The organism is Arthrobacter sp. 2762, from assembly GCF_040548745.1.
Classification (GTDB): domain Bacteria; phylum Actinomycetota; class Actinomycetes; order Actinomycetales; family Micrococcaceae; genus Arthrobacter.
The window spans coordinates 230,687-287,435 of record NZ_JBEPSI010000004.1 but is presented as its reverse complement, the minus strand read 5'-3'; the positions used below and the strand labels follow the sequence as shown (position 1 = coordinate 287,435).

At 61.6% G+C, this 56,749-nt stretch carries 56 protein-coding genes (2 of these 56 cut by a window edge); 11 read left to right on the top strand and 45 right to left on the bottom strand.

Annotated elements, in window-relative coordinates:
- A protein-coding gene (locus tag ABIE18_RS09875; RefSeq protein ID WP_499722511.1) for an IclR family transcriptional regulator crosses the window boundary here: on the top strand, positions 1–325 show its end. Its footprint begins 422 nt before the window's first position; the window shows 325 of its 747 coding nt (coding positions 423–747); its start codon lies off the left edge, out of view; its stop codon occupies positions 323–325.
- Positions 326–477: 152 nt separating this feature from the next.
- Here ABIE18_RS09875 and ABIE18_RS09870 read toward each other — a convergent pair whose 3' ends face one another.
- Positions 478–1,953 (bottom strand): APC family permease, encoded by a 1,476-nt coding sequence (locus ABIE18_RS09870; protein ID WP_499722509.1) that lies wholly within the window; start codon positions 1,951–1,953, stop codon positions 478–480.
- Positions 1,954–2,189: 236 nt separating this feature from the next.
- On the opposite strand from ABIE18_RS09870, the gene ABIE18_RS09865 reads away from it, so the two are divergent.
- The gene (locus ABIE18_RS09865; RefSeq protein ID WP_499722507.1) at positions 2,190–3,158 is read left to right on the top strand and encodes an AraC-like ligand-binding domain-containing protein; all 969 of its coding nucleotides are present in this window, start codon (positions 2,190–2,192) and stop codon (positions 3,156–3,158) included.
- A 76-nt stretch (positions 3,159–3,234) separates the two neighbouring features.
- Here ABIE18_RS09865 and ABIE18_RS09860 read toward each other — a convergent pair whose 3' ends face one another.
- The 6 genes from ABIE18_RS09860 to ABIE18_RS09835 are packed head-to-tail and all read right to left on the bottom strand — an operon-like array spanning position 3,235 to position 10,030.
- The gene (locus ABIE18_RS09860) at positions 3,235–4,845 is read right to left on the bottom strand and encodes a sulfatase-like hydrolase/transferase (RefSeq protein ID WP_499722506.1); all 1,611 of its coding nucleotides are present in this window, start codon (positions 4,843–4,845) and stop codon (positions 3,235–3,237) included.
- Positions 4,842–5,696 carry an ABC transporter ATP-binding protein gene (locus ABIE18_RS09855; RefSeq protein ID WP_498700179.1) on the bottom strand — a complete coding sequence of 285 codons (855 nt, stop codon included), beginning with the start codon at positions 5,694–5,696 and terminating at the stop codon, positions 4,842–4,844. Before ABIE18_RS09855 ends, ABIE18_RS09860 begins: the two co-directional genes overlap by 4 nt.
- A complete protein-coding gene (locus ABIE18_RS09850) occupies positions 5,693–6,472 on the bottom strand; it encodes an ABC transporter permease (protein ID WP_499722504.1) in 780 nt (259 codons plus the stop codon). Before ABIE18_RS09850 ends, ABIE18_RS09855 begins: the two co-directional genes overlap by 4 nt.
- Positions 6,472–7,245, bottom strand: a complete 774-nt coding sequence (locus tag ABIE18_RS09845; protein ID WP_499722503.1) for an ABC transporter permease — start codon at positions 7,243–7,245, stop codon at positions 6,472–6,474. Before ABIE18_RS09845 ends, ABIE18_RS09850 begins: the two co-directional genes overlap by 1 nt.
- Positions 7,246–7,273: 28 nt before the next feature.
- Positions 7,274–8,266, bottom strand: coding sequence for an ABC transporter substrate-binding protein (locus ABIE18_RS09840; RefSeq protein ID WP_499722502.1), 993 nt, complete (start codon positions 8,264–8,266; stop codon positions 7,274–7,276).
- A 48-nt stretch (positions 8,267–8,314) separates the two neighbouring features.
- The gene (locus ABIE18_RS09835; RefSeq protein WP_499722501.1) at positions 8,315–10,030 is read right to left on the bottom strand and encodes an amidohydrolase; all 1,716 of its coding nucleotides are present in this window, start codon (positions 10,028–10,030) and stop codon (positions 8,315–8,317) included.
- Positions 10,031–10,262: 232 nt separating this feature from the next.
- Here ABIE18_RS09835 and ABIE18_RS09830 point away from each other — a divergent pair, with 232 nt between their 5' ends.
- On the top strand, positions 10,263–10,874 hold the full coding sequence (locus ABIE18_RS09830; protein WP_499722500.1) for a TetR/AcrR family transcriptional regulator: 612 nt from the start codon (positions 10,263–10,265) through the stop codon (positions 10,872–10,874).
- On the opposite strand, the gene ABIE18_RS09825 is transcribed toward ABIE18_RS09830, so the two are convergent.
- From ABIE18_RS09825 to ABIE18_RS09800, 6 genes are all read right to left on the bottom strand, one after another.
- A complete protein-coding gene (locus tag ABIE18_RS09825; RefSeq protein ID WP_499722498.1) occupies positions 10,865–12,286 on the bottom strand; it encodes an MFS transporter in 1,422 nt (473 codons plus the stop codon). The genes ABIE18_RS09830 and ABIE18_RS09825 overlap by 10 nt on opposite strands.
- An 87-nt stretch (positions 12,287–12,373) precedes the next feature.
- Positions 12,374–15,382: an AAA family ATPase gene (locus ABIE18_RS09820; RefSeq protein ID WP_499722496.1), complete on the bottom strand. Its 3,009-nt coding sequence runs from the start codon at positions 15,380–15,382 to the stop codon at positions 12,374–12,376.
- Positions 15,379–16,554 carry an exonuclease SbcCD subunit D gene (locus tag ABIE18_RS09815; RefSeq protein WP_499722495.1) on the bottom strand — a complete coding sequence of 392 codons (1,176 nt, stop codon included), beginning with the start codon at positions 16,552–16,554 and terminating at the stop codon, positions 15,379–15,381. Before ABIE18_RS09815 ends, ABIE18_RS09820 begins: the two co-directional genes overlap by 4 nt.
- Before the next feature lie 71 nt (positions 16,555–16,625).
- Positions 16,626–17,543 carry an MIP/aquaporin family protein gene (locus ABIE18_RS09810; RefSeq protein ID WP_499722494.1) on the bottom strand — a complete coding sequence of 306 codons (918 nt, stop codon included), beginning with the start codon at positions 17,541–17,543 and terminating at the stop codon, positions 16,626–16,628.
- Positions 17,544–17,740: 197 nt separating this feature from the next.
- On the bottom strand, positions 17,741–18,085 hold the full coding sequence (locus ABIE18_RS09805; protein WP_431120257.1) for a DUF202 domain-containing protein: 345 nt from the start codon (positions 18,083–18,085) through the stop codon (positions 17,741–17,743).
- A 36-nt stretch (positions 18,086–18,121) separates the two neighbouring features.
- A complete protein-coding gene (locus ABIE18_RS09800; RefSeq protein ID WP_308169301.1) occupies positions 18,122–18,478 on the bottom strand; it encodes a YidH family protein in 357 nt (118 codons plus the stop codon).
- Positions 18,479–18,623: 145 nt separating this feature from the next.
- Here ABIE18_RS09800 and ABIE18_RS09795 point away from each other — a divergent pair, with 145 nt between their 5' ends.
- Positions 18,624–19,694, top strand: coding sequence for an ADP-ribosylglycohydrolase family protein (locus ABIE18_RS09795; RefSeq protein ID WP_499722493.1), 1,071 nt, complete (start codon positions 18,624–18,626; stop codon positions 19,692–19,694).
- Positions 19,695–19,706: 12 nt separating this feature from the next.
- On the opposite strand, the gene ABIE18_RS09790 is transcribed toward ABIE18_RS09795, so the two are convergent.
- A complete protein-coding gene (locus ABIE18_RS09790) occupies positions 19,707–20,255 on the bottom strand; it encodes a DUF4395 domain-containing protein (RefSeq protein WP_499722492.1) in 549 nt (182 codons plus the stop codon).
- 89 nt (positions 20,256–20,344) lie between these two features.
- Positions 20,345–21,391: a 3'-5' exonuclease gene (locus tag ABIE18_RS09785; protein ID WP_499722491.1), complete on the bottom strand. Its 1,047-nt coding sequence runs from the start codon at positions 21,389–21,391 to the stop codon at positions 20,345–20,347.
- Positions 21,392–21,597: 206 nt separating this feature from the next.
- Between ABIE18_RS09785 and ABIE18_RS09780 the strand changes: the two genes are divergently transcribed.
- Positions 21,598–22,362, top strand: a complete 765-nt coding sequence (locus ABIE18_RS09780; protein ID WP_431115611.1) for a VTT domain-containing protein — start codon at positions 21,598–21,600, stop codon at positions 22,360–22,362.
- 134 nt (positions 22,363–22,496) lie between these two features.
- On the opposite strand, the gene rdgB is transcribed toward ABIE18_RS09780, so the two are convergent.
- The 6 genes from rdgB to clpS form a co-directional block, all read right to left on the bottom strand.
- Positions 22,497–23,219, bottom strand: coding sequence for an RdgB/HAM1 family non-canonical purine NTP pyrophosphatase (gene rdgB, locus ABIE18_RS09775; protein WP_499722490.1), 723 nt, complete (start codon positions 23,217–23,219; stop codon positions 22,497–22,499).
- Complete coding sequence (gene rph / locus ABIE18_RS09770) at positions 23,216–23,974, bottom strand: ribonuclease PH (RefSeq protein ID WP_499722489.1); 759 nt, start codon at positions 23,972–23,974, stop codon at positions 23,216–23,218. Before rph ends, rdgB begins: the two co-directional genes overlap by 4 nt.
- 94 nt (positions 23,975–24,068) lie before the next feature.
- Positions 24,069–24,866 carry an MBL fold metallo-hydrolase gene (locus tag ABIE18_RS09765; protein ID WP_431115612.1) on the bottom strand — a complete coding sequence of 266 codons (798 nt, stop codon included), beginning with the start codon at positions 24,864–24,866 and terminating at the stop codon, positions 24,069–24,071.
- A complete protein-coding gene (murI, locus tag ABIE18_RS09760; RefSeq protein WP_499722488.1) occupies positions 24,863–25,942 on the bottom strand; it encodes a glutamate racemase in 1,080 nt (359 codons plus the stop codon). Before murI ends, ABIE18_RS09765 begins: the two co-directional genes overlap by 4 nt.
- Before the next feature lie 103 nt (positions 25,943–26,045).
- On the bottom strand, positions 26,046–26,612 hold the full coding sequence (locus ABIE18_RS09755) for a DUF2017 domain-containing protein (RefSeq protein WP_442003869.1): 567 nt from the start codon (positions 26,610–26,612) through the stop codon (positions 26,046–26,048).
- Positions 26,605–26,967: an ATP-dependent Clp protease adapter ClpS gene (gene clpS / locus ABIE18_RS09750; protein WP_216923934.1), complete on the bottom strand. Its 363-nt coding sequence runs from the start codon at positions 26,965–26,967 to the stop codon at positions 26,605–26,607. The genes ABIE18_RS09755 and clpS overlap by 8 nt, the downstream gene beginning before the upstream one ends.
- Positions 26,968–27,004: 37 nt before the next feature.
- On the opposite strand from clpS, the gene ABIE18_RS09745 reads away from it, so the two are divergent.
- Complete coding sequence (locus ABIE18_RS09745) at positions 27,005–28,333, top strand: nicotinate phosphoribosyltransferase (RefSeq protein WP_431115616.1); 1,329 nt, start codon at positions 27,005–27,007, stop codon at positions 28,331–28,333.
- Complete coding sequence (locus ABIE18_RS09740; protein ID WP_499722487.1) at positions 28,333–28,959, top strand: isochorismatase family protein; 627 nt, start codon at positions 28,333–28,335, stop codon at positions 28,957–28,959. The genes ABIE18_RS09745 and ABIE18_RS09740 overlap by 1 nt, the downstream gene beginning before the upstream one ends.
- 6 nt (positions 28,960–28,965) lie before the next feature.
- On the opposite strand, the gene ABIE18_RS09735 is transcribed toward ABIE18_RS09740, so the two are convergent.
- From ABIE18_RS09735 to ABIE18_RS09700, 8 genes are all read right to left on the bottom strand, one after another.
- Positions 28,966–30,741, bottom strand: coding sequence for a DEAD/DEAH box helicase (locus ABIE18_RS09735; RefSeq protein ID WP_499722486.1), 1,776 nt, complete (start codon positions 30,739–30,741; stop codon positions 28,966–28,968).
- A gap of 112 nt (positions 30,742–30,853) precedes the next feature.
- On the bottom strand, positions 30,854–31,189 hold the full coding sequence (locus tag ABIE18_RS09730) for a DUF3039 domain-containing protein (protein WP_431120260.1): 336 nt from the start codon (positions 31,187–31,189) through the stop codon (positions 30,854–30,856).
- Between the two features lie 8 nt (positions 31,190–31,197).
- On the bottom strand, positions 31,198–31,980 hold the full coding sequence (nagB, locus tag ABIE18_RS09725; RefSeq protein WP_216923939.1) for a glucosamine-6-phosphate deaminase: 783 nt from the start codon (positions 31,978–31,980) through the stop codon (positions 31,198–31,200).
- 86 nt (positions 31,981–32,066) lie between these two features.
- A complete protein-coding gene (locus ABIE18_RS09720) occupies positions 32,067–33,638 on the bottom strand; it encodes a transporter (protein WP_499722485.1) in 1,572 nt (523 codons plus the stop codon).
- Positions 33,620–34,486, bottom strand: a complete 867-nt coding sequence (locus ABIE18_RS09715) for an ABC transporter ATP-binding protein (RefSeq protein ID WP_499722484.1) — start codon at positions 34,484–34,486, stop codon at positions 33,620–33,622. The genes ABIE18_RS09720 and ABIE18_RS09715 overlap by 19 nt, the downstream gene beginning before the upstream one ends.
- 41 nt (positions 34,487–34,527) lie before the next feature.
- A complete protein-coding gene (locus ABIE18_RS09710) occupies positions 34,528–35,628 on the bottom strand; it encodes an NADH:flavin oxidoreductase/NADH oxidase (RefSeq protein WP_499722483.1) in 1,101 nt (366 codons plus the stop codon).
- Complete coding sequence (locus tag ABIE18_RS09705) at positions 35,628–36,629, bottom strand: co-chaperone YbbN (RefSeq protein WP_499722482.1); 1,002 nt, start codon at positions 36,627–36,629, stop codon at positions 35,628–35,630. The genes ABIE18_RS09710 and ABIE18_RS09705 overlap by 1 nt, the downstream gene beginning before the upstream one ends.
- A gap of 38 nt (positions 36,630–36,667) precedes the next feature.
- On the bottom strand, positions 36,668–38,446 hold the full coding sequence (locus ABIE18_RS09700; RefSeq protein WP_499722481.1) for a DUF8094 domain-containing protein: 1,779 nt from the start codon (positions 38,444–38,446) through the stop codon (positions 36,668–36,670).
- 239 nt (positions 38,447–38,685) lie between these two features.
- Between ABIE18_RS09700 and ABIE18_RS09695 the strand changes: the two genes are divergently transcribed.
- Positions 38,686–39,978 (top strand): AI-2E family transporter, encoded by a 1,293-nt coding sequence (locus ABIE18_RS09695; protein ID WP_499722480.1) that lies wholly within the window; start codon positions 38,686–38,688, stop codon positions 39,976–39,978.
- 14 nt (positions 39,979–39,992) lie between these two features.
- Here ABIE18_RS09695 and ABIE18_RS09690 read toward each other — a convergent pair whose 3' ends face one another.
- Both ABIE18_RS09690 and ABIE18_RS09685 read right to left on the bottom strand, forming a co-directional pair.
- Positions 39,993–40,790, bottom strand: coding sequence for an alpha/beta hydrolase (locus ABIE18_RS09690; RefSeq protein WP_499722479.1), 798 nt, complete (start codon positions 40,788–40,790; stop codon positions 39,993–39,995).
- Between the two features lie 32 nt (positions 40,791–40,822).
- The gene (locus ABIE18_RS09685; protein ID WP_224090942.1) at positions 40,823–41,167 is read right to left on the bottom strand and encodes an Rv1322 family protein; all 345 of its coding nucleotides are present in this window, start codon (positions 41,165–41,167) and stop codon (positions 40,823–40,825) included.
- Between the two features lie 49 nt (positions 41,168–41,216).
- On the opposite strand from ABIE18_RS09685, the gene nucS reads away from it, so the two are divergent.
- From nucS to ABIE18_RS09670, 3 genes are all read left to right on the top strand, one after another.
- On the top strand, positions 41,217–41,912 hold the full coding sequence (gene nucS / locus ABIE18_RS09680) for an endonuclease NucS (protein ID WP_216923947.1): 696 nt from the start codon (positions 41,217–41,219) through the stop codon (positions 41,910–41,912).
- Positions 41,913–41,971: 59 nt separating this feature from the next.
- A complete protein-coding gene (locus ABIE18_RS09675) occupies positions 41,972–43,219 on the top strand; it encodes an N-acetylglucosamine-6-phosphate deacetylase (protein ID WP_499722478.1) in 1,248 nt (415 codons plus the stop codon).
- A gap of 279 nt (positions 43,220–43,498) precedes the next feature.
- On the top strand, positions 43,499–43,702 hold the full coding sequence (locus ABIE18_RS09670; protein ID WP_018776337.1) for a cold-shock protein: 204 nt from the start codon (positions 43,499–43,501) through the stop codon (positions 43,700–43,702).
- Between the two features lie 176 nt (positions 43,703–43,878).
- On the opposite strand, the gene ABIE18_RS09665 is transcribed toward ABIE18_RS09670, so the two are convergent.
- The 14 genes from ABIE18_RS09665 to ABIE18_RS09600 form a co-directional block, all read right to left on the bottom strand.
- Positions 43,879–46,392, bottom strand: a complete 2,514-nt coding sequence (locus ABIE18_RS09665; RefSeq protein WP_499722477.1) for a phosphatidylglycerol lysyltransferase domain-containing protein — start codon at positions 46,390–46,392, stop codon at positions 43,879–43,881.
- The gene (locus ABIE18_RS09660) at positions 46,374–47,672 is read right to left on the bottom strand and encodes an alpha/beta hydrolase (protein WP_499722476.1); all 1,299 of its coding nucleotides are present in this window, start codon (positions 47,670–47,672) and stop codon (positions 46,374–46,376) included. The genes ABIE18_RS09665 and ABIE18_RS09660 overlap by 19 nt, the downstream gene beginning before the upstream one ends.
- A 5-nt stretch (positions 47,673–47,677) precedes the next feature.
- Complete coding sequence (locus ABIE18_RS09655; RefSeq protein WP_224091077.1) at positions 47,678–48,109, bottom strand: DUF2550 domain-containing protein; 432 nt, start codon at positions 48,107–48,109, stop codon at positions 47,678–47,680.
- A gap of 10 nt (positions 48,110–48,119) precedes the next feature.
- Positions 48,120–48,404, bottom strand: coding sequence for a F0F1 ATP synthase subunit epsilon (locus ABIE18_RS09650; RefSeq protein WP_216923952.1), 285 nt, complete (start codon positions 48,402–48,404; stop codon positions 48,120–48,122).
- A gap of 1 nt (position 48,405) precedes the next feature.
- Entirely contained in the window at positions 48,406–49,857 is a 1,452-nt protein-coding gene (gene atpD, locus ABIE18_RS09645) for a F0F1 ATP synthase subunit beta (RefSeq protein WP_431115631.1), read from the bottom strand.
- Between the two features lie 83 nt (positions 49,858–49,940).
- Complete coding sequence (locus tag ABIE18_RS09640; RefSeq protein WP_499722474.1) at positions 49,941–50,831, bottom strand: F0F1 ATP synthase subunit gamma; 891 nt, start codon at positions 50,829–50,831, stop codon at positions 49,941–49,943.
- A gap of 76 nt (positions 50,832–50,907) precedes the next feature.
- Positions 50,908–52,545 (bottom strand): F0F1 ATP synthase subunit alpha, encoded by a 1,638-nt coding sequence (gene atpA / locus ABIE18_RS09635; RefSeq protein ID WP_442003985.1) that lies wholly within the window; start codon positions 52,543–52,545, stop codon positions 50,908–50,910.
- An 85-nt stretch (positions 52,546–52,630) separates the two neighbouring features.
- Positions 52,631–53,458 (bottom strand): F0F1 ATP synthase subunit delta, encoded by an 828-nt coding sequence (locus tag ABIE18_RS09630; protein ID WP_431115633.1) that lies wholly within the window; start codon positions 53,456–53,458, stop codon positions 52,631–52,633.
- Entirely contained in the window at positions 53,458–54,015 is a 558-nt protein-coding gene (locus ABIE18_RS09625) for a F0F1 ATP synthase subunit B (RefSeq protein WP_216923955.1), read from the bottom strand. The genes ABIE18_RS09630 and ABIE18_RS09625 overlap by 1 nt, the downstream gene beginning before the upstream one ends.
- Before the next feature lie 56 nt (positions 54,016–54,071).
- Positions 54,072–54,275: an ATP synthase F0 subunit C gene (gene atpE, locus ABIE18_RS09620; RefSeq protein ID WP_009356484.1), complete on the bottom strand. Its 204-nt coding sequence runs from the start codon at positions 54,273–54,275 to the stop codon at positions 54,072–54,074.
- 77 nt (positions 54,276–54,352) lie between these two features.
- Positions 54,353–55,153, bottom strand: coding sequence for a F0F1 ATP synthase subunit A (gene atpB / locus ABIE18_RS09615; RefSeq protein ID WP_216923956.1), 801 nt, complete (start codon positions 55,151–55,153; stop codon positions 54,353–54,355).
- Between the two features lie 81 nt (positions 55,154–55,234).
- On the bottom strand, positions 55,235–55,570 hold the full coding sequence (locus tag ABIE18_RS09610; protein WP_216923957.1) for a hypothetical protein: 336 nt from the start codon (positions 55,568–55,570) through the stop codon (positions 55,235–55,237).
- Positions 55,557–56,048 carry a Cg1360 family ATP-synthase-associated protein gene (locus tag ABIE18_RS09605; RefSeq protein WP_499722473.1) on the bottom strand — a complete coding sequence of 164 codons (492 nt, stop codon included), beginning with the start codon at positions 56,046–56,048 and terminating at the stop codon, positions 55,557–55,559. The genes ABIE18_RS09610 and ABIE18_RS09605 overlap by 14 nt, the downstream gene beginning before the upstream one ends.
- Before the next feature lie 113 nt (positions 56,049–56,161).
- Positions 56,162–56,749: the 3' portion of an MraY family glycosyltransferase gene (locus ABIE18_RS09600; RefSeq protein WP_499722472.1), read on the bottom strand. Its footprint extends 531 nt past the window's final position; 588 of the gene's 1,119 nt are visible here — the last part of the coding sequence; its start codon lies off the right edge, out of view; its stop codon occupies positions 56,162–56,164.

Sequence of the window (56,749 nt, the reverse complement as noted above, 5' to 3'; positions counted from 1 at the left end):
CGCTCAGCATCCGGGGAGCCGCCATCCCATCGGTGTTGGCGCACCCGGTATCGCCATCCAGTCGACCATGACCGAGGACCGTTGGCGCCAAGTAGGTGCAGGTATCCCGTACCGCCCCGAAGCGCACGAGGCCCGACGCACCGGCTTCGCCACCAGCCACGACGAAGTCATCGCCGGATTGTCATCGATCGCCGCTCCCATCCACGTCCCGGGCGGACGGCCGGCCGCAATCGCCGTCGTCTATATCCGCCTCGACCAGGACGCCGACGCCGTAGGTAAGGAGTTGGCTGCCAGCTCCATGCGGATCGAGAGCCAGTTGGCCTGAACCATTCCTTGCTGGCCAAGCATTCCTTCTGGGGCAGGCGCCCTGCCCCAGAAGGCCCGCAGGCACGGGAACCCAATACTCAACACACAAGAAAGCCCCGGCACCCGCCGGGGCTTTCTTGTGTGTTCAGTGCTTCAGTGCTGGAGGCGGCTTCAGTCTTCCGAGCCGTGGCCGATCCGGGCATAGAGCCCGGGCTGCGAGCGCCGCAAGCGCAGCCCCCACACGATTCCCACCAGACCCGGCAGCAGCACCACCAGCGGCAGGACAAACGTTGCCGCCGTCGATTCCGTCTGACCGAGCAGGACGTTGAAGTTGGCAAGGATGAGCACAAACACTATCGCCAGGAGAACAAAGCCAAGGCCAGGCGCAACAACCCGCACCCAGAGGCTGGCACCATGCCGCTTCCGGCGGAAGAAGCCAATGACGGCCACGGACACGACGGTCATGAGCAGGACCAGCCCCATGGCGCCGCTGTTGGTGAGCCAGGTAAACATGGTCAGCACTGGATACAGTTCACCTAGTTCAGAACCCGATCCCCCGATGGCGAAGGCAACAGTCACGACGACGGCGATCACCGTTTGCGCCAGCGACCCCCCGAAGGGTGCTCCGCTCCCTTCACGGACAGCTGCGAAGAACGGCGGGATGACGCGCTCCCTGCCAAGTGAGAAGAAGTATCGTGCGACGGCGTTGTGGAAGCTGACCAGCGAAGCGAACAGGCTGGTCACGAACAGGATCTGCGCCATATCGCTCAAGAGCACGCCTCCGTTGGTACCCAGGAAGGCGAAGATCATGTCCGGGCCATTGTTGGTGGCTGTTTCAATGACTGCGGATGGGCCTGCGCCTACGGTCATCGCCCAGGCTGAGGCGGCATAGAAGAGGGCGATGATGGCAACCGCTGCGAAGGTGGCACGGGCAACAGTGCGCTTGGGATCTTTTGACTCTTCGCCATAGATAGCTGCGGATTCAAAGCCCATGAAGGCGGCGATTCCGAAGGAAAGGACTGCGCCGACGCCCGGGACGAAGAGGCTTTCAGGGCTGAATGAGGCTGCAGAGACTCCTTCGGGGGCCACGGCAAGGCTGATGAGGTCATAGGCGATGACCACCAGGAATTCCAGGGCCACCAGGACACCCAGCACCTTTGCCGAGAGATCCACCCGGTTAACGCCCAACCAGCCGACGATTGCGATGCAGATCAGCACCGGGATCCACCAGGGAACGCTGATGCCCAGCCTTGCCGAGAGCAGCGAGGAAACTGTGAAGCCGAAGAGCCCATAGATGCCTACCTGCATGAGGTTGTAGGCCATCAACGCGACCAGCGAGGCTCCCACACCGGCCGGCCTGGAAATGCCTTGGGCAATGTAGGCGTAGAAGGCGCCGGCGTTGGTGACGTAACGGCTCATGGCCGCGTACCCGACCGCGAAGAGTGCCAGGATCCCGCCGAGAATCAAGAACGAAAGCGGGACACCTGTTACCCCGGTGACAGCGAAAGTGGTGGTCACGCCGCCCGCAAGGACGGTCAGCGGCGCGGAGGCCGCAATAATCATAAAGGTCACGGCCGGGACGCCCAGACGCCTCTTGGTGTCTGCGGGCCCAGCGATCTTGCCCTTGACGGGGTTATCCACGCTCATAGTGTGCTCCTGCCTCGGTGCCGGACGGAGATTGCGCGGCACGGTGTCGGTCATTCCGCAATCTTCCTCCGACAAGGCAGCGCGTGACTTGTCTCACACGGCAAGGTGCTTGTCGGTGCACGCAAGCACAGCCCGCGTAAAGTCCCCCGGTGTAGAATCGTGGGCAAGCTCACGTCCGCGCTGGTGGCATTCTGTACCCGCGCCATCAGGTACGGCGGGCATTGAAAGGGAATTTGATGACCGTCGCGGCTGATACCGGCCCCGCAACCGTGCACACAGTGGTGGCGGATTCCTTCCAGGAATGGAGCCGGGCCATCTCAGCATCCTTCGTGCCGTTGCTGGCCAAAGCCCCTAAAGGCGCCAAAGACGCCAGCTTCCACGGGACCATGCGGGCGCGGGTCCTGGGTCAGATTTCCGTGGTCGAAATAACGGCTGGTCCCCATACGGCCCTGCGAACGCCTGAGCTGATCGCCAAGTCCACCGGACGCTTCTTCAAGCTCAGCATCCAGCTCTCCGGCTCCGGGCGCCTGGTTCAGGACGAACGCGAAGCGGTGCTCGGCCCCGGGGACCTCTCCATCTACGACACCTCCCGCCCTTACCAACTAACGTTCGACGACGACTTCCGCACGTTGGTGCTGATGTTCCCGCACGTCCTCCTGGACTTGCCGGCCGAAGCCATGGGCCACGTAACGGCCCTCCGGATTCCCGGGGACGAAGGCCTCGGCGAGCTCATCAGCCCCTTCCTGGTAAGGCTGGCCGATAACCTCGAAGCACTTTCAGGAGCGAATGGCCTCCGTCTGGTCCATAATGCACTGGACCTGGTCACTACCCTGTTCAACGGGGAACTGGACCAGCTCATCGAGACAGGCCGCGATCCCCACCTCCTCCTGCTGGGCCGTATCCATGACTACATCGAGGCCAATCTGGGTGACCCCGAGCTTTCCCCGGGAACCATAGCCGCCGCCCACTACATCTCCACCCGGCACTTGCACGATCTTTTCCAGGAGATCGGCACCACCGTGGCCGCGTCCATCCGGCAGCGCAGGCTCGAACGCTGCAGGCGCGACCTCCTGGATCCGGTCCTGGCAGACCGGCCCGTCACGACCATTGCGGCGCGGTGGGGATTCACTGACGCAGCCCACTTCAGCCGGATCTTCCGGGCTGCCTTCGGCAACTCCCCCACCGGCTACCGCAACAGCCACTAACGGAAACCTTCCCGGCAACCGAAGGGCCGACGTCCCGCCACCTGGAGAACAGGCAGGCGGAACGCCAGGCAAATGACTAGGCTGCCGCCGTCGGGGCTGTCCCTTCATCCGCCACGGCAGCCATCTCGTTCAGCATCGCCCGCAGCAGGCGCCCTTCCAACTCAGCGAAGGCAGGATCACCCGCTCGGTTGAGCAGTTCGCCGGGGTCTGTGCGGTGATCGTACAGTTCGGCGACGTCGGTACCGAAGTACCGTGTCAGCCTGCCTTCTGCAGTGATGATCGTCCGCATCCTCACCGGCCCGGGAAGTCCGTCGAGCCCGAACGGCTGCTCTTCCTCCACCAGCAAAGCATCCCGGTGCCCCTCCGCAGATCCCTGCAGCAGAGGAACCAGAGAGCGGCCCTGGATACCCCGGTACGGCATCGAACCAGTGAGCTCGAGCAAGGTTGGCGCCAAGTCGGCACTGGAAACCAGCGCCCGGGTGCGGCCCGTCGAGGTGCCGGGAACGTGCAAGACCAAGGGAACATTCGTCACCGCCCGGTAGTGGACAAAGTGCTTGAGCATGAGCCCGTGGTCCCCAAACAAGTCTCCGTGGTCACTCGTGAAAACGATGATGGTGTCCTCGGCCAGGCCTTGGCGATCGAGCTCGTCCAGGATTCGGCCGATGTGCTCGTCCATCATGGTGATCAGCCCGTACTGTGCGGCCGCCGCATGCCGGTATTGTTCCTCCGTTGCTGACCAGGTCATGGTGGGGTCCGGGTTCGGATGGCCCCGGTGTTCCATCATTGCCTGGATATGCGCCGGCGACGCCGAATGGTCCTGGTCGAAACCCAGCGGCAGGGGCAACGCCCCGGGATCGTAGAGGTCCGAGTAGCCTGCCGGAGGTGAAAAGGGGTGGTGGGGATCAGGGAATGAGACAAACATGAAGAAGGGCTGGTCCTGGCCCGCCGCATCCTTCAGATGCTCGATTGCCTTCTCGCTCACATAGCTGGTGGGATGCACTTCGGCGGGAATGGCTGTCTGGTACACCTGATCCCATCCGCCGTAGCGGCTGGCGGAGTTGCCTGCACCACCCAATGTTTCGGGGTCGACGCCACGCTCCCTGGCCCAATGCACATAATGGCCTCCGGGCCGATCCCCATGACCAATGACGAGGTCCACGTGTTGATAGCCGTAGTAGTCAGCAGGGAGCCCGATGAAGCGCTCATCATGCGCCTCGCGGTTCTCCCACTGATCCCAACCCGGGGCGTAGCCTCGCCGGTGGGCGTCGCCCACAGTTGGATCCAGGAGCATCGGATCGGTGCTGCGGATCTCCTTGACCTGGTCCGGCTCAAACTCCCATCCCATGTTTTGGTGGTGGAGTTTTCCTACTCCAACAGTGCGGTAACCGCCCGCTGCCAAGGATCCGGGAACGGTCTGCGTCAACGGATCCAGCGTGATTCCGTTGCAGCGCGTCCCGTGCGCCGAGGGCCACCTGCCAGTCATCAAGCTGGCCCTGTTGGGCATACAGGTAGGGTTCGCCACAGTCGCGTTCTCGAAAACCACGCTCCGGGCCGCGAGCGCATCAAGGTTGGGCGTCCGGACGACCTGATTGCCACCGAAGCCCATGTGGTCTGCCCGTAATTGGTCTGCGATGAAGAACAGGACATTGGGTCGGCCCTTGGCGCTAGTGCGGCGCTCCCCCGTCATGCTGGCCTCTTGATGAGGGACAGCACTTCGGTCCGCTGGCGTGCGAACTCCGGAAGCGAGCGCGTGGTGATCTGGTCCCGCGGAGCCGGCAGGTCGACGTCGACGATCTTCAGGACGCGGGCCGGTTTGGAGCCCAGGACCACAACGCGGTCTGCCAGGTAGACGGCCTCGTCGATGTCATGGGTCACCACCAGAATGGTCATGTTGAAGTCGTTCCTGATCTTCAGGCACAGGTCTTCGAGGTCGAAGCGTGTCTGTGCGTCCACGGAAGCGAAGGGCTCGTCCATGATAAGGATCTCCGGTCGGTATGCGAGCGCACGGGCAATCGCCACACGCTGCTGCATACCGCCGGACAACTGCCAGGGGTATTGGTTATCGGCGTGGGAAAGCCCGACGGCGGCCAGTGCACTGTCGCAACGTTCCTTCAGTTCTGCAGCGGGCAACCTTAGGTGCCGTAAGGGAAGAACGAGATTCTTGCGCACCGTGAGCCATGGCATGAGCGAACGGTTGTAGTCCTGGAACACCAGCGCCATTTCCGGCGGTGGGCCGCTGATGGTCCGGCCATCGATGGCTGCCCGTCCGCTGCTGGCCGGATGAAGCCCGGCCAGGCATTTCAGGAGGGTCGTCTTGCCGACGCCGGAGGGACCGACGATGCAGACAACCTCGCCGGCATCCACGGTAAAAGTGAGGTCTTCGATGACTGCATGGGATTTTTCCCCACTCCCGTAGCTTTTGGCCAGGTGAGCCACGTCCAAACGTGGGGTGGTCGCGTTTATGCGGGTTTCTGGTTGCTGTGCCATGGCGGACTTTCTGTTTCGGGTGGAAACGCTTGGGGCCTGTCGGAGGCTCATGCTGCACGCGCCATGCGCCGGGAGCCGATGTACCAGGACAGGACCTTGCGCTTGAGCAGGCTGAAGAGGACATTGACCAGGAATCCGATCACGCCCAGGAGCAGGATCCCGGCCCACATGTCCGCTGTCATGAAGCTCTGCTGCGCGAGCAGCGTCATGGCTCCAATGCCCTGGGAACTGCCCAGCATCTCGCTGGCGATCATCACGATGAAGGCAACTTGCAGGCTCACCTGCAAGCCGGAGAAGATCTGCGGCGCGGCCGCGGGAAGGAGGACATTCAGGACCCGTTCCTTCCGGGTCAGCCTATAGACCCTGGCCACATCCATGAGGTCGTTGCCCACCCCACGGATACCGTCCACGGTCGCGATCATCGTGGGGAACAGCGCCGCCAGCGCGATGCTGGTCACACGCATCTGGGTGCCGAATCCAATGAGGGAGATGAAGATTGGCACCAGAGCGACCGGTGGGATTCCCCGTAGGAAGTGGATCAAGGGATCCACCATCCAGCGAACCGGGGGAACAAGGGCGGTCACAAACCCGATGGCAATCCCCGCAAAGGCTGCGATGGCAAATCCCAGGAACAGGTTTCCCAGGCTCAGCAACACATCTGACTGGAAATGCTCAAAGAGCCAGAGCTCCTGGAACCGGCCAAGGATGGTGCGCAACGGCGGGAAGAAGGGGTCAAGGGAGCTCTCGGACAGGAGCCACCATGCAACCAACAACAGCACGGGCGCGCCTGCGCCGATCAACCAATTTCTCATTGTGGGGTTTCTCATCACGGCACCACTTCACGGTAGGACTCATGCCAGTGCAGGATCCGGCGCTCGGCCAGCCGCGTGGCACCTTGGAACAACAGGCCCAGAACGCCCAGGACGATTACCAAGCCGTAGAGACTGGCGTAATCACCGGCAGCCTGGGCTTGGTAAATGCTTAGGCCCAGGCCCGGGCCACCGCCGAGCAGACCCGCCACAACGGTGACCACCAAGGCTGCCGGGGCAGCAACCCGCATGGCGGTTCCGATGTACGGCATGGCGCTGGGCAGGACCACACGGGCCAGGATTTCGGGCTCGCCCATGCCGTAGGACCGGGCAGTGTCCCTCGCAACGGGATCGGTGCTCTGGACTCCGTCGACAGTCTGCATGACTATCGGGAGCAGGCAGCCAAACACCACCAGGAACAAGGACATCTCCCCGGTTGGGCCGAGTACCAGCACCGCCAAGGGAAGGATGACGATGGGCGGAACGGGCTTCAGGAATTCCAGCACCGCCAAGGTAGCGAACCTTACGGTCTCAAAAGTTCCGACAAGCAGGCCCAGGATGACGCCCGCAACCGCTGACAAAGCCAGCGCCAGCAGTGCGATCCCGATCGTGGCTCCCAGCGAGGACCAGAACGTGTCCGTCCCCAGAATGGTTGCCAGGGTGCTGAATACTGTCGTGGCTGGTGGCAGGGCATTTCCTGCCACCTTTGCCTCGGCAAGGACCTGCCAGATGATTAGTGCTGCCGCAATGCCCAGCGCACTGAAGGATATTGGGCGGAGGGACCCTTTCATGATGAATCTCCCATGCTCGGTTTAGCGCTTACTTTCCGAAGACGAGATCGCCCGGCAGCTTCACAGGTGCACTGAGGAAACCGAGATCGGCAAGATTCTTATTGGCCCTTTCGATGTCCTCCATACGGACGTCCTCAGGCCAGTAATTGACCGCGCCTGATTTGACGACGTCCAGCGGGGTCTTGGTGATCTCGGCGCTGACTTGCTGCGCCTCATCGATGTGCCCGTTGGCATAGGCGTTGGCCTTATATATGGCCGTCTTGAAACCCGCCAGCGCCTTCTCCTTGGATTTCACCGTGTTGGCACCCGATACCCAAAGTCCGATTGCGCCCTGTTCAAAAAATTCGACGCCGGGCGAAGCCAGCAGCCTGTTGCCCTCGGACATTGCCTTGGACGTAAACGGTGCAACGAGCGACGCTGCATCGACGCGTCCCGAGTTCAGGGATTGAAGGGCCGATGAAGGATCCAGAACCATCCAGTTCACCTTCGCGGGATCGCCGCCGTCGTCCTTGACGAGTTTGCTGACTGTGACTTCCAACTGTGCTTTGCGAGCCGGCACGCTGACGTTCTTGCCTTCCAGGTCCTTCGGCCGGGAGATCGACGATGCCTTCTGGACCAGGAGCCCTGTGTCATCGACGCGGTTGAGGTCGCTGGATTCTCCTGCGCCGTCTTTATAGCCGTCCGCAGCAGCGATGATCTTGAGCGGCACATTCTGGCTCAGCGCATTCAGCAGTGGGATAGAGGGTGTGTAGGTGAGATCGATCTGGCCGCTCTGGGCAGCTGCAATACCGGCGGGCGGGTTGGCAATAACAGAAGTCTCGACGTTGAGACCCTGTTCCTTGAAGTAGCCCTTGTCGATGGCGAGCCGGATCGCGGCGTCGGAACCAATGCCGATGGTACCTACCTTTAGTGTTGTGGTCCCGTCAGCGGCAGGAGTAGAAGCCGGGCCTGACCCGCCGCCGCAGGCTGCAAGTGTCATGGACAGGATTGCGGCCAGTGCCAAAGGAATACTGCGTCGCATGTGGTGCTCCTTGAATTTGCGAATGGTTTGGTACGGATGGGGGTTGTTCTAGCTGTTGGACTGATGGACCAGCTGATGGACCAGGCGGCCGTCACTGAGCGTGAGCCTGACCTCGGCGTCGAGGAGCTTCTCGATCTCCGCGTCGTCCGGCCAAGGGTTTGAGAGCAGGCAAATGTCTGCTGCCATTCCCGGTATCAGTGCTCCTTTGAAATGTTCTGCGTGGTCTTGCCAAGCTGCGCCAATGGTCATGGCAGCGAGCGCTTGGAGTCCGGTAATCCGTTCAGGATCGCCGGAGTTGCCGGGCGTGGAGCGGGTGGAACGACGAACAGCTGCCGCTACAGTGCGGCGCCAGTCGGGACTGGTCACGGGAGCATCAGAGGCCAGGTTGAAGTGCACGCCGGCCTCCAGCGCAGAATGCAGTGGCTGGTGGCGGGAGAACCGGTCCTCGCCCAGTACCTGACGCATCATGTCTCCGGCTTCCTCGCGGATCAGCGGGTTGGTGCTGTAGCCGATGCGGTGGGAAGCCATGGTTGCCAGGGTTTCAGTGTCAGTGAAGGCGCCATGGATGATGTAATGGCGATTTCCTGCCACCTTGGAGCCAGCTTCAGCGGTTCCATCAGCCGCTGCCACGATCGCTTCCACGGCAGCGGATGTGGCGGCGTCTCCCGTTGCGTGGACTCCTGCCTGCAGTCCCGCGTCGTTGATGAGCCCAAGGATCTGGTGGAGTTCGGCAACCCTTTGGGCGTCATCGGCACCTTGGATCACCAAGCTGCCGTGAGTGCAGGATTTTCCATACGGTTCGCTCATCCATGCGGTACCGCTGCGCGGAATGCCGTCGGCGAAGATTTTGACGCCGGCAATCCGCAACTGCTCCGGATCGATTCCCCTGTTCAGGTAGGTCTCGGCCAGTCCGCTTTGCAAGCCGTCGTCGATGGCCTTCGCATCGGCTCCCCCGGTTCCCGCGAACAGCATGAGGACATTGATCCTCAGTGTCAGTTCACCAGCTGCGGCGAGGTCGCCGAGTAACTCAAGTGCCGCCGTCGATCCCGCACCGTCCATGAGTCCGGCACTTGCAGGGCCCAGACCCGGATCCGTCAGCGAAGTAATGCCCAGCGAGTGCAGCTGTTCTTGGAACTGCAGCAGCGCGGGACGAAGCGTTGCCTCCGGCACCGGTGGCATCATCTTTGAGACGAGTTGCATGGCGCCGTCCTGAAGAAGGCCTGTTGGGCTGCCTTCGGCGGTCCGTACCAGCGTGCCACCGTCGATGTCTGCCGTAGCAGCAGTGACGCCGGCCCGACGCAGCGCTTCACGGTTGGCGAGAAGTTGATGGCCTGTGCTGTCGAAGGCAACCACAGGGGCATCCGGGCGGCAATCCAGCAAATATCCGCTTGCTGGTCCAAGCAGGGCCTCGTCCCAACCATGCGCCCGAACCCAGCCGTCCTCGCCGGTTGGCGCGCTGTTGACGAGGTCGACCACGGTCGTCCAGTCGGGAGCCACTGATGGATCCAGCCGGACATAGCCACACGCGGCCATTGCCGCCGATACGAAATGCAGGTGGGCATCGTTGATCCCGGGAATGACAGCGCCTCCGCCGGCATCCACAACCACGGTGTCGGGCCCGATGGCTCTTTCAGTTTCTTCTTTTCCCAGCGCCATAATGCGTCCATCCCTGACAGCTACGGCGTCAGACATCCGGGCAGGTTCTGCCGGGTCCATCGTGTGGACCGAGGCATTGACGATCACCAGATCGGCAAATTCTTGCATCGGTTCTCCTCAGATCACTGCATCCTCTGTGATGCAGACAACGTTCTAGAAAGAAGTATGTCGTCTGACTGGGTCACTTGACTAGGTTTTCCGGTAAAATTCTTTTCAAGGGTCTTTCCAAGGCTCTACGGCATTGCCAAAAGCAAGCTTGGGCGCAGAACGCCTAGGATCGATGAGACCGATGATCAGCGTGCCTGATCACGGAAATGACTGAGGACAGGAAGGGGCGCGGATGGCCAGGGTTCCCGCCGAAGCAAGGCGGCTGCAATTCGTTGAGGCTGCGGCGCGGGTCATTGCCCAGGACGGGCTCGCCTCGGCTACAACGCGTCGAATCGCCAGTGAAGCCGACGCGCCGCTTGCGGCACTCCACTACTGCTTCCGAAGCAAGGACGAGCTTCTGGAAGAGGTCTACAACTTCCTCAGCCGGGATTACGCGAAGGCATTGGAACCAGTCGCTGATCCCGGATTGGGCCTGCACCATATGATCGGCGCCCACGCGCGGCGCATTTGGACGCGCATGCTGGAGAACCCGCATGAGCAGGTGACCACGTTCGAACTGTTGCTCCGGCGATTCCGCGTCGAGGCCGATGACCAACCCCAGGCCCTGCTGATGAACCGCTCCATGTACGACGGCTGGGTCAGTTCAACCCTGGAGCTATTCCGTGGCGCGGCAGATGCCGCCGGTGAGTCAATCCCCCACAATCTGGAGGACGTCACCCGCCTGTTCATCTCCGGCATAGACGGCATCAGCATGCAGCATCTGGCGGACCCCGACGAAGAACGGTCAATGCGTCTGGTGGAGTTAATGGCCCGCTCCCTCGCCGGAGCACTGGACTACGCCTGAGGTCGACGCTTCATGACCAGATAAGTCAGAACTCCCAGCACCAACAAGCCCGCTGCGGCAGCCATGGATACGAGGAAGGCTGCACCGGGACCCTGGGTCTGTGCCAACTGCCCGGCAAGGTAGGATCCCAGTGCGGTGCCAGCCACGATCCCACTGGCCAAGGCTGTCATCACCGTAGCCATGCGGCCAGGAGGGGCCACCACGCCACCGATGCTGAACACCGTGACCATGACCGGCCCCACCGGGATTCCCAGCAACAGCAGCACGAACACCATGGGCCAGATGCCACCGGGAACCAGCAGCAGCAAGGCGAACAATGACATCGCAAGGGCAGCAGCTACCCACCGGGCAGCAAGGCTAAAGCGCTGCGGCCAGAACGCAACGGACAGCGCCGCCACGGCTGAGCTCAAACCCATCACGGAGTAGAGAAGGCCAGCAATTTCCGCGGTAGCGTACTGGGCAGAAAAGGCGCTCAGGGCGTTCTGCGTAGCACCAAAAAAGGTGCCCATGCACACCATTGCCACAACCGGCACGGCCACGACGGCGCCAACCCAGCGGTTCCCTCGCTTTGCTGTGGGTTGATTGGAACTACCCACGACGGCGGCGGCAGCAGCCTTACGCGGTGCCGGCACCACGGCCTGCTGGCTGGGGTGGACGGCGAAGGCTGGTACAAGCGTGATGGTCATGACCGCTGCCATGGCGAGGGGAAGCCAAGGTGCAATCAGGCTCGCCAGAATTCCAACCAGGGCCGGTCCGAGCACGAAGGTAACCTCATCAGCCGTGCCCTCATAGGAAAGTGCGGTGTCCAGATCTGCACGGCTGGCCGCGACGCTCCGGCCACCGCTCGCGGGAACTCCCGCCTCCTTTCCAGCAACATCTTTTGTGGAAACACTGGCCTGGCGGGCTGACGACAGGTTCCGGGTGGTCAGCGCCATCCAGCGAACACGGGCCATGGGGCCAACCTGCGGGCAACTCGCCCCGGCGAGGAAACCTGCCACGAGCACGCCCGTCGCGTCGAGCACGGAGACATAACTTGGGGTCACGTAAGCGGCAGCAAGAAGGCCGAGGACGGCCAGGGTGTTGACAACTGCCGCGACAAGCAACACGATGCGTTGGCCGGCGCGATCCGCCAGCGAGCCGAGGACAGGAGCTCCGACGGCTGAACCGATACCTACTGCTCCGGCAGCCATGCCACCGATTGCGTAAGAATGACTCACCGCTGTAACCAAGGTCAGTGTTCCCACGGTGAGCATAGCCAACGGGAGTCTTGCGAAGAGGCCGAGGGGCAGGAACCCCGGCCCGGCGAGCTCAGGCAGCCTTGCGAACCTCCCGGGCAGGCGGGATCGATGATTGGATGACGTTGTGGTCGGTTGCGAAGGCAGTGGCTTTGAAGCCAAAGAAGATTTTTCCATAGTTCCGGGTTCGCTAAAGTCTGCGCATCGTCCCTCCTCCCGATGCGCGCGACCCGGTGTAACGGATCCAGTCTATCGGATCCGGTCTCAGGCAGGCATTGCTTCGGCAACAACCACCGTGGAACCATGGCGGCCCTTGACCACGTGCACTTGGCTGCTGATGCGCTGCTTCATTTCTGCGACGTGGCTGACCAGCCCGACAACCCTGCCGCCGTCGCGCAAACCCTCCAAGGCATCCATCACCTGTTCCAAGGCTTGCTCGTCCAGGCTTCCGAACCCTTCATCGACAAAGAGCGTTTCAATGTCCACTCCGCCGGCCTCCTGCTGTACAACATCCGCAAGGCCAAGGGCCAGCGACAAGGAGGCCATGAAGGATTCCCCGCCGGAGAGCGTGGATGTGTCACGTCGCTGGCCCGTCCATTCATCCACCACTTCCAGTCCGAGACCGGATTTCTGGTTACGTGCAGCCCGGGCGTCAGTGTGTTGCAAGGTGTAGCGGCCATCGCTCATGGCAACGAGCCTCTCCGAAGCTGCGATTGCCACTTGCTCCAGCCGGGCAGCCAGCACATAGCTGTTCAAGCTCATGCGGTAGTTGTTATCTCCCGCGCCGCGAAGGGTGTCCGCCAGCCCACCCAACAAGTTGGCATGCTCGCGCGGTTCCCTTCCTGCCTCGGCAAGGTTTTGATAGTCCGCGCGGATCCTCTGCACAGACCGCACAGCTTTGCTTGCGAGCCCCGCGGAAAGCGCCAATGCCTTTGCAGCTTCCATGGCGTGGGCAGCCTCAGTCTTGGCGGCCCTGAGTTCGTCCTCCGGCGGGGGAAGTTCGCCGATGCTGACTTCCTTCGCTGCCATGACGAGTTCCTCGCCGGCAAACAGTTCATCCAGCCGGGCAGCTTCGGCCTCGAAATCCGCGAGGGCTTTCTCCAATGCCACAACATCCGAGGGTGACATGAGCTCGCGACGCACATCCTCGACCGATGAAAATCCGGACCCGGGCAATGCCCTTTCCAGCGCAGCGAGCGCCTCCAGGCGCGCAGCCCCGGCACGTTCGAGTTCGTTCGCCGCATCCACGGCAGCCTCAAGCAGCAAACGCCGGGAGGTGAGAGCTTCTGCCCGCTCACGAAGGCTGGCGAAGCCCTGTCTCAGGCCGACTAGCTCCTCTTCAAGCGCAAGGTACTGTTCCTGAAGCAACTCGACAGCAGAGCTTGCTTGCAAGGCGGCATTCGTTGACCCGGCATGTTCCTCCTGCAGGAGGGTAATGCGCTTAGTGAGATCCTCATGCTCTTTGCCGAGCTTCTCCAACGCGCCAGAGGCCTTTCGGGCTTCGATCGCCGCAGCTTCGGATGCGACCAAGCGGGCGGCCGATTCCTCTGGATCTGCGGAGCCACCCTGGGCAGCCAGGCCCGCCAGCAACTGTGCGGCTCTTGATACCTCTTCCGCGCTGCGTCCCAGAGCCTTTTCGCTCGCTTCAAATAGTTTGCTGGCCTCTTCCTCTTCCTGGGCGATGGAAAGTGCAGAACGCGCTGCGGCGGCGGGATTCGGGTGCTCGTTGCTGCCACAAACGGCGCAAGGCTGCCCAGGCACAAGGGCTGCCGCGAGCTCACCGGCTGCATTGGCCAAGCGCGCCTCCCTCATGTCAAGCCATGCTTGCCTGAGGTCCTGCGTTTTGTTGCGGGCACGGGCGTGGCGCTCAGTGACGTCCTTCAACTCGGCGGCGGCAGCTTCATGACGGGACACAACCGACACTAGTTCGGCGGCAGCGGCGGCCTCCCGTTCGAGGTCTTCGACGCAGGCAGCCGAGGGTTCCAGTGCCGCCATCCCGGCCTTCACCGCTGATTCCTCGGCCCGAAGGTGTTGCAGGGATTCTGCTGCTGCTTGCTCGGCCGCCAGGTGGCTGGAGTGTTCTTTTCGTTTGGCTGCGAGTCGGGTGGCCACGTCCTCCATGCGCCGCTCATCTGGAAGCCGGGCCTCGAGGACGGCAAGGGTGGTCTTAACTGTCTCAAGCGCAGCAACAGGATGTGCCGCATCCAAGCCCTTGGATTCAAGCTGCTCCCGGGATCTGTCCCTGTCCACCAAGGCAGACCGGAACTTACGCTCCGTGGCGTCCAAGGCGTCGAGTTGTCCCCCAAGGACGGCCGCACGGCGATGTCCTCCCAGCTTTTCCTTGTTTTCCAGTGCCCGCGCAGCAGCTAGTTCATGCAGAACCCGCCGCTGCATCCCAGCAGCAAGCCTGGCATGCCGTTGGGCCTTCTCCTGGTCCTCCTGAAGTTGTTCCGCAAGCCGTATGGCCTGGGCATCAGCTGCGGTGGCCTCGTCTTGACGTCGCCCACCTTCTTCCAGCAACTCCATCTCCAGGGCCGCCAGCCATGCCTCTGGCGCCTCGGCAGCTGTCTCCGCATTTGAGAGCTCATCGGGAAGGCCAAGCTGCTCCCGTTCCGCGGCTGCCCTGCCAAGCAGCATCTTCAGTTCGGCCGCATTGTCCTGGACGGCGCGAGCGGCTTCGGCCGCCTGCCGCGCAATTTGCTTCTCCACGGACTCGAATCGCTGCGTCCCAAAGAGTTTTTGGAGGAGCTCGAGCCGATCATTGGCTTTGGAGCGAAGGAACGCCGCAAAGTCACCCTGGGGAAGCATCACAACGCGCGTGAACTGGTCCCGGTCCATACCCAAAAGCTCGGAGAGCTCGGCGCCGACTTCGTCATTACGCGAAGATTTTTCCTCCCAGACTCCGGAAACCCACTCGCGGAGCAGTGTCTTGGCTTGTTGGGTAGTGAAGCCGTTCCGGCCGCGCGCGCTGGGGCGTTCCCATGCCGGGGAACGGCTGACTTCGAAACGCCTGCCGCGGGCCGAGAATTCGCACACCACACGGGGTTCGGCACCCGGCGCTGCATGATCGCTGCGAAGACGCTTACCTTCCTGGCGTGCACCCGGAACGGAGCCATAGAGGGCGAAACAGATGGCGTCGAGGATGCTGGTTTTGCCGGCCCCGGTGGCGCCGTTGAGCAGAAACAACCCCTGTGCACTGAGTTGATCAAAATCAATGTGCTGCGCAGTGGCAAAAGGCCCGAAAGCCTCAATTTCCAGTCGATGGATTCTCACAGTTCAGCCTCCTCCAAGCGCACGGCCTCGAGGGCGGCGCGCAGGGCAGCTTCTTCCGCAGATCCGGGACTGCGCTCCCGAACGTGTTCCAGGAATCCGCAGCAGACCTCAAGGTCGTCCTGGGCGGCTGCAAGCCTGCTGCTGTAACTGACTTTGTCTTTGGTTCCAGCACCCTCGGGGTCGAAGGACAGAACCAAGGTGTCAGGAAAGCGGGTTCGGAGCTGCTCCATAGCCTGGGCGGGCCGCTCGGCATCCGTGAGGGTGATTTGGCAATAGGCAGCTTCAGCCCAGGCGTGCTCGCCCGATTCAAGGAGATCGTTCAGCTTGCCTCTCAACACGGCCAGGATCTTGGCAGCTTCCCAAAGAATTTCCTGGACACCGATGCTTCCATCGGCATCGATATCAACCAACCACGCGCCCTTGCAATGTTTGGCTTCGGAGAACGAATAAGCCAGAGGGGAGCCGGAGTAGCGGACATTCGGGGCAAGTTCCTGCCGGCCGTGCAAGTGACCAAGTGCCGTGTACGCAAAGTCCTCGAAGAGATCCAGGGGCACTGCGCCCAACCCTCCGATGCTCAAGTCCCGTTCACTGTCAGAAGTGATACCTCCACTGGCAAAAGTGTGTGCAAGGACCACCGGATGCACTGCGCCTGTTGTACGGCGGTCCTGGAGGTCGCGCCGAATCCGCTCGGTTGCTTCACGGGTGACCTCGAAATGACTCGCAGTCTCCACTTCCAGCCGCTCCGCGACAAGCCGCGGTTCCAAATAGGGAATCCCATAGATCGCAAGTGTGGCGCTGCTCTCCCCATCTTTTCCGAAGGGAACAAGCACGGGAACGTCCAGGTCCTCGACCCTCGTCCTGAGGTGAACGCCGCCGCGTTCGAGCAAGCGGGACGCGAATCCGAGCCGAATGGCGGAATCGTGGTTGCCGCTGGTGAGCACTACGGTGGCCCCGGCTTGGGTAATACGCACCAAGGCGTCGTCGAGAAGTTTGACGACATCGAGTCCAGGCAGGGCGCGATCATAGACGTCACCCGCAATGAGGACAACATCTACAGACATCGCTTCTACGAAGGACACGAGCTGGTCCACAAAACCGCGCTGGGCTTCAAGCATGCCAACGCCGTGGAATGACCGGCCGAGATGCCAATCGGAGGTATGGAGTAACCGCATATTTTCAAGCTAACTGTGGGCACCGACAAAAAAGCGCAGACAGGCCGTCCGGCGTCGATCCTCTCCTGCTGCTAGCCCTTCTTTCCGTCGAAGAAGTTGCGGGCGTCATCTGCGGCAGCTTCTTTCCGGACAGTCCCGGTCTCCACTGCGTCTGCCTCTGCCTCTGCCTCGAAATCATTAGTGTCATCCACATCCAGGTGCTGGTCCCCGCGGCTTGGGACCGACGCCAACGTCGCGTCATCTCCAAGGCTGGTGGCCGCGGAGGCGTAGCCAAAGCCGCGGAAGGCCAGTCCGGCCAGTGCGGCCCCCATCAGTGGAGCGACCCAAAAGAGCCACAATCCTTCCAAGGCCCAGGAAGGGCTGAAGAAAGCCAGCGCAGTTGCGCGTGCGGGATTAAACGGAAGGTTGCCAAGGACCTGGCCAAACTGCAGCAACACGGCGACGCAAAGGCCTACAGCAAAGGGAGCCACGGCAGGAAAGGCACGGCGTCCGGCAGTCGCTCCAAGGAACACCGCAACCAGCAAGGCGGAGCCAACCACTTCAACAATCAAGACCCCTGCCATCTGGGTTTGGGCAGCAGCATGCTCTCCATAGCCGGCCGCCACAGAGCCGAAGGCCGCCCGCGCATCCGTCAGGACCGGAACTGTCAGAACCACAACGTAGGCAAGAGCTGCGCCGATCACGCTGCCGATGATTTGGGCCGCAAGGTAGGCCACAGCTGCCAGCGCGCGGATGCGGCCGGCAATCAGGTTGCCCAGAGTGATTATCGGATTGAAGTGACCGCCGGAAACATGACCGAAGGCCAGCATGGCCACTGTCACCGTCAGGCCGGTCGCAAGGGCGGCGGGTAGGGGCGCTGATGAAGGGTTCGAGAAGATCGACACACCCACGGCCACGAGCACAACAAACATCGAACCGACGGCTTCAGCCGACAGCCGCGCGAACAGCCCCGGTTCGTGGTCGGTCGTGGCTTGCACTGGAGAGGTCATGTCGAATGATTCCTAACGATTGGTGGTGTGGACCCGCTGATGGCTTCGTTGCGCGCTGGGCGAAGATGATCTCTTCGAGGCGATGACTCCGAGGCCGGACGGCAACGCCAAAACTCCCTGGACGAGGGAGAGCCCTTGAGCATCCTGCCAGTTGAGTCTGAACAGTTGCTGAGTCCCTGCTGACTCCCGATCCGAGCTTAGCCGCCCAGGGCGATGGCCGCGATCGCAGTTCCGCCCAGCCCTATCACGGCAAGGGTGCTGACAAAGATGAGTCGTGCCGAAGCTGCTTCGTTTCCAGCATGAAGCTGCCGTGAGCGGACCCACACAACACAAGCCAGGACAATGGTGGCGGCAGCAGCCATGAGGGCGCAGATGCCTTGGTAATCCAGCCCGGGAAGGCCCGGAATCAGACGGCCCGCAGAGGGCTCGGAGGTAAGCCAACTGCGCCAGATGAACAGATCCACCACCACAAGCGAAATGAGGGTGCGCCGCCACGCCAGCGTGGTCCGTTCCGGCTGAAGGCCGGGATCACGGAGGTCCATGCTCAACGCGCAAGCCTCGTCATCGCGCAAACCTGGTCATCGCGCCACCAAAATCAACACGGCGAAAGCGAATGCTGCCACGGCCACCACGATCGTCATGAGCAGCATCACCCAGGAGAACGGCAAGGCTTCATCGTTGCGCATCGCAGCTTCCATTTGCCCCCACCTGCGGTAGGACAGCGCCGCCAGGCCGGCCCCGATGAGGGACAGAAGGACACAGAGGACGATCCTTACCGGCTGCGGGGCAATGTTCGGAGCCAACTGATCGATGGCAATCGATCCGGCCAGTAATGCCAGGGAGGTACGGATCCAGGCAAGGAAGGTGCGTTCGTTCGCCAAGGAGAACCTGTAGTCAGGTGTCTTGCCTGTCCGTCGCCAAGCCGGTTCACGCACGTCGTCTCTCCAAGTTTTCCTAGTGCTGGGCAGCCTCCCAACCATATCAGCGGCCGTTCACATCAGTTGCGTACGCCATCCGTTGCGTACCCACGTCCGTTGCGGACCCCATCAGTTGCATAGCAGGGCGCGGTAAGTTGATGGCATGAGTTTTGAAGCCTCCTCCCCCGCCGCCCCATCGTTTGAATCCCGCGTCCACGGGACACTGCTGGGAGGGGCATTGGGTGATTCCCTTGGCTACGCAGTGGAGTTCGACCGCCTTGATGCCATTCGTGCCCGTTACGGTTCCGCCGGACTCACGTCCTTTGACCAGCTCGACGCCGTCGGCCAGTTTTCGGACGACACCCAGATGACGCTGTACACAGTGGACGGTCTGGTCGACGCCCTCGAATGGGCCAATGATGGGGTGGCAGCAGATGAGATCGCCTGCCTTTGGCTGGCCTACCTTCGCTGGCTGGCAACCCAGGACGTTGCCGTTTCCCCTTCTGCCCCCGTTCCACAACCGCGGTGGATAGACGGCCAGGAAGTACTCCGGCGTCGTCGGGCCCCGGGAAACACGTGCCTCAGCGGATTGGCTTCAGGAGAAATGGGCACTGTGGCCAGGCCAGTCAATCCCGATTCCAAGGGGTGCGGCACTGTCATGCGTTCAGCACCTTTTGGACTCGTGCCCCATATCTCCCGCGAAGCCGTGTACAAACTCAGTTCAGATGCTGCGTCGTTGACGCACGGACACCCGTCAGCGCGGTTAAGCGCGGCTGCCTTCAGCTTGTTGATCCAGAATATTGTGGCTGGCAGTGACGTCCGCACCGCAGCTTCCGCCGCCTTGGACTACGTGAGTGGCGTGCCCACCAAAGCTCCCGAACTCCCTGAGCGTCTGGAAGCGGCATTGAGGTTGTCGTTGGAGCCTGCTCCCCTCGGCCCTGAAAAGCTGGTAACCACACTGGGCGAGGGCTGGGTGGCAGAGGAGGCACTCGCCGTCGGGCTTTATGCCGTCCTGTCCACGCACGGCAGTGAGCCGGCGGAGCACTTCCGCAAGGCTATCGCGGTGGCCATCAACCACAGTGGGGACAGCGATTCCACCGGTTCCATCGCGGGAAACATTTTGGGTGCCTGGTACGGCGAAGCATGCCTTCCCGGCCGATGGCTCGAGGCGTTGGAAGGCACGGAGGTCATTCGTGGCATGGCGGACCGGTTGCTCGCTGTCACTACAGGCTGATCGGCCCGCACGTCAGCTGCGTCGCAGCGCGATGTTCTCGCAGGCTTCGCAAACCTCCGCGGGAATCAATCCGCGACGCTGGAGGATGCCAAAGATGGCGCAACCAAGGCAAAAGCCGAGGAACGCCTCAAGCGAGGCCGCAACGATCAACAGTGCGAGAAGGATCCACGCAGCAGGCTGCAACCCCGTGAAAAAAAGCACGACGGCGGCACTGCTCAAAGCGGTTCCCCAACCTTGCGCGAAGCGCTTCGGAGGACCGGCCACCAACTTGGCGTGCCTGATGCGCGGGGCCAAAACCTTGACCGAGAGCAGGGCGAGCGGCGAAATCCGAGGGCCGAAAAGGACACGGAGCCAGAAACCGATTGCCACGGCAACCAGGCCCACGGACGAGCCTGTCAGCAGTGTTGCGACAGCCAGCAGCACAACCAGTCCGGCCGTGATCCGGGCGGCGTATTCATTGACAGGGTTGGGAAAGGCGAAGACGACGCGCCAATCAACGCCGGCTTTCCCTGGGCCAACGGCTTGGCGTACCGATGACTGGGACAGGTTGTCCTTGGTCATGCACCAAGGCTAGGAGCACGGCTCCCCGGACTGGAAGCATTGTTTCGCACTATGACCCACGCCGAGCCAGACCGCCTGCCAGGCTGAAGTCAGTTCCCGCCCACCATTTGCAGGAATTCCCCTTCCGAGACAACCTCGATCTGCTGACCTTTCGCGTGAAGTTCCAAAACCCGCTTCGCTTTCCCTGTAAGCCGTCCGGCGCGCAGGTCTCCGGCCACGAACCCGTCCCCCACCACAAGGACAGTGGTGCGTGCGGTCACCCTGCTTTCCGGCCGTGCACCCATCTCTGCAGCACGTGACTTAGCCTCCGGACGGGTCATGATGAGGTCGCCCGTGAAGACCACCGTCTGGCCGAACAGTGGATGCCCTGGTTCGGCCGTGGGATTCGGCAACGGATTGGGGCCTTCCTCGGGCCACGCCGAGAATGGGCGACCCGAACCGTTCAAGGCGCCGTCCAGGGTTTGCTCCGCAGGGCTGCCTGCCTTCCTGCCCGCGGACCCCGTGCCTGCTAGCGCCTTGCCTGCGAGAGCGGCAAGGGTGGGCTTGGAGAGGCCATTCATGGGATCGAAGGCAGGTTGCCTGGGCAACGTGAGGCCCAGCGAAAGATACAGTTCCGCGATGCTGTTGGCGTTGTTCCGACGGGCGATGTCCACCAGGATTCCTGCACAGGCGCGTGCGTCCTCGGCGGCGTCGTGGTGGTTGACCAGGGGTACTCCGGCTTCCTCCGCTGCATACGGCAGAGAGTTGGACACCAATGAGTAGCAGCGGCGGGACAGCATCACGGTGCAAACGTACTCGTAGGCCGGGCCTGCAAGCCCGGAGACCTCCAGGCCGGATCGGATAACGCCCAGATCGAAGGCTGCGTTGTGGGCCGCAAGTACGTCGTTGCCGATGAAGGCGCCAATTTCAGGGAAGAGGTCCCCGAACCTGGGACGGCCGGCAACGTCTTCGGCACGGATGCCGTGGATGCGGGTGTTGTGAAACTCGAAGTGGTCGTGGTTCTCCGGGGGCCGCATGAGCCAGGAGGCTTCTTCCACCACCACACCGCCGCGGACTTTGCTGAGGCCAACCGAACACGGCGACCCCCTGAAGCCGTTGGCTGTTTCAAAGTCGATCGCCGTAAAGTCCAATGCCACTGGACAAGGTTACAGGCGGAAAGGGTGCCCTCTTGCCGGTTTCCGCGGCGGGGCGGCGTTTCCGGACCGCTTTGTGGCGAGTGTTACCTCGTGGTGTTTCGCACTCACTCAGCTGCTTGTGCCCGGGAATGCCGCCGTTACCAGCGGAGGCAGGAGACTGCCCGACGACGGCGGTCCAGTAGGCTTGATAGGTGATCTTTACTGCGATGAGCGACTTAGCCGTATCCACTTTCGGGGGCGCGGGACCGGTGCGTCCACCCATGGCCTCGTTCCTGCCGGACTGGCTGAACCCCCAGGTCTTCCTGGCTGATCCAGCTTTGGCGCCGTGGGTAGTGCTGCTGGTTTGCGGCATTGTCTTTGCCGAAACCGGCCTGCTGGTGGGCTTCTTCCTGCCCGGCGATTCCATGCTGTTCACTGCTGGCCTTCTTGTGGCCACAGACACCATCAAGTTCAATGTCTGGGCCTTGGCGGCCCTCATCATCGTTTCTGCGATCATTGGCAACCAGACCGGGTACCTCATTGGTTCAAAAGCCGGCCCTGCAATCTTCAACCGCCCTGATTCCAGGCTGTTCAAGAAAGAAAACGTCGAAAGCGCCCACGCCTTCTTTGAGAAGCATGGCGGCAAAGCCCTGATTCTGGCCCGGTTTGTCCCCATCATCCGTACGTTCGTTCCGGTGATCGTCGGCGTGGCCCAGATGGACAAACGCAAGTTCTTCCTCTTCAACGTCATTGGCGCCACCCTCTGGGGCGGCGGTGTCACCTTGCTGGGATACCTTTTGGGTGACCGCGTTCCGTGGGTCAGCAGCAACCTGGACATCATCTTCATCGTCATTGTCCTGATCTCGGTCATTCCCATCATTATCGAGGTAGCCCGCGGCGTCGTGGCCAAGCGTAAGGCCGCCGCGGAAGGCAGCAACCCCGTGGAGGAATTCATCGAGGAGCACGAAGCTGGAAAGCACCGCGAGAAGTAGGCCTCACCGCACTTGATGCCATACAGGAGAAGGCACCCCGCAAAGGCGGGGTGCCTTCTTACGTTGTATGTCTCAAGCTGGACTTCTAAGAGCCTGACCTCTGGAAGCGAAACCTTTAAAAGCCGTTTCCCGTGTTAGCTGGAATGAACACCCGAGAGCGCAGCAACGATCGCGGGAAGCAAAGCCCGGAACGCCTGGCCTCGATGGCTGATGGCGTTCTTTTCCTCGGATGTCAGCTCCGCACAGCTCCGGTCCATTCCCACTGGCTGGAGCACGGGGTCATACCCGAACCCACCCTCACCCCGTGGCTCGCGCAGCAGCGTACCTTCGAGCTGCCCGTACTCCACCGTTTCGTGAGTGATTCCATCTGCTCCGGGCACTGCCAAGGCGGCCGCGCAGACAAAAGCTGCCCCGCGGAAGGCGTCCGGCACATCGGAGAGCTGGGCGAGCAGCAATCGCAGGTTCGCTGCGTCGTCCCCGTGCTTTCCCGACCACCGGGCGGAGAAGATGCCCGGCGCGCCGCCCAGGACATCAACGGCAAGCCCCGAGTCGTCCGCGATGGCCACCAAACCCGTTGCCCCAGCCACGGCACGCGCCTTCAGGAGTGAGTTCTCAGCAAAGGTGACCCCGGTTTCCGCAACGTCCGGTGCACCAACGGCAGCTGCATCCACCACCTGGGTATCGACGTCGAGCCCTGGAACCTGGCCGCGAAGCAGCTCCCGGAGTTCCTTCAGCTTTCCCTGGTTGTGCGTTGCGAGGACGAGTCGCGGAGCACTGGCTGAATCTGCGTTGGCTGAAGCTGCGTTGGCTGAATCTCCACCGGATGCACCGGCAACCGCGGCGCCGTCGCCGCTCACGGAGCTTCCGCCAGCGTCTCGCGCTGGATAGCCGCAAGCTGGCCCGTGCCGATCAGGGCGAGGTCCAACAAGGCGTTGAGTTCATCGCGGTCGAACGGGGCGCCCTCGGCCGTGCCCTGGACCTCCACAAACTTGCCGGATCCAGTGACCACCACGTTCATGTCTGTTTCGGCCCGGACATCCTCTACGTACGGCAGGTCCAGCATCGGCACGCCATCGATGATGCCCACCGAAACGGCAGCAATCGTGTCCACCAGCGGCTCGGCATTACGGCCGATGAGCTTGTTTTCGCGGGCAAACCGAATCGCTTCGGCAAGTGCCACATAGGCGCCGGTGATGGCCGCGGTGCGGGTACCGCCGTCGGCCTGCAGGACATCGCAGTCAAGGACGATCGTGTTCTCGCCCAGCGCTTTGGTATCGATGATGGAGCGCAGCGAACGGCCAATGAGGCGGGAGATCTCGTGCGTACGTCCGCCGATCTTGCCTTTCACGGACTCACGATCGGATCGGGTATTCGTTGCCCGCGGCAGCATGGCGTATTCGGCGGTAACCCAGCCACGGCCCTCGCCCTTGAGCCAGCGTGGAACGCCTTCGGTCAGGGAAGCCGTGCACAGTACCCGGGTGTTTCCGAACTCGATGAGTGCCGAGCCCTCGGCCTGCTTGGACCAGCCGCGGGTAATGCTGATGGGACGCAGTTGATCGGGGGTCCGGCCGTCGGCGCGGATAACGGGTGTGGCTGTAGCTTCAGAAGTCATGCTTCAAGCTTAGCGACGATGGGACAACGCCCGACGCCGCCCAGTGGGTCAGGCGCGCACGGCACCACCTCGATGGGGCCTGGCTCGATGGGGCCTAGATCGTGTAATGGACCCCGGCAACGGCAACAGCGACGTCCCCGGCAAACACCGGTTTGGCCTCGGACATTACCTTGGTCTGCGAAGTCCACACGGGAATGTGAGTCAGAAGCAGGCGCTTGGCTCCGGCATTCATGGCGGCTTCCCCAGCGCGCTTGCCCGTCAAGTGCACGTCCTTGATGCCGTCATCGCGGCCTTCTTCGAACGCGGCCTCGCACAGGAACAAGTCAGCGCCACTGGCTGCCTCCTCCAGCCCCTGGCACGAATCGGTGTCCCCCGAATATGTCAGTACCCGGGTTATGGGCGTTCCGTCCTTGCCTGGTTCCGTTGCAGTGACACGCAATGCGTATGCCTCTTCCACGGGATGGTTGACGCCGTAGGGAGTCACCGTGAAGGGGCCGACGGTAACGGGCTTCTGTTCGGCCCAATGAGTAAAGTCGAACTCCTCATGCATGCCCGGATCCAGGTCCAGCCCATAGGCTGTTGCCATCCTGTCCGCAGTTGCTGCCGGCCCCCACACGGGAATCCGGTCCCGTCCCCAACCGCCGGGCTTCCAGCGGACCGCTACGTGGAGGCCACACAAGTCCATGCAATGGTCCGGATGCAGGTGCGTGAGGAATATGGCGTCGATGTCCTCAAGATCCGTGTAACGCTGGATGGCACCCAACGCTCCGCTCCCAAGGTCCATCACGATCTTCCATTCCCGCTCACCGTCATGCGCAGTCACCAGATAGCACGACGCCGGCGAGCCGGGACCCGGAAAGGAACCAGTACAGCCCACGATGGTCAGTTTCACAGGCCACGTCCTGGGATGGCACTGGAATCAGGGCTGACTCCGTTGTCCGGTTGTACGAAGTAGGAGCGGCGCGACAGTCCGGCGCCGCTCCTGGCTGCTTCGAGCATTTCCGGAGTGATGCGGGCCAGGCTTCCAGTGGGGTATTGCGCAGCCACGTGGTCGACGTGTTTGACGGACAAGACCTCCGGGCCCAGGAAACGGCGGGCCAATGTTTCAAATTGAACGGCGTCGCCCGTTGCGATGAACTCATGGCTGGGGGCACTTGTATCGGTTCGCTGGATACCGTGAGTGGCCAGCGCACGGTAGACGTCCTTGGCAGTTTCCTCCGCACTGGACACCAGGGTCACGTCCTCGCCCATGACGAAAGAGATCACCCCGGTCAAGAGGGGGTAGTGCGTGCATCCGAGCACCACTGTGTCCACACCAGCGTGTTTCAGCGGCTCCAGATACTCATTGGCCGCTGCCAGGAGGTCCGCCCCCGTGGTGATGCCGGCTTCAACGAAGCTCACGAAGGCCGGGCAAGCCACGGAGGTAATGGCAAGATCCGGGGCCGCCGCGAACGTGTCCTCATAGGCGCGCGAGCCCACGGTGGCGGAGGTCCCAATAACACCGATCCTGCCGGAACGGGTGGCCGCGACCGCTCTACGCACAGCGGGTTGGATGACCTCAATAACGGGTATCCCGTATCGCGCTGTGTAGCGTTCACGCGCATCCCGGAGAACTGCGGCCGATGCAGAGTTGCAGGCAATGGTCAGCAGCTTCACACCCGAATCCACGAGCTCGTCCATCACACCCAGGGCGTTGGCCCGGACTTCGGCGATGGGCAGCGGCCCATATGGTCCATTGGCGGTATCGCCCACGTACAGGATCGATTCGTTGGGGAGTTGATCGATGATGGAGCGGGCTACCGTCAACCCACCCACGCCGGAATCAAAGACACCAATCGGGCGGGATCCCATGAGCTCATTGGAGACCCCCAGGTCACCGGGCGAGGCAGCAACCGGGGCCCCTGTAGCGCTTGGTGATCCGGCGCCTGTTGAACTGTCGCCCTTTGAACTGCCAGATGCTGAAGTCATGATTATTCGAGAATAAGGCTTCCCCTGTGTTGCGGCCATTACCTGTGGCCTCCGCCTCGTGTCTGATGTGTCACATAGGCGGGCCCGGCGATGGCCTTCCTGATCAGGATTTTGCCTGCCTGGCCGCCATCATCGATTGCACCAACGACTCCTGGAGCCAGGTGGTGAAGTTGTAGACCAACGCCAGGTAACTCTCCACGTCCTCCGCCTGGCTCCAGTCCTGCATGCTGTGGATGTGCTCGGCGTCCGCTTCGTCACGGATGTCCAGGCGTTCGGCCAATACCAGGCGAACATCATTCAAGGCCATGGACCAGCGCGTTGCGTCCTCCGGGGTCAGTACAAGATCGTCCTTGTCCAGACCCATCGCTGTGGCCTTCAACGCGCCAATCTTGTTTTCGCGCACCGAGCGTTCGGTCAATTGCCGGAACTCAAGCGAGCCGCCGTCGTCGTCCTTCATGACATTTGGCAAAAGCCGCAGCAAGGCGCGATCGCTCGGTTGCTTCACGTCCATGTCCAAGCCGATCAAGGCGGCCAGCGGGTCCTCGTTCTCCCTGGCATCGGACTCCAGCATCGAGATGACGTCGTCCAGCAGCCCCCGTAAAAGATCCCGTTCGGCAGGCTCGAGGTAGCCGGTGATTCCCTTGAGTCCGTATTTGAATGCCTTAGCCACGCTGGCGGCCGCCCTTCCCGGGTGCTTCGTTTCCGCTTGCTGCTTTCTCCACGGTGGCCCACAGGCCAAAGCCGTGCATGGCTACTGCGTGCTGCTCAACCTGTTCCTTGCTGCCATGCGCCACGATGGAGCGGCCCTTCCTGTGGACCTCCATCATGAGCTTGTGTGCCTTGGACTCGGAGTAGCCGAAGTAACTCTGGAACACATAGCTGACGTAACTCATGAGGTTGACGGGATCATTCCAGATCACCAAATTCCAAGGGATGTCCGGGGCAGTCAGGACATCGGTGGACGTCTGCTCTACGGCTTCCGTCCGCTCATCAATGTCCGTGCCAAATGCAACGCTAGGGGTCATCTGTCCATTCTATGGCGGCTCGCACTAGAGTGAATTCGTGAGTAGAGCCACGTCTTGGGACCATCCCGCCACTTCCTTGTACACCGACCACTACGAGTTGACGATGCTCCAGGCCGCCCTGCACTCCGGGGCTGCCCATCGCCGCTCAGTGTTTGAAGCGTTCGCCCGGCGCCTGCCGGACGGCCGCCGCTACGGCGTGGTAGGCGGAACCGGCCGCCTCCTGGAAGGAATCGCCGACTTCAGCTTCGGCGAAGCCGAGCTCGCGTTCCTTGAGCAGAACAAGGTGGTCAACCAGGAAACACTGGACTACCTGGCCAACTACAAATTCAATGGAGACATCTGGGGCTACGCGGAAGGCGACGCCTACTTCCCCAACTCCCCCATCCTCATCGTTGAATCCACGTTCGCCGAAGCCTGCATCCTGGAGACCTACATCCTCTCCGTCCTGAACCACGACAGCGCCATCGCTTCTGCCGCATCAAGGATGACGTCGGCGGCCGGTAGCCGGCCATGCATCGAAATGGGTTCCCGGCGCACCCAGGAAGAATCCGCGACGGCGGCTGCCCGCGCCGCCGTGATCGCCGGCTTCGCCAGCACCTCCAACCTTGAGGCCGGACGACGTTACGGCATCAAAACCGTTGGCACTGCGGCACACTCCTTCACGCTCCTCCACGACACCGAACGCGAGGCCTTCGAAGCGCAAATCGCCGCATTCGGCCCGGGAACCTCGCTGCTGGTGGACACGTACGACGTCGAAACAGCGGTGCGGACCGCCGTCGAACTCGCAGGGGACAAACTGGGCGCCGTCCGCTTGGACTCGGGCGACCTGATTGCCCAGGCGCAGTGGGTCCGGCAACTGTTGGATGACCTTGGAAACGTGAACACCCGAATAGTTGTGACCTCGGACCTCGACGAATTCGCCATAGCCGCCCTCCAGTCCGCCCCGGTTGACTCCTACGGGGTTGGCACGTCCTTGGTGACGGGCTCCGGCGCTCCCACCGCCAGCATGGTGTACAAACTGGTGAGCAGGACAAATGACGCCGGCGAGTTCATCTCCGTTGCGAAAGCAGCCAAGAACAAGGCCAGCGTGGGTGGACGCAAGTACGCCCTGCGCAAACTCAACGAACACGGAAGGGCAACGCAGGAGATCGTTGGAATAGGTCGCCGACCGGAGGACGACGGAAACGACCGTTCGTTGTTGCACCAGTTCATCAAGAATGGTGAACTCCTGCCCGGCTGGACGGGCCCCGAAGGCGTGATCCGCGCCAAAGAACGGCACGCCGCCAGCATGGCCGAATTGCCTGCCGTAGTGAACCGCCTGCAGCGCGGCGAGGCCGCCATCCCCACCATCTACGAGGAGAACTGATGTCCAGGGCCCTGATCATCGTCGATGTCCAGAACGACTTCTGCGAAGGCGGTAGCCTCTCCGTCGAAGGAGGCGCTGCAGTTGCCGGCGCCATCACCGAGTACGTGGATGCAAACCAACAGCATTTCGACCACATCGTGGCCACCCAGGATTGGCACATCGAACCGGGAAGCCACTTCTCCGATGAGCCGGACATGGTGGATTCCTGGCCGCCGCATTGCCGGGCCCGGACCAAAGGAGCTGAACTCCACGAGGACCTGGACCCGGAATACATCCAGGCTTACTTCCGTAAAGGACAGTACACAGCGGCCTACTCCGGCTTTGAGGGCGTCCTTGCCCCGGAAGACGACGTCCCTTCCGGGGATCTCAAAGCCGGCTCCGCCGTCTCCGAGGTCCTGGATGAAGATGCCATCGGCCTCGATGACTGGCTCCAAAGCCACGACGTCGAAGAGGTGGTGGTCGTGGGCATCGCCACGGACTACTGCGTCAAGGCAACGGCCCTTGACGCCGTGCAGGCCGGGTACGCCACTACGGTCATTGCGGATCTGACAGCGGGAATCGCCGAGGACCTCACTGACACCTTCGACGAAATGGAAGCCGCCGGCGTCGAGGTCGAACGCAGCTAGGTCCGGCTACTTTCGGCCGATGAACCAATCCTGCAACTTGCGCAGCCGCGCCTGAAGTTGTTCCTCGTTCGCCTGGGCTACAGCAGGTCCACCGCATAGTTCGCGCAGTTTGGTGTGCACCACCCCGTGCGGTGTGCCTGTCCGGGCAGACCAGGCGGCTACGTTCTTGGCCAGTTCGTTGCGCAAGTCCATGAGCATACGGTGGTCGGGTACGGCCGGTGAAGCTGCGGCAGCCAAGGGCGACTTGCGTTTCTTGCGCGATTGCTGCTCGTGCTGTCGCTGACGCAGCAACGTACCTACTTGCTCGGCATCGAGAAGCCCGGGAATGCCGAGGAAGTCCAACTCGTCATCAGAGCCGATGTCCGCTCCCGTACCGAATTCACCGCCGTCGAAAAGGACGCGGTCAAAGGAAGCCTGCGAGTCGAGAGCTTCGAACTTGCCCTTGGTGAGCTCGTCCGAAGCCTTGTCCTCGCGGTTCGCCTCGGCCATGAGGTTCTCTTCAGGGCTGAAAAGTCCGTCCTCATCCTTTTCCGGGCGGTCAAGAGCGTGGTCGCGCTCGGCCTCCATGGTGTTGGCCAGCACCATCAGGGGTGGCACTGACGGCAGGAAGACCGACGCCGTCTCGCCCCTTTTGCGGGCACGCACAAACCGGCCTACGGCCTGGGCAAAAAACAGCGGCGTGGACGTGGACGTAGCGTAGACGCCCACCGAGAGGCGAGGAACGTCCACGCCTTCGGAGACCATTCGGACGGCGACCATCCACCGCTTGTCTCCCGCGGAGAAGTCCTCGATCTTGCTGGAAGCCTTCGAGTCATCAGAAAGAATGACTGTGGGCGATTGCCCGGTGATCTTCTTTAGCTGCCCTGCGTACGCGCGGGCGTCGTCGTGGTCCGTGGCGATAACCAGCCCACCGGCGTCCGGGACTGTCCGGCGAACCTCGCTAAGGCGTTTATCCGCGGCGGCAAGGACAGCCGGGATCCATTCGCCGGCAGGGTTCAACGCCGTACGCCACGCCTGTGACGTGATGTCCTTGGTCACAGCCGCTTCCCCGAGGGAGGCGGCCATTTCGTCACCTGCACTGGTCCTCCAGCGCATCTGGCCTGAGTAGGCCATGAAAAGCACGGGACGCACCACGTGGTCCCGGAGGGCATTGCCGTAGCCATACGTGTAATCGGCTTTGGAGCGTCGAATACCGTCGCGGTCCTCGGCGTATTCCACGAACGGAATGGGTGAGGTATCTGAACGGAACGGCGTTCCGGTCAGGGAAAGGCGCCTTGCCGCTGGATCGAAGGCCTCGCGCAAGCCATCTCCCCAGGACAGGGCCTCTCCACCGTGGTGGATTTCGTCCAGGATGACCAGCGTCCGGGCGGCTTCTGTTTTGGCGCGGTGCAGCATCGGCTTGCTCGCCACCTGGGCATATGTCACAGCGACACCAACGAATCCACGGCCATGCTGGCCATCGGAATTCTTGAAATTGGGGTCAATGGCAATGCCCACCCGGGCAGCAGCGTCAGCCCACTGCCGCTTCAAGTGATCCGTGGGCGCCACGATAGTGATCCTGTTAACAACGCCGCTGTCCAGCAGCGTGGTGGCAATCCGCAAGGCAAAGGTAGTCTTACCGGCGCCAGGCGTAGCCACGGCCAGGAAATCCTTTGGATGCCTGGCCATGTAGAGGTCCAGGGCTTCCTGCTGCCAGGCGCGCAGCTTGGGGGCTGTGCCCCACGCGGCGCGTTCAGGGTACGCGGGAGGCAGGGACGGACCACCAAATAATGTTTCTGTCATGCGGACTCCCCCGGCCTGATGGCAGCGAAAATTAGCCCCGGTTCTCCGGGCACGCGGCAGCGGACCGCATTGCGGTCACGATCGGAAGGGACCTGTGTTCTCTTCCCAGCCACTACTTGGAGTTGCCCGGGCCGCTGTCTCCACCGTCTTTGCCGGGACGGAGACCCTCATAGATCTCCTTGCACTCCGGGCAGACCGGGAACTTCTGGGGATCGCGCCCCGGCGTCCAGACTTTGCCGCAGAGGGCAATGACGGGCTCGCCGGTCATTGCCGACTCCATGATCTTTTCCTTGCGAACATAGTGCGAGAACCGCTCGCGGTCGCCGGGCTCCACTTCCTGGCGCGTTTCCTCGCGCTCAATGGTGGATGTGGACGTTCCGGCTCCGGAAAGCTCGCGCATGGGGTCGTTTTCGAATGGATCCGGAGGAAGCGTAGTCATGGCATCCATCTTACCGTCTACAGACCCTGCCACTCCGGCTTGTTGTCATAGGTGTGGCGGTAGTAATCGGCCAATTTCAGCGACGACGCCGCGGCTTCGTCCACCAATATTGTGGCGTGAGGATGCATCTGGAGGACGGATGCAGCGCAAATGGCGGCTACCGGTCCTTCGACGAAGTCCCGCACTGCCTGGGCTTTTTGTGCGCCCGTAGCCACCAGGATGACGTGGCGGGCATCCATGATGGTGCCCAAACCCTGGGTGACTACATGGTGCGGGACGTCGTCGATGCTGTTGAAAAAGCGGGCGTTGTCCTTGCGCGTCTGCTCGATCAGCGTTTTGATCCGGGTGCGGGACGCCAGCGATGAACCGGGTTCATTGAATCCAATGTGGCCGTCTGTGCCCACGCCCAGAATCTGGAGGTCCACGCCGCCGGCATCCTTGATTGCATCCTCGTAGGCCTGGCAGGCTGCTTCCAGATCCTCGGCGGCACCGTCCGGGCCATGCACATTCTCAGGCTTAATATTCACCCGGTTGGTAAACTCGCGCCGGATCACCTCGCGGTAGGACTCCGGATGCCCGGCCTCAAGTCCGACGTATTCGTCCAAGGCAAATCCATGTGCCTCGCTGAAGTCCACGCTCCCGGCTTCGTAGCGCCGGGCCAATTCGTCGTAGATCGGCAGCGGAGACGAGCCCGTGGCCAAACCCAACACGGCGTTCGGCTTGCGGCGCACAAGGGCTTCGATGGCATCTGCCGCCAGTGCGCCAATCTGTTTGGTGCCAGGGAGAATGACAACTTCCATCGTCACTGCCTTTCTTGTGTAGGAATTGCGCGGTATTGAGACGAGGTTATCCCATGTCCCATGAGCTTGCCATGGTTGTTACGGGGTTAGCGGTTCACACTGAGCTGTGCGAACATCTCCGGGCCCCGCGCATCCAACCATTTACCGCCCAGGCGCACCCCGACAACGAAAAGAGTCATGCCCACAAGTGGACCCACCACCAGATTAATCCAGCCGGGGACAACGCTGCCGGTAAACAGTTGGGCTCCCATGAGCGCAAGCTGCGGGAGGAGCAAAAGAACAAGGACACCCATGCCTATCATCTGCACGGCAAGTGTCTGGGCAACGTTGCCCGGAGGCTTCTTGAACGGGCTGTCACCGGGCAAGGGCACGGCGATGTTGTATCGCGCGGAGATCACGGAGGACAACCCCAAGCCAGTGAACAACGTACCCAGCGACAGGCCGATCAGGTTCGGAGCCCACGCCCAGGCACCAGTAACGAAGAACGGACCGATGGAAAAGAGAAGCACAAGAGGCAGGGAAATGGTCAGGCACGCGATGGCACGCCCCAGTCGGTCATCCACACCCCTTACACCGGATGCCAGGTGGAGGGCAAAAGCGGTGTTGTCATAGGAAACATCAGCGCAGATGGACCACGCCATGACAAACGCCGTCAGCGGCCCAAGAAGCATGAGCATGCCGTAATCGCCGCTTTGGCTCCCGCTGAAGAAGAAGATCACAGGAAACAGTGGAACCACCACCAGCGAGCCCGCGTAACGGGGGTCTTTCATCCAATAAATCAAGGCGCGGGCAGCAACCGCGCCAGCCGGGGTTCCTGGCAAGACATCGAACAGCCCACGCTTTCCGCCCTTCTTGGCCGAACCTCCGGCGTACGGCGGCGTCACCAAAGCATGTTGCAGCAACATGTGCCAGCAAAGCAGCAATCCGGAAACAGTTGCCGCGGCAATGAGGAGTTTAAGTCCGGCGGAAGCAACGTCTCCAGCCTCAAGGTCACCACCCAGGGACCAGGCCGCGCCAAGAGGGGTCCAAGAGACTGTACGGGCAAGCGCAGGGAGATAATCCGCCGTGCCACGAACTCCGTCGACTATACCCACGATGATGGGACCCATCAGCATGAGCGGGATGAAAAAGACGAGGCTGCTGACGTCCTTGAAACGGCGGGACGACGCCAGGCCGGCAGTCGCCGTCGTCACTACTTTGGACAACACGATGCAGGTCAAGGCCCCAAGAACGGCGCCCAGCAACGCACCCGCCACCGCTGGAAAACTGCGCCACCACGTGCCAACTGTGGCAAGCGCGGTAAGGGCTGTGGCGAGGCCCGGGATCCCGATGAAACCTGCCAGGGCAAGGCCGGTGAGAAGCTGGCGGGGTGGGATCGCAGACGTGGTGAAGCGGGCGGGATCCAGCGTCATGTCGGCTGCGGATGCAAGAAGGGGAACCACTGCCCAGCCAAGCAGCGCTGCAGCACCGCCCAACACCACCACGGTATGGGCGATTTCAGCGTCCGCCCAACGCAGGGCAATCAAGGCTCCAATCAACAGGACCATGATTCCCAGCGCGTACAACAACCCGATGCCCATCCCGACGAGCTGCGCCGGGCTGCGCTTGAAGCCATTGAGGAGCAACCGCCATTTAAGGCTTAGAAGGTGCGCAACCACTCCAGCCCCTCCGTCCGGTGCCCGCCGCCTACCAATTGCACAAAACGTTCCTCCAGTGTGGAACCGTTCCGGACTTCATCCACGGACCCCGCTGCGAGGACGCGTCCTGCTGCCACAACTGCCACATGGCTGCACATGCGCTGCACGAGGTCCATGACGTGGCTGGAGACGATGACCGTACCTCCGGAAGATACGTAGCTCTCAAGGATGCCCCTGATGTTAGCCGCCGATACAGGGTCCACCGATTCAAAGGGCTCGTCCAAGACCAGCAGCCGGGGAGCATGGATCAACGCCGAAGCCAACGCAATCTTCTTGGTCATACCTGCCGAATAATCGACCACCAGAGATCCGGCATCGGCTTCAAGGTCCAAGGCGGCCAACAGTTCGGATACCCGCGGGCGAACCACGTCCCGGTCCATGCCACGGAGCAGGCCCGCGTAGGTGACCAGCTGTTCCCCGGTCAGCCGGTCAAACAAACGGACACCATCCGGCAACACACCCATAAGCTTCTTGGCCTCCAGCGGCCGTGCCCAAACATCCACCCCGTGGACCAACGCCGTGCCAAAGTCCGGCCGCAGCAGTCCAGTGGCCATCGACAATGTGGTGGTCTTGCCGGCACCGTTCGGGCCCACCATTCCATAGAAAGAACCCACAGGAACCTCAAGGCTCACGCCATCGACGGCGATCTTTCCACCGAACCGCTTGGCCAGGCCGCGGATGGACAGAGCCGATACTGGCAGGTCCGTGTGCGGGTCTGCTGACAGCCCGGGTTCAACCGCAGATTCTTGCGGTGCTGGCTGGCGAATGTGGGATGGCTGGGAAAGTGGTTCATGGCGCGGTTCCGTCATGGCTCCAGCCTAGCCCCGGCTTCCAGTGGTGCCGGGACGTGCTAGAAGCCGTGGCGGGGTATGGCTCTCTGGTACTGCGGAACCCAGGAAATTTCGTGTCCGAGCTCATAAGCCGCCCTGAGCCACCAGTGCGGATCGCGCAGCGCTGCCCGTGCCATGAAGACCGCATCCGCACGTCCATTCGCCACGATATCCTCGGCCTGGGTGGCACTTGTGAGCAGGCCCACCGCACCGGTGAGTACACCGGCGTCGCGTTTTACTTGTTCCGCGAATCCAGCCTGGTACCCGGGAGCGGGCCTGATCTGCTGATGGGCTACAGCCCCACCGCTGGAGACGTCCACGAGATCGACACCGCGTTCGGATGCGGCCTTGGCCAGGCGGACAGAGGCATCAACATCCACTCCCCCTTCAGCCCAATCAGTTGCGGAAATCCGCAACAACAGTGGCATGGAATCCGGAATGACCTCCCTCACGGCGTCCACGACCGCGAGCATCAACCGGTTCCGCCCATTCTCTGTGCCACCCCACTTGTCCGTTCGGGTGTTGATAAGGGGGCTTTGGAACTGGTGAAGCAGATACCCGTGTGCACCGTGGATTTCCACGGTGTCAAACCCGATCGCCACAGCCCGGGCGGCCGCAGCTGCAAAGTCTGCAATGACTCCCTGGATGTCTTCTTCGCTCATGGCTTCCGGCGCTGCATAACCGTCGTAGGGCTGCTGGGCAGGACCAAAAGTGACCCAGCCGCCGTCGGATGCTGGAACGGAACCGTTCCGGTCCGAGAACGGCCAGTAAGTCGACGCTTTACGCCCGGCGTGCGCGAGCTGGGCGCCGATCCTGCAGTCGACGGCGCCGTGCTGGTGAACGAAGTGGACAATCCGCTCCCAGCCAGCTGCCTGCTCATCGGAGTACAGTCCGGCGTCCCTGGGGCTGATCCGGCCGGAGGCATTCACCGCAGCAGCTTCACTCAGGATCAATGCAGCACCACCGGCGGCAAAGGATCCGAGGTGCATCAAATGCCAGTCGTTGGGTACGCCTTCACCCGTTTCCGGGGTGCAACTGTACTGGCACATGGGTGAAACCCACCCACGGTGCGCGATGCTCAGCGAACGGAGCTGCAGGGGCGTAAACAGCGCCGAGGGCACTAGAACAGAACCCTCGCAAGTCCTTGACGGGCTTTGGCCACCCGCTCATCCGACGTGCCCACTACCTCGAAAAGTTCAAGCAGGCGTAGACGGGCGGTCTCGCGCTCGGGACCGAAATTCCGGCCGATGAAGGCAATGATGCGGTTGAATCCATCCTCGATGTGCCCACCGGAGATGTCGAGGTCGGCCACGCCCAACTGGGCCTGCACATTATCGGGCTCCTGGGCGGCCAGCTCCCGGAGGTTTTCAGCTTCGGCAGCTGAGATCTTCTCAAGCCGGGCCATCAGCTCCACCTGGGCCAAGCCTGCCTTGGCGTCGGCGTCTGCAGGCATTTCCAGTAGTGCCTGCTTATAGGCCGCGGCAGCCCCCGCGTAGTCTCCGGCATCGATAGCATCGATGGCTGCTTGGTGGAGGGGAGGTAGCGGTGCTGGTTCCGCTTCGCCCTCCGGCGCAGCATCGCCGATGCTCCCGGTGACGCCATTGGCCGCTGCCACCTTGAGCAGTTCATCAACGAGGCTACGGATCTGCTCGTCGTCGGCAGGACCCTGGAAAAGCGGGACGGGCTGGCCTTTGACGACGGCGACTGCCGCAGGTACAGCCTGGACCTGGAAGGCCTGTGCCAGTTGAGGGAACGTATCCACGTCAGCGGCAGCAAGAACCAACCGGCCGCCGTAGCTTTCGACCACGCGTTGGGCGGCGTCAAGGACGGCCGGAGATTCGGCTGCATAGCGTGACCAGAGAAGGAAGAGCACAGGTATCTGGGCGGACAACTGCACCAGATCCTGGAAATTGGTTTCGGTGGCGTCCACGCGAAGGGGCGCACGTCCCGATTCGGCACCGCCTGATTCACCCGATTCCGGACTACCGGAATCGGTCGGCACGCCTGTGGGCGGCGACTGGGGCGGGGCGGCGGGCCGGCGCAACGACGAGAGGTCTACGGCGCCGCGCAGGTTGAGCTGGCTGGCAGCGGCTGGAGTGGGTCGGTATCCGGGCGAACTCATACCGTCCACTCTAGCCGCTGCCTTGCCAAGGGCATGTCCTACTTGAAGCTGGCTCCCACGAGTCCCCGGGTAGCCGCTACAAGCTTCATGGGATCAGCCGAACCTGCCGGCGGAATGTAAACCGCCACGGACTCGGCGAAGTTCAGGACCATGCCGGTGGTGGTTTCCTTGCCGCCGGCGAAGACAGCGGAGTCGTCCTCAAGAATGAGTTTGTCCCCTGCCGCTTTCGGCGTCCCTTCGAACGCGAAGTCCAGGCGTCCCACAACCAGGGCGCCGCCATCAGCTGTCCGCAGCACCACGGTCTGGTTGTTCACGGGGGTGTGGGAGAACTTGAAGTTGGCACTGGTCCCGTTCTTCACGGTGTCTGCCTGGTAGGCAAGGGCACCGGCGATGTACGGCGAGGATTGACCATCAGCCAGCTTGCTCCTGTTGGGCGAGTCAGGAGTTGTCAGCATCTCGCCAAGGATTCCCAAGGCTTCGTTGCCGCTGTATGCCAGCCCGGTCTTATCATCAGCTGCTGCAGGAGCGGTTCCGTCACGGGGAACGGGGAACGACGGGAAGTTGGTGCCCGGCTGCAACGGAGCGCTGCCCCAGAGCTTGTAGTTTTCCCGCGGTGAGAGCTGAACCAACGTCAGGACCTGGGGCACAACGTTACCCTCGCCCTGGGTCAAGGCAAAGACGGTACGGGGCCAGTCGCGCTTGGTACTGATGACGCTGCTCTGGAGCTTGGTGGCACGAACCGGCATGCGGGGCTCGTAAGCAGACACCGTGGAGCGGATCTTGTAGTTCTGGGTGCGGACCTGGAGTTCCATCTTGTCCACCCGCGGCGCGAGCTTTACAGCATCCTTGGCGGCATCCGCTGCGTCCACAGTGCTGGCAACCTGCTCCAGGATGCGCTGCAGTTGCGATTCGAGCATCACAGGTGCTGCGTCCCCTTCCGTCGAAGCGGAAGAAGAGGGGCTGGAAGTGTTCGAAGGCGTAGGGGTGGACGTTGCCTGGGCAGCGATCGCCGAACTTCCCACAAGCGCGGCAGCGAGCGCCGCGGCAACGGCAGTAATGCGCAGGCTTGTGCCTTCTGCTCCAGCGCCCCGGCGACCATCAGCTTTGCCGGGCGGCGCCTGAACGGGCAGGGAGGTGGTTTCCCCGCCACTATGCGGTCCACCGAAGTCATCATCCTCGCGGTGCTCATCGCCCTTGCGGCGGTTGCTGATGGCCTTGGTAATGAACGGGAGGGCTACTCCGGCAAGCATGATGATAATGCCAAGCACGATGAGCGGCACAGCCCATGGCGTGGTTGCGTTATTGGGGAAAGTCATCGAGATTGACGACGGCGCAGGCTTGGTTCCGTCGCTGGCTACCAGGAGGGACCACTCGCCTCCAGCAGGCGGGTTCCAGGTGTAGTCCAGCTCTCCGCTGGCGTCTTCTGTGTTAACCCACAAATCCGAACCAACAGGAGAGGGAGCAGTTGCCTCGCCGTCAGTGGAGGCCACCTCAAGGGACTTCTGGTCCTGGGAGACTCCAGTCAGGGTGTTGTGGGCAGTTTTCCCAACCCAGGCTTCGACGTCGTCCGGGCGGCCCGTAGCGACGATGAAGTTGCCTTCACCCTGGATCTTGATCTTCACCGGCCCGTCATGGAGGGCGATCAACTTTTGGTCGATCACGGTCAGCGGGGCAGCTTTTGTGCCACTGGGAACCGAGGCCGTCACGGTCTCGGCGGGGGCCCAGAAAGTCAGCTGGCCAATGCCGGCCAGCATCGTCAGCAGGCCCAGCAGCACCAGCAAGGCTGCAGTCTTCAAACGCACAGGATCACCTATCATCAGCGGTCGTTGAACTTCAAGGGTAACCGTTTTGTTATCAAAGAGTCAGATCGGCCCATCCCGACGGAGACGTCTTCTTCCCTGCAATGGCGCCGCTAAGGCCGGATTCCGGGCTCCTGATAGTGTGGCGATGATCATGATAACCGGGCCACCAGCGTCTGTAATCGCAGCGTCACCACCGCATTTAACCAATAACGTAGACAAAAAGTGCAACATCGTAGAAAAGGCAGCAGAACCGCGTGAAAGACCACTTGGAGCCCCGTCCCATCGATGAGTCAGGGTCAACTGTGGTGGACGCCCCCGCGGATGGGACCTCCGCTACTGTTCCGGTACGCACCGGACGCCTGGCCGCAATAGCCCGCAAGCTGAGGCAACCCATTCCGGGAGCCCGCACCCGGGTCCGTTTTGAGATGCCGCCCGAGGACGAGGCCGTTGCCGCAGCGGAGGGCATCCAGGCCGACGAGGACAACGATTTCGGTGCTCCTGGTCCCCGTATGTCATCCCAGCACCCGTTATATGTGGGCTTCATGGGCACGGCCGGGGTCGGCGTGGCCCTGCTGGTCTTTTACATCGCAAGCAATACCACCCAGCTGATCCTATGGATTGTTGCCGCGCTCTTCATCGCCCTCGGGCTGGATCCGGTAGTCCGATGGCTTGAGAGCCGAAAGGTCCCGCGCCCTGGCGGCATCCTGATATCTGTCTCTGTCCTGGTCCTTGCGGTTGCCGGGTTCTTTGCAACGTTGATTCCCACCATCGTGGAACAGGTTTCCGAGATCGTAAGGCAGGCGCCGGACTGGATACGGGGCTTCCTCGACTCGGATTTCTTCCGGACCGTGGACAGCCAGTTCGGCATTCGCGACCGCATCACTACCGAGCTGGACAAGTTCGTCAAGGATCCCGAAGCCATGGGTGGCATCTTCGGCGGCGTGGTGGGCTTCGGTTCCACTGTGGCCAACGGATTGTTCGGCACGCTGATTGTGCTGGTGCTTAGCCTGTACTTCCTGGCTGCCCTGCCATCCATGAAGAAATGGGCCTACCGCCTGGCACCGAGGTCGCGCCGCCCCCGCGTCGAGGCACTTTCGGAAGCGATTACCGACTCAGTAGGCAACTACGTGATTGGCCAGGCCTGCGTCGCCCTGCTGAACGCATTCTTTGCCTTCATCGTCATGAGCATCCTCGGCATTCCGTTCAGCGTCCTGCTTGCCTTCGTGGTGGCTCTGTTGGCCTTCATCCCGCTGGTTGGCGGCATGATCGCCGCCGTGGTGGTTATCCTCGTGGCGCTCACAGCCGGTTGGCAAACAGCCGTGATCTACGCGATCGCCTACTTTGCCTACCTGCAGTTCGAGGCCTATTTCATCTCGCCCCGTATCATGCAGCGGGCAGTGGCCGTGCCGGGCGCGGTGGCCGTGATCTCAGTTATCGCCGGCGGAAGCCTGCTGGGTGTCCTGGGTGCGTTGATTGCCATTCCGACAGCGGCGGCCATCATGCTGCTGATCAAGGAAGTCTTCATTATGCGCCAAGACAGGCACTGATTTTCCCCGTCTACTCATGCCGCGTTGGCGACCGGGCCCGCCCACTCACGTGGCAGACCGTCCACGCCGGCACCTGCCGGAGTGACGTCGTCGACGATTTCGTCCAGGACACGCGCTGCGTACTTCTCCCCCACCCACAGGTGCTTGGCGCCATCGACGCCCACCAGCCGGGCTTGAGGTACCAGGCTGAAGCGTTGGGCTGCCTCCGCGGGTCGAAGGTAATCGTCGTGTTCCGGAACCAACACGGTCAGCGGTTTGCCGGAGGCTGCCCACTCCTTGAGGTGGACGTCCGTTGCGCGGTGGAGTGGAGGAGACAGGAGGATCGCGCCCTCGATCTGCGACGCCACAGGTTCAACTGCGCCGTACATCAGCGCCAGTTCCGTCCCGAACGACCAACCCACCAACCACCGGTTCGGCAGGCCGCGCTCAACGGCGAAACGGACGGCTGCTTCGACGTCGTAACGCTCACCGATGCCCTCTTCAAACTGGCCCTGGCTGGTACCGCGCGGCGAGTGCGTGCCACGGGTATTGAACCTCAGGACCGCCACACCTGCCAGCGCCGGCAGCCTGTAGGAAGCCTTGCGGTAGACATGGGAGTCCATGAAGCCGCCATGGGTCGGCAGCGGATGGAGGGTGATCAACGTTGCGGTAATCTCCCCCGACTCCGGTAAGGCGAGTTCGCCCAGCAGGAGTTTTCCGTCTTCCGTGGTGAATTCCACATTCTCCCGACGCGCGGGAAGGACGGTGGAGGCCCGGATCGCCGAGGGAGCATCCTGCGCAGTGAAAACGAACGAGGCGGGGTCGAAAGTCATGCCTCCAAGCCTAAGGGAACCAGCGGGACTGGTCAGCGATACCGGTAGGTTCGTGACGTCCAGCAGTTGGTGTGCCAATGCCTGCGCTCGGCCAGTCCGGCGGCTTCGCCAAAGAGGTGATTGTCCGACCACACCACCAGATGTGCGATACCCGGGAGGATGGCTGTCGAGCAGCCTGGGCAGATGTACTGCTTCTCCGCCTTCCGCGCCGTCATGGTACGCACCATCCAGTCACCATCCGGGGCGCTTTCCCTGCGCGCAATCCCCGCCCTTGCCCTTTCCAGATCCAGTTCCGGGGCCTCGTCTGCCCACTTGCCGGCAGGTTTGTTCGAACGTGTGCTGGCGGCGTTGCGACGAGGGCGGTTCGAACGGGGCATGATTCCATTCTGCCCCAGCGACCGGCCGCCACCGGGTAAGGTAAGGCGGGTGCGACTCGTCATAGCCCGTTGTTCTGTTGATTATGTTGGCCGTCTCAAGGCCCACCTCCCCCTCGCCACCAGGCTCTTGCTGGTCAAGGCCGACGGCTCGGTGCTGGTGCACTCCGACGGCGGCTCGTACAAGCCGTTGAACTGGATGAGCCCACCGGCCACGCTGCGCGTAACTTCCCCTGAGGAAACCGAAGTGGAAGAGGGCGTGGTTGAGCAGTGGACCGTGCAGTCGGCCAAGACCGATGACCGGCTCATTATCAACATCTACGAGCAACTGCATGACACCTCGCATGATCTGGGTGTTGATCCCGGATTGATCAAGGACGGCGTGGAAGCTGACCTGCAACGCCTGCTGGCAGAACAGATCGAGACCCTCGGGACCGGATACTCACTCATCCGCCGGGAGTACTTCACCGCCATCGGCCCCGTAGACATCCTTGCCCGGGACGCAACCGGCGCCACGGTGGCGATTGAGCTGAAGCGGCGCGGCGACATCGACGGCGTCGAGCAGCTGACGCGGTATCTGGAACTGCTGAACCGGGATCCACTGCTGGCGCCGGTCCGTGGGATTTTTGCAGCCCAGCAGATCAAGCCCCAAGCCAAGGTCCTGGCCAACGACCGCGGAATTGACTGCATAACGCTGGACTATGACGCCATGCGCGGCGTGGATGACAGCGAGTCCCGACTCTTCTGATTCTTTCCTGTTCTCGCTCTCTCCCTCTGGGGGAACCGCAGGCCACTAGAATCAGAGTCATGACTGCCGCAGACCATTTCGCCCATTCTTCCGCGCCCAGCCAACAAATCCTCACGGGAACACTCGTAAGTGACGGCGTGGTGGTGGAAGACGGCCTCCTGGCCATCGACGGCGACCGCATCGCCTACGCAGGGCCGGCGGACGGCTTTGACGCGGATGAGTTTGAAGGCTTCGGGCACGCCATACGCATCGGCGCGCCCAGCGGCCACTTCATCTTCCCCGGTTTGGTAGACGTCCACTGCCACGGCGGAAATGGTGGTGACTTTCCAGGCGGGGAGGAGGCCTCGGCCCGTAGAGCAGTCGAGTTCCTGCACCGCTCCGGCACCACAACTTTCCTCGCGAGCATGGTTACGGCGCCCCGCGAGGACCTCCTTCGCGGGATCGAACTCTATGTGAAGCTCGTCGACGAAGGTCTTGTGGCCGGCATCCACTTGGAGGGACCCTTCCTCTCCCATGCACGATGCGGCGCGCAGAACCCGGACTACCTGCTGGAGCCGGACCTGGACCTCATGAACGAACTCGTGGGCGCTGCCGCCGGCAAACTTGCCACTATGACGTATGCCCCGGAATTGCCGGGGGCCGCTGCCTTGGTGGACTTAATGACCTTCCACGGCGTGACGCCATCGTTGGGTCACACCGATTGCGACGACGCCACTGCCGCTGCTTCGTTGGCCGCCGCCCGCGAGGGACTGGAATCAGCAGGGTTCGACGGCGTCAGCTCGCTGCCGACGGTGACGCACCTTTTCAATGGGATGCCACCAATGCACCACCGCGCGCCAGGCCCCGTTGCTGCTTGCTTGCGGGCCGCCCAGGCGGGAAAAGCGGTAGTGGAACTCATCGCCGACGACACCCATTTGGACCCCAGCACCGTGGCTACTGTCTTTCAGTTGGTGGGCGCCGGCAACATTCTCCTGGTCACCGATTCAATGGCCGCTGCGGGGCTTTCGGACGGAAACTATATGCTCGGGCCTTCGCCGGTGACCGTCAGCAATGGCGTGGCAACCCTGGATGCCACTGGTTCCATTGCAGGGGGCACCGCCACGCTCCTGGAAGTGGTCCGCAAGACAGTGGCGGCCGGCGTCGCCCTTCCGGACGCCATTTGTTCGGCGACTGCAGTGCCCGCAGCCATTCTTGGACTCTCTGACGAGGTCGGTGGATTGCGTCGCGGCCTTCGCGCTGACGTTGTTACTACCGATCAGGAACTCGGCCTTACTGCAGTCATGCGTAACGGACAGTGGCTGGCTTAGGACAATCAGACCACGGTGAATTGCGGTTGTCCGCGTTACCTTCTTTTTACCGAAAATTTTCCCGAATTGCCTTAAAGACCGTTGACCTCCGGGACGGCACATGAAAGTGTTGTAGCAGTCTTTGTGTAGGTGGTTTTCATGCTCGCAAGACGAGTTGCGAGCGTGAAGCTCCTGCGAAACCGGACAGGCCAAGCCTGGACGGAATCCGGATCTTCTCGCGGAGTAACAAGGGCCGGTACGAGGTGTATCGGACTGATGTTCCATAATGAGGAGAAATACATGGCACTGGGAACCGTCAAGTGGTTCAACGCTGAAAAGGGCTTCGGCTTCATCACCCCGGATGACTCGGATGGGGATGTTTTCGTTCACTACTCTGAGATCCAGACCGGTGGTTTCAAGACCCTCGATGAGAACCAGCGCGTTCAGTTCGAGATCGGTCAGGGCGCCAAGGGCCCCCAGGCAACCGGCGTTACGGTCGTCTAGTCTTACCTGTTGATTTTGTTTGTTGCAGTTTCAACAAATGCGTTGGTCCCGGCTTTCCAGCCGGGATCAACGTGTTTAACAGCCAGAATGCTGGATGAAATGTCTGATATTTCGACAACTCTTGTTACAAACCGTGAAGAAATGCTAAACGGCTTCTGAGAATAGGCGTTGTCAATTCAAGCAACCAGTGTTCGCAGTAGTCTGGCAGATTGTCGCACAGACAATCCCGGAAGGTATGCGCGGCTCAGCGCCCTGCCTATTGCCGGCAGGTGCAACGGCTCCTGGTAATACATGTACAAAGTTCGGTAGTCGGGTTGGAAACGTGACTTAAAGGAAGCCAGGGATCGGAAACCATAGACAGGCTCCAGGGCCTGTCCAACCAGGTCCAGCATGCCGGCAAGTCCCTCGGCCTGCTGATCAATCTCGTCCTTCTCCCGCGCCAACGGCGAACCGGAGAGCGAGATAACCTCCACCGACTCCCTGAGATGGAGGATGGCCGAGGCAATCAGGAATTCCATCACTCCCGGGAAGGCATCGCCGCGGCGACGCATGAAGTCCAAAGTCCAGCTGACAACACTGCCGTTCCGGTAGACAGGAAGCCAGCTGGTGACCCCATAAACGAACCCTTCTGCATCAGTGGCCACGCAGCACAACACGTCAGGATCTTCAAGCTCATCCAGACCACCCAACGTGAATCCCATTTCAGGTACGCGTTTTTGCGCAGCCCACTCTTCGGACACCTCGCCCACCTGCGCACGCAGAGCATGGGGCAGTCCGTCATACCGGCCCCATGTGGCGGTGATGCCCATCTTTGCTGCCCGGTTGAGGGATGTCCTGACGTTCTGCCACTCCTTGCCGCGGAACTCCAAACCCCTGACCCTCAGCCGGGTTTCCTGCGCGACAGCAACCCTTCGAAAACCGCGGGCCTGAAGCATGGGCCACAACTCATCTGTGCATGAGTAGAGGCAAGGTATCAAGGCATGCTGGGAGCAGAAATCAAGGAATCCTCCAGCAGTCACTGCATGGTGCTCCCCTGCCCCCACAGGACCCGCCAATGTCAGGGCCACATGGCCGTGCTGCTGGTATGCCACTGCCCCCGTGCCGCCAGGATTGAACCAATATTTGTTCGGCTCCCACAGCGCCATCCACGACAACGAATCACCTCCGGCTTTCACCAGCTCACGTGCGCGGTCCCGCCCTTGATGATCCAGGCCAGCGGCATGATGGCCTCGGATGAGGAGTATCCAGACTCCAATCAACGCCACAAGCCAGAAGACGGTCCCGGAGTAGGAGAACAGAAAGACTTCAAAAGCGTCGCGCTCAGCAAACACCTTGCGGTACACGCTGGGCAACGGAACCGGCAGGTACTGCCGGGCGAGCTCTGCACCCAAACCCAGCAAGCCGCCGTCGCGCGTCATGCCGCCCGAAGCCAGCCACACGGCGGTGTATGCAAGCGCCAGGGACCCGCCTGTGAGGCCAACCAGCCAAAAGACACGCCGCCGCAAACGGGCAGAGGATTCGACACGGAAGTGTCCACGATAAGCGAACAAGAGGACCGCCAGGGTCAGCGGAACCAAGACCAAGGGGATCAGATGCACAACTGCCGGGTTCAACATCGCCGCTTGACGCCCCGGGGGCATGGGAATGCCCGCGAAAAGGCTCAAGTAGACGGTCGAAAGGGCCACGACAACCAACTGGACACCGATCGCTATCCCCAGTGCCAGGCGCCGTCCACGTCGCATGCCGTCGGCACAAATGAGCAGCAACACCACGGGCACAACAGCAAGTGCCAGGCCAAAGGGCCCCGTGTAGCCCTGACGGCTTAGCTCGAGGCAAACCACGTCAATGGTCCCGCCGCAATTGCTTTCCAGTTGACTCAGCGTGGGGAGCGGGTTCAGGATGACATCCCGCAGCAAGGCCAGAGGTCCCGAAGGGCTCTTGGCCGCAGCGGTCAGAATGGGGCCGGCAGCGAAAATGGCCATGGTGAGGGCCAGCAGGTTCCGGACCTCACGGCCCGTGGAGCGGTGCAAGTGAAGGTGTCCCTGGCTGCTCTGGGTCCACCACGCAGCCCCCAGGCCCAACAAGGCTCCCACAAGCCCCATCAGGGTCTCGGCGTGTCCGATGTACAGCACCAGCAGCAGGGAAAGGGAGAGGACCACGGTCCTCAATCGTCGTTGCCAAAGCGTTGGCAGCAAGGCACTGGCTGCAAGCGCTGTGGCGATCAAGGCACCATAGGGTCCTATCAGCCGGGTATCCACCATCCTGGAAATCCAACCGTCATCCAGGTACCGCGCCACCTGGGTGACCAGGAGGAAGGCCGCAACGCATGCAAACTGGCTGCCCAGGAAGACTCCGGCCGTCCGGAAGAAGCCGAAGCGCCGCTCTGCGAGCCCCAACAGGAACAGGATCATGAGCGCTGCGGTGACGAACGCCAGCAAGTTGGTAGTGAAGAACAATGACGTCCAGATAGACCACCACTCCCCCGACCGCAGCCCGGCCAGGGTCACGCCCGCCACAGGCAGCAATGATTCTGCAGGACCCCCAAGGATGCTTCCGGACGCAATGGACACGGCTACGAACAACGCAAGCACGAGGGTGGTGAAGGGAGTTGCACGGAGATGTTTGGCCGTTTGCCTCAAGACGGGCTGCACGACGCCTTTCAGGGCAAGGCTCACTGGACTACTCCCCATCGGGAAGACAAGAAATCCAGGGCATCAGGCATACCCCGGACCACAGCATCCCACGAGTGGCCGGCGCGCTGGATGGAGTGTGCCTGGGTGGTAAATCCCGCTGCGGTTCCAGCGTCAGCAAGAACGTGCATGTAGTCGGTGAACTCGGTGTCCGTGGCGCCTGCCGCCAAGTACAGGCCATTGCCTGCGTAATCCCGCTGCTGCATCAAAAACAATGGGGTCCTTGACTCGAAAGCGGCCACGTCGCCGTCGAACGAGTCTGCGATCGTCTTATTCCGGTCCTTCGCCAGCGACGGCTCCCGCTCAGCGGAAAAACCCACTATCGAAGTGAACAATTCGGGATGCTTTGTTCCCATCTGTACCGCGCATGTACCGCCGAACGAAAAACCACCAACTGCCCACAGTCGGTGATCGTTTGAAACTTCCAAGGTGGAGCTGATCCAGGCAGGTACGTCCTCGGAGAGGTAGGTGTCAGCCTGCGCGATGCGGCTGTCCATGCATAGGGTGTTGGCGCTTCCCGAGCCGTTTGGGTCCACCACGACCGCGACGGGGGCGATGCCGCCGTGGGCTTCAGCGAACCTGTCCAGTTGCGCACGGAGTTGGCCCCCGGTTAACCAGTCGGCGGGGCCACCGGGTTGGCCTGAGAAGAGCACCAGCACCGGCAAGCTTGGCCGTGCTGCGGTTTGATAGGCCGGAGGCAGGTAGATGTAGGCTTCACGTGCTGTGAAGCCCGATGCGTTTCCCGGGATTTGAGCCTTCCGGAGGATGCCGCCCCGCGGCATTGACTCAGGAGCTTTCCAAGCCGACGGCGCAGGTCCCGGCTTGCTGTCCGGAGCGCGTTGAAGGCTGCCCTCCAATGGCTGGATACGGGCGACGGCCGTACCAAGAAGGTCCGCCACTGTGTTGTTCAGTCCGAAGTACACATTGACTTGGACGACGCTCAAGAGAACTACGCCCAGCATCGCTGCCAGACCGCCGGCACGACTTTTCCAGGTGGCGCGGGGAAATCGCGTCGCGAACAGCAAAGCTGCCGCCACAGCCGGAACCGACCACGCCAGGGTCTCAAAGGGAAGATTTTCCGAGAAGATGGCCATCAGATCAACCAGGACCCAGTGGGCCAGCGCCACGACCACAACGCCACCCGCCACGCAGGCTGCGACGGCCAGTGGCCAGAAACGCTGACGCCTCCACAGAAGGTACGCCGCTCCCGCCACACCGCCGATAATGCTCAACCACAGGAATGGTCCATCAACAAGGCTGATGTCCAGAAGAAAATCCATGGGGCCTAACGCCAGGTTCCGACGCCGATGACAGGTCCGGCCTCTAGCCAGGAGGAAAGGCCGGCGTAGGCATCGAAGTTCATGGCAAGCATGAACTTCTTACCTTCATATTGGAGTTCAACCACGACGACGCCAGGCTGCACCTTGACGAGCTCATCCTCTGTAGGTTGGCGCCGGCCAAGCAGCTCCAACGAACTGCGTTTGTATCTATGTTTCGGGATCACGCTCAGGGACATCAAGCGGAACCACTCAAGTTCATTGTCCTGATAACGACAAACCCCCATCTGCCAGCTGTTTCCAGCCGTGCAAATGGAGGCGTCAACCGTGCCCAGGGCGCGCCGCAGATTGAAGCGGCGCACCCCGAAAAGGCACAGTGAAAAAATCAGCAACGCAAACGCCGTTGCCAGGGCGATGAACGGAATAAGGGAATCGTCCATCAAGGTCGTGCTATCGGATCCCCGCTGTAGCCGCTTCGCCCAGTTGGGCGTTGTCAGCAACAATGACCACGCGATCGTTGTCGACGGAGAAGAATCCACCGTCAACAACTACCGCAATACGGTCACCGGAAACCGGCTGGATTGCCAGCTCACCCTCAGCCAGGATGGCCAGGAGGGGCGAGTGGCCCGGCAGGATTCCGATTTCACCATCGCTGGTGCGGGCCTTCACCATCTTGGCCGCGCCGGACCACACAAAGTGGTCCGCTGCGACAATCTCAACCTCGAGCTCAGCCATACTACTTGGTCTGTTCCTGGATCTTGGCCCATTGGCGCTCGACGTCATCCAGGCCACCGACGTTGAAGAACGCCTGCTCTGCGATGTGGTCCAGCTCGCCGTCGCAGATAGCGGTGAAGCCTTCCACGGTGTCCTTGATGGACACGGTGGAGCCTTCGACGCCGGTGAACTGCTTGGCGGTGTAGGTGTTCTGGGACAGGAACTGCTGGATACGACGTGCACGGGACACGACGATCTTGTCTTCTTCAGACAGTTCGTCAACGCCGAGGATGGCGATGATGTCCTGGAGTTCCTTGTTCTTCTGCAGGATCTGCTTTACACGGACAGCCGTGTTGTAGTGGTCCTTGCCGATGTACTGGGGGTCCAGGATGCGGGAGGTCGACGTCAGCGGGTCAACGGCCGGGTACAGACCACGGGAGGCGATTTCACGGGAAAGTTCCGTGGTCGCGTCGAGGTGTGCGAACGTCGTTGCCGGAGCCGGGTCGGTGTAGTCATCAGCAGGCACGTAAATAGCCTGCATCGACGTGATGGAGTGGCCCTTGGTGGAGGTGATGCGCTCCTGGAGGAGACCCATCTCGTCAGCAAGGTTCGGCTGGTAACCCACTGCAGACGGCATACGACCGAGCAGCGTGGAAACTTCCGAACCTGCCTGCGTGAAGCGGAAGATGTTGTCAATGAAGAGCAACACGTCCTGGTTCTGAACATCGCGGAAGTACTCCGCCATAGTCAATGCAGACAGGGCAACACGCAAACGCGTTCCCGGCGGCTCATCCATCTGGCCGAAGACAAGGGCGGTGTCCTTGAGAACTCCGGCCTCTTCCATTTCAACCCAGAGGTCGTTACCTTCACGGGTACGCTCGCCAACACCGGCGAATACGGAGGTACCACCGAAGTTGCGGGCAACACGCGTGATCATTTCCTGGATCAGAACGGTCTTGCCAACGCCAGCGCCACCGAACAGGCCGATCTTTCCGCCCTTGATGTACGGGGTGAGGAGGTCGATAACCTTGATGCCGGTCTCGAGCATCTCCGTGGAGCCCTCGAGGGAGGCAAAGGACGGTGCCTTGCGGTGGATCGGCCAGTAGGCGTCAGCCTTGATCTCGGACTCTTCGACGTCCAGCGGCTTACCGAGGACGTTGAAGATGTGGCCCTTGACGCCGTCGCCGACGGGCACCGAGATCGGAGCGCCGGAGTCCCGCACAGTGGTACCGCGGACGAGTCCGTCGGTAGCCTGCAGGGAGATGGCGCGAACGAGGTTGTCACCCAGGTGCTGGGAGGTCTCGAACGTGATCGTCTTGGTCTGGCCATTGAGAGTGATCTCAGTGGTCAGAGCGTTGTAAATCGAGGGGATTGCGTCAGCCGGGAATTCGACGTCGACAACCGGACCAATAACACGGGCAATGCGGCCGGTGGCACCGGCCGTTGCTACGTGTTCGGTAGCAGTGGCAGTCATCTCTCTCACTTCACTCAGTAGATGGCGTGGGGTTAAGTTTATCTGTTTGGTGCAGGTGCGGCTTCGAGCCGAATCCGTACCGGCTAGGACGCCAGGGCGTCGGCGCCGGCCACGATCTCGGAAAGCTCCTGCGTAATCTCGGCCTGACGGGCCGTGTTGCGAAGGCGCGTGTACTTCTTGATCAGGTCCGTAGCGTTGTCACCGGCCGACTTCATGGCACGCTGGCGGGCAGCGAGCTCGGAAGCTGCAGCCTGCAGCATGGCTGCGAAGATGCGGGACTCGATGTAACGCGGAAGCAGGGCGTCAAGGACCTGCTCGGTTTCCGGTTCAAACTCGTACAACGGCAGCAGTTCTGACTCCGAGGCTGCTTCCTCTTCGACGACCTCCAAGGGAAGCAAACGGATAACCGTCGGCTCCTGGGTCACCATGGACTTGAAGCGGGTGTAGACGACGTGGATTTCGTCCACGCCACCCTCTTCGAAGTCATTGGCGAAGTCTTCGAGAAGTGCAGCTCCGACTTCCTGCGCGGTTTCGAATTCCGGTGCATCCGTGCCGCCAGTCCATACGCGGGCGTAGTCACGGTTGCGGAAATCGAAGTACGCCTGCGCCTTGCGGCCCACCAGGTACGCCTTGACTTCCTTGCCTTCTGCATGAAGAAGCTCGGTGAGACCTTCAGCCTGCTTGAGCACACTCGCAGAGTAAGATCCAGCAAGGCCACGGTCCGAAGTAATGATCAGGACTGCGGCACGGCGGATCTGCTCCGGCTCGGTGGTCAGCGGGTGGTCGATTTCGCTCTGAGTTGCGACAGCAGAAACGGCACGGGTAATCGCGTTCGCGTAAGGCAGTGAAGCTGCTACGCGGGCGCGGGCCTTACCGATGCGCGAGGTAGCGATCAGTTCCATCGCCTTGAAGATCTTGCGCATCGACGTCGTCGAGCTGATCTTCTGACGGTAGACCCGAATCTGGGCTCCCATACTTATCCTTTCCTAAGTTCCCGACGTACTGCCCTGCCGGGGCCCTTGCGGACCCCGGCAGAGCAGGTCATCGAAACTAGCGCTTCTGCTTGACGATCTTTTCCTGGTCGACGTCGCCACCGGAGATCGGTGCGTGCTCTTCGTGTCCGGCGCCAACCAGGTGGTTGTCGCCCTCGCCGAAGAAGCCCTTCTTGAAGGAAACGATGGCTTCCTTCAGGGCTGCAGCGGTGTCGTCATCCAGGACGTTGGTCTGAGCCAGCGTGGTCAGGATGGAGGACTTGTGCTTCAGGTGTTCCAGGAACTCGGACTCGAAGCGGCTGATGTCTTCAACCGGAACATCGTCCAGGTAACCGTTGGTACCAGCCCAGATGGAGACAACCTGGTCCTCAACCGGGAACGGTGAGTACTGGCCCTGCTTGAGCAGTTCCATCAGACGTGCACCACGGGTCAGCTGCTGGCGGGAAGCAGCATCCAGGTCCGAAGCGAACATGGCGAATGCCTGCATGTCACGGTACTGCGCGAGGTCCAGCTTCAAGGTACCGGAGACCTTCTTCATGGACTTGACCTGGGCAGCGCCACCGACGCGGGAGACCGACACACCAACGTCAACAGCAGGGCGCTGGTTGGCGTTGAAGAGGTCGGACTGAAGGAAGATCTGGCCATCAGTAATGGAGATCACGTTGGTGGGGATGTAGGCGGAAACGTCGTTGGCCTTGGTTTCGACAATCGGAAGACCGGTCATCGAGCCTGCGCCGAGCTCGTCGGAGAGCTTTGCACAACGCTCCAGCAGACGGGAGTGCAAGTAGAAGACGTCGCCCGGGTAAGCTTCGCGTCCCGGCGGACGACGCAGCAGCAGGGAAACCGCGCGGTACGCTTCGGCCTGCTTGGAAAGGTCATCGAAGATCACCAGAACGTGCTTGCCACCGTACATCCAGTGCTGGCCGATGGCCGAGCCTGCGTACGGTGCCAGGTACTTGAAGCCGGCGGGGTCCGAGGCCGGGGAAGCCACGATGGTGGTGTACTCCAGCGCGCCATGGTCCTCGAGGGTCTGGCGCACTGCGGCAATGGTGGAAGCCTTCTGGCCAACACCAACGTAAACGCAACGAACCTGCTTGGTGACATCGCCCGAAGCCCAGTTGGCCTTCTGGTTGATGATGGTGTCCACAGCGATTGCGGTCTTGCCGGTCTGGCGGTCACCAATGATCAGCTGACGCTGGCCACGGCCGATCGGAATCATGGCGTCAATAGCCTTGAGGCCGGTCTGCATCGGTTCGTGAACCGACTTGCGCTCGGTGACGCCCGGCGCCTGGAGTTCCAGTGCGCGGGTGGTCTCAGCCTTGATCTCGCCGAGGTCGTCGATCGGCTGGCCCAGCGGGTCGACTACGCGACCGAGGAAGGCATCGCCAACCGGAACGGACAGGATCTCACCGGTGCGGTGAACTTCCTGGCCCTCTTCGATACCGGTGAAGTCACCGAGGATAATGACACCGATCTCGCGGACGTCAAGGTTCTGGGCGAGGCCCAGCGTGCCATCTTCGAAGCGAAGCAGCTCGTTCGCCATGACCGAGGGAAGACCCTCAACACGGGCGATGCCGTCACTTGCGGTGGTCACACGACCAACCTCTACGCGCTCTGCGTTTCCGGGTTCGTAGGACGCCGCGAACTCGTTCAACGCATTACGGACGTCGTCGGCGTTGATGGTCAATTCGGCCATCTGCAGTCCCTGCTCTCCTGTTTTCGTGATCATCGTTGCTCACGATGACCGGGTTTTATATCAGTTAAGTTGTGCTTTGTCTTCGCTAGACAGCGAGCTGACGGCGGAGGTCGGTCAGGCGGCCGATAACAGAAGCGTCAAGCACTTCATCGCCCACCTGCACCCGGATTCCACCAATCAGGCGGGGGTCAACATTGACGTTGACCTTCAGCTCGCGGCCGTACAGGGCATTCAGCCCGGCCTGCAGACGGCTGGCCTGCGTTTCCGTCAACGGACGGGTAACGCTGACAGTAGCAATCCAGCGCTGCTGACGCTTGGCTGCAAGCTTGGCGAAGGACTCGACGAGCTTGCTCGGCTTGACACCGCGCGGCTGAGTTACGGCCTGGCCAATGAGAACCTTTGCTTCCTCGCTGATGCCAGGAACAAGTTTCTCGGCCAGGACAACCTTGGCCGCGCCGGATGCCTGCGGCTCAGACAGAGCACGTTGTACTTCGTGGCTGGAAGCGACGGCCTGGTTGAAAGCAAACAGATCGTTTTCCAGCTCTTCCAGCCCCGTAATACCAGAGGCAGAAACGGCCGACTTGTTTTCAGCTACGGCAATGACAACCGTGGCGGCAAGAGTCTCGAGTGCATCGCCGATATCGCGTGCAGATGCCCAGCGTAAGCTAGCCAGTCCGCCTGCGATTTCAGCAGCATCAGCGGAGACTTTTCCGCTAACCAGCTGCTTGACCAGCGCCGACTTCTCGTCTCCACTACGGGACGGGTCAGTCAGGGCGCGGCGCAAGCCAGCCGAGCTGTCCACCGTTCCCAGGATTCCGAAGAGGTCCTTTGCCAACTGCAGCGAGGCAAAAGGAAGCTTTGCTTCCAATTGCGCCAGCGCCGTGGTCAGCGATTCGCTCGATATACCTGCCATTACTTAGCTGCACCTGCGTTCTGGGTCTCCAGATCTGCCAGGAAGCGGTCCACAACGCGTGCGGCACGCTCATCATCAGTGAGTGCTTCACCAACGATGCGGCCAGCCAACGTGGTAGCCAAAGTGCCAACCTCTGAGCGAAGCGAGACAACAGCTGCCTGACGCTCGGACTCAATGGCAGCGTGTGCCTGCTCGGTGATGCGGGCAGACTCGGCAGCAGCCTTGGCCTTGAGGTCCGCGAGGATCTGGGCGCCTTCAGCGCGTGCTTCTTCGCGGATCCGGTTGGCTTCGGCGCGGGCATCGGTGAGCTGCTGCTTGTACTCTTCAAGAGCTGCAGAAGCTTCGGCCTGTGCCTTTTCTGCCTTTGCGATGCCACCTTCAATCGCTTCGGCGCGCTCTGCGAAGGTCTTCTCGAACATCGGGACAATGAACTTGACCACGATGTACAGGAGGACAGCAAAGCCGACGAGGACGACGCCCATTTCCCAAACATTGGGAACGAGAGGGTTAGTGGCCTCTTCGCCTTCAGTGGCGGCTGAGATGATCAGCTGATTCATATTTCACCCGTCCTATCTACTCGGTTGCGGAATTCGCTTTGTTCGAAAGTCGAAGACTAGAGAACGAAAGCGAAGACGAGGCCGAGGATGGCAAGAGCTTCGGTCAGTGCCAGACCAAGGAATGCGATCGGCTGCAGCACGCGCTGAGCTTCCGGCTGACGAGCAACACCGTTGATGTAAGCCGCGAATACGAGACCCACACCGATACCACCGCCGATTGCGGACAGACCGTAACCTACGAGGTTGAGATTGCCTTCCATTTTTTTCCTTTCAAGATGCCACCCATGTGGCAGGTTGTTTGGTTTACTTCAATCCCCTCAAGGGGAAGTTTTTGAGCCTAGTGGCTGTCGGCGTGCAGGGCGCCTTCAATGTAGATCGCGGTCAGCAAGGTGAACACGTAAGCCTGCAGAGCCATGATCAGGGCCTCGAGCATGTACATGGCAATAGCGCCGACAAGGACGAGAACCGAGGTGCCCTTCAAAAGGACGTTCTCCTGCATGATCAGGAACTCAATCCCGGAACCGGCGAGCATGACGATCAGGTGGCCGGCCAGCATGGTCGCAAACAGACGGAGGCTGTGCGTAACGGGGCGGACCAGGAAGTTGGAGATGATTTCGATCGGAACAACGATCGGCAGGATGTACCAGGGCACACCGGAGGGAACGGTTGCGAGCTTGAAATACTTCAGCCCGTTCTTCTTGATTCCGATGATGATCCAGGTGAAGTACACGATGCCGGCCAGCACATACGCGCCGCCAACGTGGGAGAAGCTCGGGAGCTGGATCACGGGGATAGCGCCGTAGATGTTGTTCACCAGGATGAAGAAGAACAAGCTGAACAACAGCGGGACGTACTTGATGAAGTCCTTGCCGCCGATGATGTCCTTGGCGATGCTGTTGCGGACGAAGCCGTAGGCCATTTCGCCTGCGAACTGCAGCTTGCCGGGAACCAGCTGCTGCTTACGTGCAGCGAGGATGAAGAATGTAGCGATAATGACGACCGAAAGGATCACCAGCAGCATCTGCTTGGAGAAGCCATCGTGCGCACCCCAAGGCAGGATTGCCGGCAGGTGCATTTCGTCGATTCCGGGTGGGGTGAATGACCCCGAATCCTGGGCGGGGAGCGCAAGCGCGATCAACGCGTTTCCTCTCTGCTGTGTCCATCATTGGGCATTGGTTGGAAGCCGGACGCGCTCGACGCATCCATATTCCGTGTGAAATTATTTGGCATTACTGTCCCCGTCCGTGGACGGACCGCTGTCTGCGTTGCTCTCGCCAGAAGAAGAGCTTTGCCTGGTGAGGCCGTGCATATGGGAAAGATAGAACCCTCCTGCGGCTCCCAGCAGAGCGCCAAGGAGCACAATCCAGCGGGTCCCCCACAGATTATCCAGACCCCAGCCTATCAAACTCCAGACAATGATCCCGCCAACGATGTAGCTGAAGACGGCGATGCCGGCGTTGTATCCACCGTCGTTTCCGGCGTCGGCAGAATCGTTGGCTGCGCCTTGGGATGGAGTGTGGCTCGACAGCTGGGAATTACGCTTACGCAGCGACATCCGTACCGCCCTTCTCATCCGCAGGATCGTTGTAGATCTGCAGGCGGGCTTTGCTGAAACCGTAGATCTCTGCAGCCTGCCAAAGGACGACGGCCACAACTGCACCGATGATGAACCATCGGCCGTGCAACCAGGCGGGAGTTCCGATAACAAAGAGGACCACGGCAAATCCGACGACTTTTACGAAGTACGTCGCCACGAAGAGGCCGACAGCGCCGGAAGGATTATTGCGGCCAACAAAATGACCGATCAGAAGGCTGATCGCAAAGAAGAGCATGACCAGCGCGGCCCCGAATGCTGCTGAAAGCGCGCCCTGGCCACCATTCATGAACGCTGCGACGATACTCGTCACGATCAATCCGGCCAGAGCAGCAGCGGAACTCAAGAGCAGCAAGCGGAGCCACAGGTTGGATGTCTCCCCGGAAACTCCAACAACACGTTTACCGGACGGGCGTCCGGAATCGGCGTTGGATGTCATGGGGATACCAATCCTCGTGGCACAGGTGCCATGTTCTCAAAGTGGGGTTACGGGCGAGTGACTGTCCGCAGAAAGAATTCTACATGAGATAGAACTGTGACCATAACCGGAAGTCATGAGCGCTCCCCCGGTCCCGCGGTATTCCGCGTGAAGTACGGCCATGCGGTAACAGCGGCCATGACGAGAGCAGCTACAACCACCACGATCAACACAATCTGCCAAGGGAAGACGGCGAACGCCACACCTCCAAACGCCAGGATGCACGTCCAGACATAAAGCATCACGACGGCGGTGCGGTGCGAGTAGCCGAGGTCCACCAGTTTGTGGTGGAGGTGCCCACGGTCTGCGGACCAAGGAGACTGTCCCCGCGCGGTCCTGCGAACCACAGCCATCCCGAAATCCAGGAGCGGAAGGGACAGGACGGCGAACGGCAGGAGGATCGGGATGATCGTCGGAATGCCGTTGGCGCGGTCGTAGAGCCCGGATCCGATTTGCCCCGTGGCCACTACGCCGGCTGAGGCCATGAGGAGTCCGATGAGCATGGCACCGGAGTCCCCCATGAAGATCTTGGCTGGAAACCAGTTATGCGGCAGGAAGCCGATGCAGCCACCCACCAGGATCGCCATCAGGAGTGTCGCAAGGTCTGAATTGTCAGTGGATGGGTTGTTTCGGTGCACCCAGTACGCCGTGAGGAAGAAGGC

Coding starts and splice junctions, on each gene's coding strand:
- ABIE18_RS09625 (WP_216923955.1), bottom strand. CDS start 54,015: ATGAATCAGCTGATCATCTCAGCCGCCACTGAAGGCGAAGAGGCCACT.
- ABIE18_RS09685 (WP_224090942.1), bottom strand. CDS start 41,167: ATGCCCCGTTCGAACCGCCCTCGTCGCAACGCCGCCAGCACACGTTCG.
- ABIE18_RS09605 (WP_499722473.1), bottom strand. CDS start 56,048: ATGACATCCAACGCCGATTCCGGACGCCCGTCCGGTAAACGTGTTGTT.
- ABIE18_RS09665 (WP_499722477.1), bottom strand. CDS start 46,392: ATGGGGAGTAGTCCAGTGAGCCTTGCCCTGAAAGGCGTCGTGCAGCCC.
- ABIE18_RS09780 (WP_431115611.1), top strand. CDS start 21,598: ATGAGCGACTTAGCCGTATCCACTTTCGGGGGCGCGGGACCGGTGCGT.
- ABIE18_RS09860 (WP_499722506.1), bottom strand. CDS start 4,845: ATGACGGGGGAGCGCCGCACTAGCGCCAAGGGCCGACCCAATGTCCTG.
- clpS (WP_216923934.1), bottom strand. CDS start 26,967: ATGACCCCTAGCGTTGCATTTGGCACGGACATTGATGAGCGGACGGAA.
- ABIE18_RS09795 (WP_499722493.1), top strand. CDS start 18,624: ATGAGTTTTGAAGCCTCCTCCCCCGCCGCCCCATCGTTTGAATCCCGC.
- ABIE18_RS09675 (WP_499722478.1), top strand. CDS start 41,972: ATGACTGCCGCAGACCATTTCGCCCATTCTTCCGCGCCCAGCCAACAA.
- ABIE18_RS09845 (WP_499722503.1), bottom strand. CDS start 7,245: ATGAAAGGGTCCCTCCGCCCAATATCCTTCAGTGCGCTGGGCATTGCG.
- ABIE18_RS09740 (WP_499722487.1), top strand. CDS start 28,333: ATGTCCAGGGCCCTGATCATCGTCGATGTCCAGAACGACTTCTGCGAA.
- ABIE18_RS09700 (WP_499722481.1), bottom strand. CDS start 38,446: ATGATAGGTGATCCTGTGCGTTTGAAGACTGCAGCCTTGCTGGTGCTG.
- ABIE18_RS09790 (WP_499722492.1), bottom strand. CDS start 20,255: ATGACCAAGGACAACCTGTCCCAGTCATCGGTACGCCAAGCCGTTGGC.
- ABIE18_RS09735 (WP_499722486.1), bottom strand. CDS start 30,741: ATGACAGAAACATTATTTGGTGGTCCGTCCCTGCCTCCCGCGTACCCT.
- ABIE18_RS09810 (WP_499722494.1), bottom strand. CDS start 17,543: ATGACCTCTCCAGTGCAAGCCACGACCGACCACGAACCGGGGCTGTTC.
- ABIE18_RS09715 (WP_499722484.1), bottom strand. CDS start 34,486: ATGACGGAACCGCGCCATGAACCACTTTCCCAGCCATCCCACATTCGC.
- ABIE18_RS09815 (WP_499722495.1), bottom strand. CDS start 16,554: ATGCGGTTACTCCATACCTCCGATTGGCATCTCGGCCGGTCATTCCAC.
- ABIE18_RS09730 (WP_431120260.1), bottom strand. CDS start 31,189: ATGGATGCCATGACTACGCTTCCTCCGGATCCATTCGAAAACGACCCC.
- ABIE18_RS09660 (WP_499722476.1), bottom strand. CDS start 47,672: ATGGATTTTCTTCTGGACATCAGCCTTGTTGATGGACCATTCCTGTGG.
- ABIE18_RS09805 (WP_431120257.1), bottom strand. CDS start 18,085: ATGGACCTCCGTGATCCCGGCCTTCAGCCGGAACGGACCACGCTGGCG.
- ABIE18_RS09830 (WP_499722500.1), top strand. CDS start 10,263: ATGGCCAGGGTTCCCGCCGAAGCAAGGCGGCTGCAATTCGTTGAGGCT.
- ABIE18_RS09690 (WP_499722479.1), bottom strand. CDS start 40,790: ATGACTTTCGACCCCGCCTCGTTCGTTTTCACTGCGCAGGATGCTCCC.
- atpD (WP_431115631.1), bottom strand. CDS start 49,857: ATGACTGCCACTGCTACCGAACACGTAGCAACGGCCGGTGCCACCGGC.
- ABIE18_RS09855 (WP_498700179.1), bottom strand. CDS start 5,696: ATGAGCCTCCGACAGGCCCCAAGCGTTTCCACCCGAAACAGAAAGTCC.
- ABIE18_RS09865 (WP_499722507.1), top strand. CDS start 2,190: ATGACCGTCGCGGCTGATACCGGCCCCGCAACCGTGCACACAGTGGTG.
- ABIE18_RS09825 (WP_499722498.1), bottom strand. CDS start 12,286: ATGGAAAAATCTTCTTTGGCTTCAAAGCCACTGCCTTCGCAACCGACC.
- nagB (WP_216923939.1), bottom strand. CDS start 31,980: ATGGAAGTTGTCATTCTCCCTGGCACCAAACAGATTGGCGCACTGGCG.
- atpA (WP_442003985.1), bottom strand. CDS start 52,545: ATGGCCGAATTGACCATCAACGCCGACGACGTCCGTAATGCGTTGAAC.
- ABIE18_RS09840 (WP_499722502.1), bottom strand. CDS start 8,266: ATGCGACGCAGTATTCCTTTGGCACTGGCCGCAATCCTGTCCATGACA.
- atpE (WP_009356484.1), bottom strand. CDS start 54,275: ATGGAAGGCAATCTCAACCTCGTAGGTTACGGTCTGTCCGCAATCGGC.
- ABIE18_RS09630 (WP_431115633.1), bottom strand. CDS start 53,458: ATGGCAGGTATATCGAGCGAATCGCTGACCACGGCGCTGGCGCAATTG.
- ABIE18_RS09640 (WP_499722474.1), bottom strand. CDS start 50,831: ATGGGAGCCCAGATTCGGGTCTACCGTCAGAAGATCAGCTCGACGACG.
- ABIE18_RS09670 (WP_018776337.1), top strand. CDS start 43,499: ATGGCACTGGGAACCGTCAAGTGGTTCAACGCTGAAAAGGGCTTCGGC.
- ABIE18_RS09650 (WP_216923952.1), bottom strand. CDS start 48,404: ATGGCTGAGCTCGAGGTTGAGATTGTCGCAGCGGACCACTTTGTGTGG.
- ABIE18_RS09835 (WP_499722501.1), bottom strand. CDS start 10,030: ATGCAAGAATTTGCCGATCTGGTGATCGTCAATGCCTCGGTCCACACG.
- ABIE18_RS09655 (WP_224091077.1), bottom strand. CDS start 48,109: ATGGACGATTCCCTTATTCCGTTCATCGCCCTGGCAACGGCGTTTGCG.
- ABIE18_RS09610 (WP_216923957.1), bottom strand. CDS start 55,570: ATGTCGCTGCGTAAGCGTAATTCCCAGCTGTCGAGCCACACTCCATCC.
- ABIE18_RS09850 (WP_499722504.1), bottom strand. CDS start 6,472: ATGAGAAACCCCACAATGAGAAATTGGTTGATCGGCGCAGGCGCGCCC.
- ABIE18_RS09705 (WP_499722482.1), bottom strand. CDS start 36,629: ATGAGTTCGCCCGGATACCGACCCACTCCAGCCGCTGCCAGCCAGCTC.
- murI (WP_499722488.1), bottom strand. CDS start 25,942: ATGACTTCAGCATCTGGCAGTTCAAAGGGCGACAGTTCAACAGGCGCC.
- ABIE18_RS09870 (WP_499722509.1), bottom strand. CDS start 1,953: ATGAGCGTGGATAACCCCGTCAAGGGCAAGATCGCTGGGCCCGCAGAC.
- rph (WP_499722489.1), bottom strand. CDS start 23,974: ATGACTTCTGAAGCTACAGCCACACCCGTTATCCGCGCCGACGGCCGG.